At 59.2% G+C, this 57671-nt stretch carries 43 protein-coding genes, 1 tRNA gene and 1 pseudogene; 21 read left to right on the forward strand and 24 right to left on the reverse strand.

Translation table 11 applies throughout. The annotated features are described in order from the left end of the window. The 5 genes from DEH80_RS15230 to DEH80_RS15250 form a co-directional block, all read right to left on the reverse strand. Positions 1-274: transposase (locus tag DEH80_RS15230; RefSeq protein WP_207774640.1), on the reverse strand; the 274-nt coding region annotated here is incomplete at its 3' end. A gap of 310 nt (positions 275-584) precedes the next feature. Further along, the gene (locus DEH80_RS15235; RefSeq protein ID WP_109721380.1) at positions 585-1763 is read right to left on the reverse strand and encodes a Wadjet anti-phage system protein JetD domain-containing protein; all 1179 of its coding nucleotides are present in this window, start codon (positions 1761-1763) and stop codon (positions 585-587) included. Then, entirely contained in the window at positions 1760-5125 is a 3366-nt protein-coding gene (locus DEH80_RS15240) for an ATP-binding protein (RefSeq protein WP_109721381.1), read from the reverse strand. The genes DEH80_RS15235 and DEH80_RS15240 overlap by 4 nt, the downstream gene beginning before the upstream one ends. After that, positions 5122-5880, reverse strand: coding sequence for a DUF4194 domain-containing protein (locus DEH80_RS15245; RefSeq protein WP_109721382.1), 759 nt, complete (start codon positions 5878-5880; stop codon positions 5122-5124). Before DEH80_RS15245 ends, DEH80_RS15240 begins: the two co-directional genes overlap by 4 nt. Beyond that, on the reverse strand, positions 5877-7370 hold the full coding sequence (locus tag DEH80_RS15250; protein ID WP_109721383.1) for a DUF3375 domain-containing protein: 1494 nt from the start codon (positions 7368-7370) through the stop codon (positions 5877-5879). Before DEH80_RS15250 ends, DEH80_RS15245 begins: the two co-directional genes overlap by 4 nt. A 980-nt stretch (positions 7371-8350) precedes the next feature. Here DEH80_RS15250 and DEH80_RS15255 point away from each other — a divergent pair. Beyond that, the gene (locus DEH80_RS15255; protein WP_109721384.1) at positions 8351-8629 is read left to right on the forward strand and encodes a type II toxin-antitoxin system TacA family antitoxin; all 279 of its coding nucleotides are present in this window, start codon (positions 8351-8353) and stop codon (positions 8627-8629) included. Then, the gene (locus tag DEH80_RS15260; protein WP_207774642.1) at positions 8620-9126 is read left to right on the forward strand and encodes a GNAT family N-acetyltransferase; all 507 of its coding nucleotides are present in this window, start codon (positions 8620-8622) and stop codon (positions 9124-9126) included. Before DEH80_RS15255 ends, DEH80_RS15260 begins: the two co-directional genes overlap by 10 nt. Positions 9127-9450: 324 nt before the next feature. Here the strand turns inward: DEH80_RS15260 and DEH80_RS15265 are convergent, their stop codons facing one another. Continuing rightward, the gene (locus tag DEH80_RS15265; protein ID WP_165831503.1) at positions 9451-11376 is read right to left on the reverse strand and encodes a PcfJ domain-containing protein; all 1926 of its coding nucleotides are present in this window, start codon (positions 11374-11376) and stop codon (positions 9451-9453) included. Positions 11377-12297: 921 nt separating this feature from the next. On the opposite strand from DEH80_RS15265, the gene DEH80_RS17760 reads away from it, so the two are divergent. Next, complete coding sequence (locus DEH80_RS17760; RefSeq protein WP_330408670.1) at positions 12298-12375, forward strand: DnaB-like helicase C-terminal domain-containing protein; 78 nt, start codon at positions 12298-12300, stop codon at positions 12373-12375. Positions 12376-12669: 294 nt separating this feature from the next. On the opposite strand, the gene DEH80_RS17205 is transcribed toward DEH80_RS17760, so the two are convergent. The 5 genes from DEH80_RS17205 to DEH80_RS15295 form a co-directional block, all read right to left on the reverse strand. Then, a complete protein-coding gene (locus tag DEH80_RS17205; protein ID WP_133249276.1) occupies positions 12670-13404 on the reverse strand; it encodes a hypothetical protein in 735 nt (244 codons plus the stop codon). 288 nt (positions 13405-13692) lie between these two features. Next, entirely contained in the window at positions 13693-14514 is an 822-nt protein-coding gene (locus DEH80_RS15280; protein ID WP_109721387.1) for a PP2C family protein-serine/threonine phosphatase, read from the reverse strand. Position 14515: 1 nt separating this feature from the next. Further along, complete coding sequence (locus DEH80_RS15285; RefSeq protein ID WP_109721388.1) at positions 14516-15403, reverse strand: hypothetical protein; 888 nt, start codon at positions 15401-15403, stop codon at positions 14516-14518. Positions 15404-15405: 2 nt separating this feature from the next. Then, positions 15406-15930 (reverse strand): hypothetical protein, encoded by a 525-nt coding sequence (locus tag DEH80_RS15290; protein ID WP_165831504.1) that lies wholly within the window; start codon positions 15928-15930, stop codon positions 15406-15408. Positions 15931-16026: 96 nt separating this feature from the next. Beyond that, the gene (locus DEH80_RS15295; protein WP_109721390.1) at positions 16027-17049 is read right to left on the reverse strand and encodes a helix-turn-helix transcriptional regulator; all 1023 of its coding nucleotides are present in this window, start codon (positions 17047-17049) and stop codon (positions 16027-16029) included. A gap of 85 nt (positions 17050-17134) precedes the next feature. Between DEH80_RS15295 and DEH80_RS15300 the strand changes: the two genes are divergently transcribed. Continuing rightward, positions 17135-17848, forward strand: coding sequence for a DUF6946 family protein (locus tag DEH80_RS15300; RefSeq protein WP_133249277.1), 714 nt, complete (start codon positions 17135-17137; stop codon positions 17846-17848). 16 nt (positions 17849-17864) lie between these two features. Here DEH80_RS15300 and DEH80_RS17395 read toward each other — a convergent pair whose 3' ends face one another. After that, positions 17865-18011 (reverse strand): hypothetical protein, encoded by a 147-nt coding sequence (locus tag DEH80_RS17395; RefSeq protein ID WP_165831505.1) that lies wholly within the window; start codon positions 18009-18011, stop codon positions 17865-17867. A 150-nt stretch (positions 18012-18161) separates the two neighbouring features. Between DEH80_RS17395 and DEH80_RS15305 the strand changes: the two genes are divergently transcribed. The 8 genes and pseudogenes from DEH80_RS15305 (at position 18162) to brnA (ending at position 33996) form a co-directional block, all read left to right on the forward strand. Then, positions 18162-20297, forward strand: a complete 2136-nt coding sequence (locus tag DEH80_RS15305; protein WP_109721392.1) for an AAA family ATPase — start codon at positions 18162-18164, stop codon at positions 20295-20297. A gap of 154 nt (positions 20298-20451) precedes the next feature. Beyond that, entirely contained in the window at positions 20452-23151 is a 2700-nt protein-coding gene (locus DEH80_RS15310; RefSeq protein WP_133249278.1) for a PD-(D/E)XK nuclease family protein, read from the forward strand. Then, a complete protein-coding gene (locus tag DEH80_RS15315) occupies positions 23148-26327 on the forward strand; it encodes a UvrD-helicase domain-containing protein (RefSeq protein ID WP_109721394.1) in 3180 nt (1059 codons plus the stop codon). Before DEH80_RS15310 ends, DEH80_RS15315 begins: the two co-directional genes overlap by 4 nt. A 168-nt stretch (positions 26328-26495) precedes the next feature. Then, complete coding sequence (locus DEH80_RS17630; RefSeq protein WP_109721433.1) at positions 26496-27695, forward strand: DUF6361 family protein; 1200 nt, start codon at positions 26496-26498, stop codon at positions 27693-27695. Further along, positions 27695-29479 carry a phospholipase D family protein gene (locus DEH80_RS15325; protein WP_109721395.1) on the forward strand — a complete coding sequence of 595 codons (1785 nt, stop codon included), beginning with the start codon at positions 27695-27697 and terminating at the stop codon, positions 29477-29479. Before DEH80_RS17630 ends, DEH80_RS15325 begins: the two co-directional genes overlap by 1 nt. Continuing rightward, complete coding sequence (locus tag DEH80_RS15330) at positions 29476-32640, forward strand: C-terminal helicase domain-containing protein (RefSeq protein WP_109721396.1); 3165 nt, start codon at positions 29476-29478, stop codon at positions 32638-32640. The genes DEH80_RS15325 and DEH80_RS15330 overlap by 4 nt, the downstream gene beginning before the upstream one ends. Before the next feature lie 1016 nt (positions 32641-33656). Next, a pseudogene (locus DEH80_RS17765) lies at positions 33657-33767 on the forward strand (BrnT family toxin); the annotation flags it as partial. Beyond that, positions 33757-33996 carry a type II toxin-antitoxin system BrnA family antitoxin gene (brnA, locus tag DEH80_RS15345; protein WP_109721399.1) on the forward strand — a complete coding sequence of 80 codons (240 nt, stop codon included), beginning with the start codon at positions 33757-33759 and terminating at the stop codon, positions 33994-33996. The pseudogene DEH80_RS17765 and the gene brnA, both read left to right, overlap by 11 nt. 354 nt (positions 33997-34350) lie before the next feature. On the opposite strand, the gene dnaB is transcribed toward brnA, so the two are convergent. Next, positions 34351-35733, reverse strand: a complete 1383-nt coding sequence (gene dnaB, locus DEH80_RS15350; protein ID WP_109721400.1) for a replicative DNA helicase — start codon at positions 35731-35733, stop codon at positions 34351-34353. Between the two features lie 243 nt (positions 35734-35976). Beyond that, positions 35977-36053 (reverse strand) — tRNA-Arg (locus DEH80_RS15355). A 215-nt stretch (positions 36054-36268) separates the two neighbouring features. Here DEH80_RS15355 and DEH80_RS15360 point away from each other — a divergent pair. The 5 genes from DEH80_RS15360 to DEH80_RS15380 all read left to right on the forward strand — a co-directional run bounded on the left by DEH80_RS15360 (position 36269) and on the right by DEH80_RS15380 (position 42406). Further along, positions 36269-36679 carry a hypothetical protein gene (locus tag DEH80_RS15360; protein ID WP_109721401.1) on the forward strand — a complete coding sequence of 137 codons (411 nt, stop codon included), beginning with the start codon at positions 36269-36271 and terminating at the stop codon, positions 36677-36679. A 37-nt stretch (positions 36680-36716) separates the two neighbouring features. Continuing rightward, positions 36717-38240 (forward strand): sensor histidine kinase, encoded by a 1524-nt coding sequence (locus DEH80_RS15365; protein ID WP_109721402.1) that lies wholly within the window; start codon positions 36717-36719, stop codon positions 38238-38240. Positions 38241-38243: 3 nt separating this feature from the next. Then, on the forward strand, positions 38244-38645 hold the full coding sequence (locus tag DEH80_RS15370) for a response regulator (protein WP_109721403.1): 402 nt from the start codon (positions 38244-38246) through the stop codon (positions 38643-38645). 17 nt (positions 38646-38662) lie between these two features. Then, the gene (locus DEH80_RS15375; protein ID WP_109721404.1) at positions 38663-39292 is read left to right on the forward strand and encodes an SOS response-associated peptidase; all 630 of its coding nucleotides are present in this window, start codon (positions 38663-38665) and stop codon (positions 39290-39292) included. A gap of 339 nt (positions 39293-39631) precedes the next feature. Then, positions 39632-42406 carry a bifunctional aconitate hydratase 2/2-methylisocitrate dehydratase gene (locus DEH80_RS15380; protein ID WP_109721405.1) on the forward strand — a complete coding sequence of 925 codons (2775 nt, stop codon included), beginning with the start codon at positions 39632-39634 and terminating at the stop codon, positions 42404-42406. Between the two features lie 87 nt (positions 42407-42493). On the opposite strand, the gene DEH80_RS15385 is transcribed toward DEH80_RS15380, so the two are convergent. Beyond that, the gene (locus DEH80_RS15385; RefSeq protein WP_109721406.1) at positions 42494-42781 is read right to left on the reverse strand and encodes a TonB-dependent receptor; all 288 of its coding nucleotides are present in this window, start codon (positions 42779-42781) and stop codon (positions 42494-42496) included. Between the two features lie 98 nt (positions 42782-42879). On the opposite strand from DEH80_RS15385, the gene DEH80_RS15390 reads away from it, so the two are divergent. Genes DEH80_RS15390 through DEH80_RS15400 form a run of 3 tightly spaced genes read left to right on the forward strand, consistent with a single transcriptional unit; the run spans position 42880 to position 45079 of the window. Then, positions 42880-43200, forward strand: a complete 321-nt coding sequence (locus DEH80_RS15390) for a hypothetical protein (RefSeq protein ID WP_109721407.1) — start codon at positions 42880-42882, stop codon at positions 43198-43200. Then, positions 43197-44822, forward strand: a complete 1626-nt coding sequence (locus DEH80_RS15395; RefSeq protein ID WP_109721408.1) for a PepSY-associated TM helix domain-containing protein — start codon at positions 43197-43199, stop codon at positions 44820-44822. Before DEH80_RS15390 ends, DEH80_RS15395 begins: the two co-directional genes overlap by 4 nt. Next, entirely contained in the window at positions 44819-45079 is a 261-nt protein-coding gene (locus DEH80_RS15400) for a hypothetical protein (RefSeq protein WP_109721409.1), read from the forward strand. Before DEH80_RS15395 ends, DEH80_RS15400 begins: the two co-directional genes overlap by 4 nt. 408 nt (positions 45080-45487) lie before the next feature. Here DEH80_RS15400 and DEH80_RS15405 read toward each other — a convergent pair whose 3' ends face one another. Next, positions 45488-46027: an ECF-type sigma factor gene (locus DEH80_RS15405; protein WP_109721410.1), complete on the reverse strand. Its 540-nt coding sequence runs from the start codon at positions 46025-46027 to the stop codon at positions 45488-45490. A 158-nt stretch (positions 46028-46185) separates the two neighbouring features. On the opposite strand from DEH80_RS15405, the gene DEH80_RS15410 reads away from it, so the two are divergent. Then, a complete protein-coding gene (locus tag DEH80_RS15410) occupies positions 46186-47385 on the forward strand; it encodes an EAL domain-containing protein (RefSeq protein ID WP_165831507.1) in 1200 nt (399 codons plus the stop codon). On the opposite strand, the gene DEH80_RS15415 is transcribed toward DEH80_RS15410, so the two are convergent. The 8 genes from DEH80_RS15415 to DEH80_RS15450 all read right to left on the reverse strand — a co-directional run bounded on the left by DEH80_RS15415 (position 47361) and on the right by DEH80_RS15450 (position 57625). Next, entirely contained in the window at positions 47361-49355 is a 1995-nt protein-coding gene (locus tag DEH80_RS15415; protein ID WP_109721412.1) for an acetyl-CoA carboxylase biotin carboxylase subunit, read from the reverse strand. The two genes, DEH80_RS15410 and DEH80_RS15415, sit on opposite strands and share 25 nt — an antisense overlap. 45 nt (positions 49356-49400) lie before the next feature. Further along, on the reverse strand, positions 49401-50216 hold the full coding sequence (locus DEH80_RS15420) for an enoyl-CoA hydratase/isomerase family protein (RefSeq protein WP_109721413.1): 816 nt from the start codon (positions 50214-50216) through the stop codon (positions 49401-49403). Between the two features lie 11 nt (positions 50217-50227). Then, entirely contained in the window at positions 50228-51397 is a 1170-nt protein-coding gene (locus DEH80_RS15425) for an acyl-CoA dehydrogenase family protein (RefSeq protein WP_109721414.1), read from the reverse strand. A 124-nt stretch (positions 51398-51521) separates the two neighbouring features. After that, positions 51522-53138, reverse strand: coding sequence for an acyl-CoA carboxylase subunit beta (locus DEH80_RS15430; RefSeq protein ID WP_109721415.1), 1617 nt, complete (start codon positions 53136-53138; stop codon positions 51522-51524). A gap of 108 nt (positions 53139-53246) precedes the next feature. Next, positions 53247-54119, reverse strand: coding sequence for an SDR family oxidoreductase (locus tag DEH80_RS15435; protein ID WP_109721434.1), 873 nt, complete (start codon positions 54117-54119; stop codon positions 53247-53249). Positions 54120-54272: 153 nt separating this feature from the next. Beyond that, the gene (locus tag DEH80_RS15440; protein WP_109721416.1) at positions 54273-55211 is read right to left on the reverse strand and encodes an electron transfer flavoprotein subunit alpha/FixB family protein; all 939 of its coding nucleotides are present in this window, start codon (positions 55209-55211) and stop codon (positions 54273-54275) included. Beyond that, positions 55211-55957: an electron transfer flavoprotein subunit beta/FixA family protein gene (locus DEH80_RS15445; protein WP_109721417.1), complete on the reverse strand. Its 747-nt coding sequence runs from the start codon at positions 55955-55957 to the stop codon at positions 55211-55213. The genes DEH80_RS15440 and DEH80_RS15445 overlap by 1 nt, the downstream gene beginning before the upstream one ends. Before the next feature lie 72 nt (positions 55958-56029). Further along, the gene (locus DEH80_RS15450; RefSeq protein WP_207774645.1) at positions 56030-57625 is read right to left on the reverse strand and encodes an electron transfer flavoprotein-ubiquinone oxidoreductase; all 1596 of its coding nucleotides are present in this window, start codon (positions 57623-57625) and stop codon (positions 56030-56032) included. Positions 57626-57671 lie beyond the last annotated feature (46 nt).

The raw sequence follows: 57671 nt of genomic DNA on the forward strand, positions 1-57671 counted from the left end.
GGCGCGGCTCCAGAAACGCCGGAAAGTAGCTGCCCCGGCGAAGCTTGGGGATCTTCAAATCCACCGCCCCGGCGCGTGTCTCCCAGCGCCGGTCGCGGTATCCATTGCGGTGATTGATCCGCTCCTGACTGCGCTCGCCGTGGCCAGCACCGCAAAGCGATTCCACCACAAAGTCCATCAGCCGCTGCGCCACCAGCTCCACCATCTCGCGCAGCAAATCGGCGTGAGAACCCTTTTCAAGCAGTGCGCGCAGCGCCATCCTGTCGTCGGTCATCGTGTCCCTCTTTCGGTTGTCTAAGGTCGTCAAGAAACCTCAGATTACCGCGGGGCACGGTGGCCACTCTTACACCACGTCCGGGGACATGACCCGCAAATCGCCGCTCAAACTCGGCGTTGACTGACCGCAAAGGGCTGGATTCAGCCTTTGTTGCGTAGGCCAGCGCTTCTCTACTTGAGAACCCCTGTCAGTTTTTCCAACACCGAGGTATGCGCTAGCCTTGTGTTGACGCGACCTGAAATCCTTGCCGGTCTAGTAGGTAGCGCGGGAATGCGCAGTCAGCACGAAACCATGCGCGGAGTGGGCTCTATCCATTTGTTTCGACTGTTACGCTGGAAGACGCATCGGTAGCAATCCAGCTGCGCATCGCATCGGCAACCAAGTCTTGGGGCAAAAACTCTTGCTCCAATCGCCCAGAGTCTTCGGCCACTAAGTTCATCCATAGCTGCTTCTCTGAGGCAGTCAGCTCGCAATCTGGGAGCGCATCAACGGGCCTCGGCTCAATGACGGCATGCTGCAGGTTGTTTGCGAATGTTGATTCGTCCATCAGTAGCGCGCTTATTTTGGGCTGATGGCGCCGCGCTGTAGCAAGCATCCTCAGGCCCCAGGTGTCGATGTCGCCCCAGTACGCAAGGTCCTTTTCGCCCACTATCGGTGCACGTAACCACTCCAAATTAAGTCCAGCTCCGAGTATGGCAATTGTTCTCGGAAGATCTGGGAGCAGATACAAGCATCGCTCATTCTCGACGACCAGCAAGCGTTCCCCAGGAAGCACGTAGCTCATCAAGTCCTGGGCGCGTAGACGCATTTGTTTAAAGGGCAGCAAGCCGCCATCCAGGTCGACGACCAAGAGCCAGTGGTCTGATTCCTCAGCAGCATCCAGGAATGGGCCTAGGCCCAGTTCTGAGGCTAGGCCGCTGTAGCGAATATCCAGTAGCGCTGTCAGCAGCGGCCCGTGTCGTTCCCCAAACTTGCTGTCGATATCTTGCCCACCCATCATCCGCAGTGGACGACCGCCTAAGCACGCTGGTTCCAGTTCAGCCGCGAGCTTGGCCGCAGCGATTACTTCGTCGAGCGGCTTACTCAGCCAGCTCCGCCGCCGGACAAAGTACCTGTGGAAGACAGGGTCAGCTGCCGAAATCAAAGCCGATAGTGCAGAAAACTGACTCTGTACTTCACCACTTCCAGAGGCCTGAGCCCAACTGCTTGGGGTGGGCAGTTCCCATTGTGTAGGGACAGAAACCGCCTGCGTCAGGCCGCGGTAGCGAACTGTTTCCCAGTGCACCTCGCCGATGCTGACATTCCGCCAAGCTGCGAGATGTGAGCGAACAATGCGAGGTTCTTCAGATACCTGTCGGGCGCTCGGCTTGCCTATTGCCAGTTTCAGCGGCCAGTGTTCAACCGGATTTAGCAAGCGCGCTTCACGCGTATCAGCTGAGCGCCACTGTCGCTCCAACCTTTGTACCAGGTCACCTGGCGACTTCATCGTGCTTCGGTGGATGGCGTCGCCCGCACACGCGCCCGCGCCTCGGCCTCCAAACGCTCCCAGCTCATAGATGCAAGCGATGATTGCTGGTCTAGACGGTGCACGACGATGGCGGAATGCGTGTGGTCACGCAGAAGCCGCATTTCCTTGTTCGGTGTGACAAACAGCGGGTGCAGCCCAAACTCCCGAAGTGCTGCGACAATCCGCCCGGCGACAGCCTGTGAGCTCTTTGAGAACGCTTCGTCTAATACGACTGTTCCGAACAACGGACGCGTAGCACCTGACGGACACAGTGCATAGCTGAGCGAAGCCGTCAGGATGTAGCTGGCAATAATCTCCTTCTCACCACCACTACCACCCTGCGACCCTGTGCGTGTTTCGATCACGTAGTCGTCTTCTCGCCGCATGAGCGCCACGGAAAACTCCAGCCGATAACGCGGATCCAGTAGTGCCAAGGCGCCCACAGTGCGTCTGCGCTCAGACGCATCACGCAGTAGCTCCACAACATTGCGAAGCGCTGCGTACTGGGCTTCGCCACCATCGTCCTTCAACGCTGCTGCGCGCAGGTGCCTCTGGGCGCTTTGCAGCTTCTTCAGTCCGTCGTGCACAACCTTGCGCGGTTGCAACCGCAGATAACGGCCTGGCTGGAACTCCACACGGCGCAGTGTCTGGTTGAGCTCTTCGATGCGTTCCTCGATAACGCTGACTTCGTTCGAAACTGCGGTCAGGAGTTGAGTGACGCCTTGGTCCGAGGACTGGTTAAGGTAGGTCTGAAACCGCTGTTGCTTCTCTGGCAAGGCTTCCTGAGTCAACAGCGCCAAGCGCTCGAGGTACTTCGGCACATCATCGAGCTCGGTGCCGACTTCGGCCAGCGCACCGGTGTCGACCTTCTGCGCCAGCCCCATCAGCCGCACCAGTGTCTTGCCCTTGTCATCAAGCCGATCCTGCAGACGGCCAAGCTCGGTGCGAATCGCGCCGATTTCCTGCCGTTCTAGCGTGTCAACGCTGTCGAGCGTGACTGTGGCGGCCTTGGCGCGGTGATCATTGACGAGTTCGCTGGATTCGGCATCTAATGCGGAACCACCAAGCTGAACGGCTTCTGCTCGTGCTGTCTTGGCCCGCTTTAGATCGGCATTGACCTCGCCGCGAGCACTTTCCTGGGCCCCGATCTGCTTGCCCAGTCCTTCGACTTCGGCCTCAAGCTGCTGCCAGCGCTGCCGCTGTCTATCCAGATCCGAATCCGGCGCGCTGAGCGCTGCCAACTCGGCCTGAACCTCACGCATGGCAGATTCGATGGTGGGCAGGTCGATGTTGTCAAATTCCCACTGCGCAAAGCGCTCGAGAAACGACGACTCCTTGCGCAACGTGTCGACCTCGGCTTTTTTCCCTGCGACCGCCTGATCCAACGTCGCCAACTCGTTGCTGCAGCCCTCGAATTCCGCGCGAAGGCTGCGCAGCTGATCTCGGTTGTCAAAGCCGGTCAGCCAGCCCTGATCAAGCGCGTGCTGGTCGTGCTTGTCGAAGCGCCCGCGCTTGCCGGACATCGTGCCCTGCCGGGTTAGCCCGTGGTCGACCTGCTGCAATGCCGCGCTGTCGGCCACACAGTGCAGATCGATCCCGGCCAAAAAAGCTTTCGCCGGCTGGATGAGCGCGTGGCGCTTGAAATTGAGTTTGCGCGTAAAGCCGTCTTCCATGAACCGCGCCTCACCAGCATCGGGCTCTGCCTCCAGCAAACGCACATGCAGGCGGTTGTTGCGATCGTTGACCCAGCGCAGAGCGACCCTTAGGTGCCGCGCAGGCACCAGCAGCCGCAGACGGTGGCCGCCAATGGCGCGCTCGACAGCGCCGCGCCAGTCGGTTTGGTCGGCTTTTACCTCGACCAGTTCGGCCAGATACGGCAGCTCAGTCGCGTCGACCTCCAACTGCCGCGCCAGCGCGGCGCGAAACTGCTGAAACGGATGCGGGATATTTGAATCCGGCCGTGCCTCGACCGCGGCAATCTCTTGCTTCAATTCTTGATGCCTGCTCTGCAGCGGCACTCGCTTGCCGCCGAGTTCAAACCACTGTTGTTCGGCGGCCCGCAGCTTACCGGTCCGATCGGCCTGCATTGCTTCGACCTGACGCAGGTTGGCATCGAAGACCGCCTGGTTGAGCGCTTCATCCAGCGCCAACGCATGGCAGAGCTGCTGATATTGCTGCACATCGGTCTGGCAGCGGCGCCGCTGCGCAGTCAGGCTGTCGAGCTGCTTTTGCACCAGCTCGATATTGGCCCCACCAAGTTGCTGAAACTGCTTGTAGGCCAGCCGCTCTTTGGCCTGGCGCTCAGCTTGTTGCTGCCGGAGCTGCTGAATCTCACGCTGCACCGTAACCAGCGCCTGTTCCAGTTCATGTTCGCGCTGTGCCCACAGCGCCGCTTTCTGCTGCGCAAACCAGCGTGGCAGTAGTTGCTCGAGCCGCTGCGCCTGCTGGCGCTGTGCTTGCAGGACCGCGTATTTCTGTTGCTCAGTGGCGATTGGCTGCAGGGATTTCTGCTGCTGGCGGGCGCGCTCCAGTTCGGCGTGGATATCCGCCAAGCTGTCGAACTCCGCCGCGACTCTAGCGGCATCATCAAACTTGGCCTGATCGTCCAGCACCAGTCTGCGAAAAATCTCGTCAATGCTGTTGAGTTGCTTGAGTCCGGCAGCCCGGTTCAACAGAGCAAACGCGTTCTCGCCAACGTCGAAGAACCGGCGTAGTTCGGCCTGGCATGCCTTGCGCGTCTTAAAAGTCCGCAAGTTCTCCTGTTCATTCGCCACCTGACGCAAGCCTTTTTCTCCAGCTTCCTTGTGGGTTGCGAGCCATTCGTTGAGTGGTGAACCAACGGCTTGGGCAGTGCGGGCAATCAGCCAGACCTCTTTGCGATCTGCCGCCGCAGTGCTGCTGCTGTTGATCCAGAACAGAACGGCGACGTGGAGCGCCTCCCGCGCTGCGGCGAACGTGGCGCACAGGCCAGTGGTGGTCTTGCCACGGCGTGCCACATGCTCATTGCCCCCGGCCTCATTGCCAGCGCCGGCGACGCCGCGGATGTAAGACATCAAGTCACGGTCACTCTCGTGCCCACCCGTCGACGCGAGGTTGTACTTTGGCTGATGCACGATCAGTGTCATCAGGGCGTCGATCAGTGTTGTCTTTCCGCTGCCTGTCGGGCCGACGATCGCAGAGCCGCGCGGATCGAATTCTGCGCGATGGAAGCCTCCGAACGGTCCCCAGTTAAAGACCTGCAATTCACGAAGCAAAAAGGCATCGGGCTCGACAGAATTCTCGCTGCTCTTCGCTGAACTCGAATCCAGTTCAGCACCCGAGACCTCGAATGCTTCAGTCATGACTCGCGATTCACCAGCTTGTCGTAATGACCAAGCAGAGCTTTTAGGGCTTCGGGATTAGCCAGGTGCGCAATGACAGGACGCAACGTGAATTGCCCCGCAGAATCCACTTCGCTGACGATTGCGTGCGCTTGAAGTTGGTCGAGAAGTTGCCGGACGCGATTTTCATTTTTGCTATCGCTGCCGCTATCACCAAAGAACACCTGCAACTGAGGCAGTAGATCGTCGATGGACAACGACGCATCGCCTGCACCAATACCAGCATCCTGCTCATGCACGATGTAGTGCTGCCGCAAGATGGCGACTAGCAATGACTGATCCAATGTCAGACGCTGTCTGCGCACCAGTAGATGACCCGGGTCGCCATCCTCTGAATCTTGATCAGCGAACGGTCGATGGATGGCCAGCAATGCCAAACCTCGAATCTCATCTATCCTCAACTCGAAATCCAACGGCTCCAACAATCGATTAAGTTCAGGCTGGTGCGCCAAAGCTAGCGCGTACTCGTTCGGGCGCCGGTCAGACTCCAGCAAGCCGTGTTTAAGCAGTCGCTGTAGTGTGTGCTTGATGCATTCCGGTGTGTAATGACCACCGGCACGGTTCTCGATATCGGTCTCGGCGCCCATTCCTTCGCTTACGAACTCGGCGTCGTCATCGTCGCGCAGGTCTACCTCGCTCGCAGTGCTCGTGACTTCTGAACGTCCGTCCGCGAGAGCACGATCAAACGGATTGCCTGGGTCTTGCTCGTCACTCATACACGACTCACAGCGGCTTCGAACTGTTCTGCGTGCAGCTTGATCCTGGGGGTATCGAAACGCATTGCTTCACCATCGCTGCCCGCAATCTCAAACTGCTCCCGATCAGTTAACACCGTTTCACCGGTATCCCGCGCCCATTGCAACCAGCAGCACAAGGTCTCCAAGTCGTGAGTCGGCGGAAGCTTCTCTGCCAGCTCTGCCAGACTGAGGCCTGCGTCCGCTTGCTCAAGCACGGCAAGAGTGTCGATCTGTAGCTGCCCTGTGTCCAGCGAATCGAAGCTGGACCAAAATTCATCATCCAAGGCATTTAGATCAGCAGGCTGCTCGCGCAAGTTGAACTCTTCTTCCGCATCCTCAGCAACTTCCTTGAAACGGAGTCGTTCCGCCACTGGAACCCCTGAACAGTCAACCGCAATCGGCCACAGCGGTGTCACGCTACGCCGCAATGCTGCGTCAGACCAATCAATGTCTACAGCTCGCTCCATCAATGCGTGCAGGAGCTGCCCTACGCGATGGTGCTCAACCGCAAGGCCGGTCTTGAGAAACCCCTTTACATCCTGCTCGCTGCGAGCTCTGGCCTCAATCACGCGACGTGACTCATTGACGAGTCGATTCACCAGCCATCGCAAGTCCTCGCGTTGCCGTCGACCGAGTGCGCGCTCAGTTGTGGGATTGCGAAGAATTTCCTTCAGCTGAGCCCGCATTTGGTCAAGCTCAGTACTGCGATTTAGTTGCTCGTGGAAACCCTGAAATACCTGTCCTTCGGCGGTTTCAACCAATGCGTCGTGGCTATCCAGCAAGCGGTCAACGATTTCACCGCGGTGATGCTCATCGCTGATGATGGACTGCCGTAGGGCACGGTCTGCAGTGCGGTACGAGTCCTCAACGCGACGAAAATCGGCGGGCAAACTCATCGCCAAGCTGTAGATGTCGCGGATGCCTTCACTCGCCGCGGTTTCGCTGAGCACCTCGACATCACCCGCTTCTACAGCTTTGAGCTGGCTTTCGAGATTCTTAATCTGGCGACGGATCATGTCTGCACGAGCGGCTTGGTCGGGATTCAGTGCTGTCGCGAGATTCTCGATCTCACGCTGCACGGTCGCGAGCCGGGAGGCGCTAGACGTCATGACACGCTGATCCAGCCCGCTCACAAAGGCCATCGCTACTTGGAGCGCATCCGTAGCAAACAGCCTGCCGTCGCGTTCCACAATGAGTCCTCGGCGGATCCAGTCGCGCAGTTCGCGCAGGGCTTGCGCCGCGGGATCGCTGCCCACCTCGAACTCCGAATCATTTGCGAACCCGCGAAGCATCTGAGCGAGCTGTTGTTGTGCATCCTCCAGCGGGATACTTCCCTGCTGTTGCTCGAGCAGCGGGCCCAGACAACTAAGCACTAGCGGAGCTCGGCGAGCGGCCAGCACTAGCCACGCCGGGTGCTCACGACGCCACGTCAATAGTTGCTGCGCGTGCTCTTGCGGAGAACTAGCCATCGTGCGCGATCATTCGAGAAGGCTTTGACCCAAAGAAATTGACTTGAATGACAACCAGAACAACTACCGACTAGAGTAAGGATACGTATCGCAAAATCGGCAAAACCTCGGTGACGGCAGCCCCTAGTTCGCTTATCAAATACTAACTTGAGAGATCTACTGTTCGCCTCATGTTCTGCGGGCAGCTCAGAATCGATGGGACGTTGCAAGCTCCTTTATGCCACAAACGTTGTGCCACGATGCATGTGCCAGAAATTATGGCACGACAATTATCAAATCAATCTATCAGTCAGTGGCAATTCATCTCGCGGCGCTGCTTTGAGCTGTTTGATGGAACCAGAACACCTTGGGAAGTTCCGAGTGAACTGCGTAGAAACCTCATTGTCGAGTTGTGGCCGACACGCGACGAGGAACTGAACAAGTGCATTGAGGATATGGATGCGTTCTGCTCTGCAGCATCAAGCTTATCGGACTCTCTGAAGCGCTATAGAGATTGCCGATAGAAAGAGCCGGGGCCAAAGAATAAGTTACATCCTCGGCGACCGCGGGACTACCACTGCGATGCGGTCACTGCTGGGTGGATCAACCCGCGTCGTCACCGAAACTTCCGGTGCCAATGCGATGTGTGTTCGTATGCATGCATAGAATGACTTCACAGAGCATCGCGTTGCTCACAAAAAGATGCGGGCAAGGATTCGGGCGCTTCTAGCCCGATCGCTACAATGCCTTCTCCAAGTACACTGCAGACATTGCGTATAGCCACTCATTTGCTGGGAGTCGCCACCAATTCTGAACGATAGCGCCATCGGTTTCACCACTTGGCGGCAGCACAGAAGTTGATCGCCCAAACCCCTGCAACTGCTCAGCGGTGTACGTGACGACTGAGCTGTCCAGCACAGTCCGTTCAGGGCGCAAAGCAGGCAGTGACAACCCGCGAGCCATTCCGTACAATGTACGGACACTATAGAGGGTGATGAATCATGCCAACTGCTGATGAGCGGATCGAGTTTCGGGTCAAGGCCGAGGACAAGGCGCTGCTGGCCAGGGCCGCCATGCTGGAACATGCAAAGCTGCCTCAGTTTGTGCTCGGGCCTGCACTCAAACGTGCGCGCAAGATAGTGGCTGAAGCCGACCGAATCGTGACCACCGAGCAGGGCTACCGAGAAGTTCTGGATGCTCTGGCGAATCCTCCGAAACCGACCAAGGCCCTGGTCGATGCGATGCGGGAATACCGTGAAACTGGAATCCAGTGGGGCTGATCGTCTGTAGCCTTGACCGATCCATCCACGATCGCAAGGCTTTCGACTGCGGAGAACCGGCCCTCAACGCCTTTCTCCAGACTCAGGCTGCCAAGCACCAGCGACAGGGCTTTTCTCGCACCTTCGTGCTCGTGGACGACGGGGCTGCTTCCCGGATTCTCGCGTTCTACTCGCTGACCAACTGCGAGATAGGGCGTAGCTCGATAACCGAGGACGATGCCAAAGGGCTGCCACTGCATCCTGTGCCTTGTGTGATGATGGCTCGGTTAGCTGTCAATCGAGCCAACCAGGGGGAAAGCCTTGGGAAGTGGATGCTCATGGACGCGATCAAGAGAACGGCTTTGATCAGCCAGCAAACCGGAGTCCATGCCATCTTGGTCGATGCGAAAGACGCCAAGGCGAAGCAGTTCTATGAGCGGTTCGGCTTCAAGGAAGTCGCCGAGAACCCGATGAGGCTGTATCTGCCACTGGCGACTGCGCTCAACGCGTTCCAATGACCGCTCCAGGCACTGACCAGACGTGGCCAGACACGTCCGCCTTCCAGCGCCACAGATGATCAAATGCGGTGATGCCCTATCCGACTCCTTTACAAATGCTGACGATCGCTGGACTACGGCTGCTCTGCGTTCACTGCTGGGTCCATCAATCCGCGTCGTCACCGAAACTTCCGACGCCGAAGCGACATATATTCGCGTGCACGCACAGGATGGTCTCACGGAGCATCGCGTTGCTCACACCAAGGTGCGGGCAGGGATTCGGGCGCTTCTAGCCCGATCGCTGGGATGCCGGCTCTGAGTACCGTGCTGACATCACTGAGTTCTTCAGCCGGAAGAAGGAAAACGCAGAAAATGCTCCTCCAAAAGTTCGTACACAACATCACGCCGCTGAATTCGAACTGATCCATCGTGTTGCCTGAGCTTATTGGTAGCCGTCAAGAATCCCCGTTTGAGCGAGTCGACACTCGTCAGCTCCACCAATGACACCCATTCTGAGCAGAGGTCCTCGGGCATATAGGACCATGCGCCCTCGAATGGTGAGATCCCGGCAAACTCTGTCTCCCTGCTCGTCTCGACCAACCGCTGGACCTCCGAGGGAGTGTTCAAGGAGTTGCCCGCCACCTCTGCGTACACGCGCGCAGCAGCGTGCATCTCGGAGCTTACCGCCCGATTTCGATATCCCTTGAGCTGCTCAATCGACACGACGATGCTTCCGGATTCACCAATCGACTTTGTGAGAGACAGGGTGGCGCCATCTTTTCTCTTGTCGGATCCCCCTATTTGCTGCACGTGCATTATTTCCCGAACGCCACGCGATGCAGACCTTACGTAGCTCGGACTCGCAACACAGTGCCGCATGGCGCTCGCTTCTTCTGAGAGTTCCTCGTATGAGGAGAGCGGTAAGAAGTCGAAGCCATCAATGCAACAGCGCGGAGCAAGTGTCTCCCACTGATGCGAGTGTTCTGTATCGAAAGAAGCGGCAAGCGCCTGACCATGACCATCACGCAACCGTGTGGTTCGCAGTTGCCTGACGCAGTTCATCGGAAAGTAATCAGGATCCAGAAGTTGCGGTGCAAGCACCGCTGTCATCCGGCGTAGCAGTGCATGGGAACGCTTCATGAGCTTGAGAGATCTCCGTAGCCCAGGTGATCCAATCCTGAGAAAGGTGCTGTCACCGCCCGGAGTCACTTGCTCCGCCCCCATGAACTCGCTCAATAGTGGCCCAAACAGCAGAAGCATGCTTGCAAACTCACATTTGACTGTGGCTTCTTCAAGCGTCTGGGACGCCACCCAACGCGTCCCGTTCGTACGGACCTCTTCTACGATCAGATCCGGAAACCTCCAGCCACTCGTGCCCAAACGCCCCAAAATAGCAGCGACATTGAGAATTTCGGCTCGCCGCTCGCTCTGAACAGAACCGAGAACCGACATGAGGGCGAAAGACGTCTTGAGACCACCCAGCCGAAAGATGAGCTTTTCGTCGAGTTTGATCGTTTTGCGAACAGCAGCCCTCGGTAGATGTTCGACTTCGGCGATCGCTGTCACGACTGGCTTTCGCGCAAGAACGCTCTGCCCGATCGCCTCGGCATATCTCGCGTCCTCTGAGAAGGCACAAAGCACGTCGGATCTATGTCGGTGAATCCCGCTGAGCTCTCGGGGCAGCAGCTCGGCGAAGAGCCACTCATTCGTGGCAATGGACCGAACGCCAGGCATGGCTTCACGGGCTTGTAGCAGGTCCCCCAGCCCTCTCACAAATAAAGGCTCCAACCACGGCAAGCCGTGCTTCTCAATGATTCTTGGGGATATGAGTAGTTCGTTCGCGAGTGAGATTCGCCAACGCAATAAATGCGTGGCAATGATGCACTGCTCGATGCATGGACGAATCATTCTCAGCACAGAACCGAATCGAAGCTGGGTTTGCTCCTTGCAGATACTGCGCAACTCCCTGAACCACGAAGTGACCTCTGCCTCAAGGCCCATTCGATAGCGAATATCGAGTGCTCGAGCGCGGACGACATCCTTCGGGTTCGTCCGGTAATGCGATCCCCGGCAAGTACTGTGCGCAACAAGTTGGAACAACCCTGTGCTTGGATCGAACACCGCTATAACTCCGCGGCTCATCATCAGACCGGTGGCAAGCGGATGCCGCGATGCAGGCGGGTTGAGAATCTCGATGAATGACGCAGAACTGAAATGCTCGACGGCGCGATCCATAATTACCTGAGCTGTTGTGGATTCGAGCTTCGACATGGCGCCATGAAGACTTGCCCTCCACAGCTCCTGCTCAACAGCACTCGCTTTGAGATCGGACCGCAAAACTGCATCGTTTGGAGTCTGCGCTACCCACCTCATCGCTCTAGATGCATGGGCACGACAGCGGCCCAGTAGACCAGGACTCCATCGCGCCCAGAACCAATCAAATCCCCGATCCAAAACGGTTCTGATCTACCAGCCTGTAGCCCAAAGGCGGCCATGCTCGCATCCAAGAGCAACCGACTGCGGTCGGACTCTCCTGAAGTAATGACGGCTCCAACCGCGACGAGGCCATCGGGTATTTTCCGAAGTGCGGCGCAGATCACCTGCTTAGATGCGACAACGCCAGCAGTGGCGTCTATCTGAATCGGCAAAGCACACACGCTGGATGCCAAGCGAGTGAACGGACGCATCGCTTCGAGGCGAGCGAGGCCGTTTGTGAGCAATGCATTCTGATTCAACGACAGCAACAGCATCGCGGCCGCAATCCCGGATCGGCATTGCTCGACGCTTGTGATCTGCAGAGGCGTCTGGACCCCGCTCATATCGATGCAAACTGTCGACGGGTCCGCCGGTTTCAATGACACCTGAGCGCAAAGCCGATCGGACTCTGGGGCACGAAGCTGGGTAGCCAGCCGCCCCGACTCAGACGATATCCGCTCCATCCGAATTCCGCCGCCCATCGCCTCGATCGCCGCCTCCAAGACACGCAGTTCATTACTGCCCCCGAAGTCAGCTAGCTCTTGGACTGGGACTGGGACTGCAACTCCTGGGACCGTTGCCACGGATCCCATCGCCAGTCTCTTGATCAGATCTCTTCGATTCATACACATCTCCCATGTAAGGCAGAGACGATACGAACCCTTGCGTCATTTAATGTCGCTAAAGTGTCATCGTGCTTCTACCCCGTTCTCGCGGATGGGAGACCTTCGCGAGTCAGGTGGGATTGAGCAGGACGCCGACATCATCCTCTTCATCTACCAGGAAGAAATCTAAGAAAGGCAACGGACTGGGAGGGGCGTGCCGAGACCATTACCGCCAAACAGCGAAATGGACCGATTGGAACTATGAACACGAGTGCCATGGGAGATACACGCGGTTCGACAACTTGATCGGCGAGGCCGATGACGCCTTTTGACGATCGATTCCCAACGCTATGAGGCACTACCGGGAACTCAACGCACAGACTATAGATCTTTGATTCCCGAATTCGTTGGATTCCGGTGCACAGCAAACATCAAGCTTGGTAATGAGAAACTTCGCCCCTCGGGCTTGATACCGGGATGCGTCTTATCCGGACTCGGCTCCGGAAATCGCTGAAAAGTTCATAAAGAGGCTCACTGCGGGATAGATTTCTGAATGCTGCTCATACCCGATGGGCCTCATCATGTGTCCCTTCGGATACAAAAGAAATGAGCAATTTGAAACAGGGTTAAGGCTATTAGAAATGCCAGCATGCCGGTCAACCATCTGCTCCTTAGATGGAAATGACTGCGGATCATGGCCTGCCCTAGAAGCTGAATAGTGGGTTACTACTAATAATGGTGTCGTCACGACCTCTCCGCTGTCGAACCTCATCTCCTCGTAGCGCTCTTTCGAGACGGATCGAACTTGAGACTCGGCGTCACTCCATTTTTTTACCAAGTCAGCTTGCGCCCCGGCTTTTCCACGGAACGCAGAATAGCCGTGCTTCAGTTCGAGCACGAAGGTCGTGCGGCGATATGTCGCCCAGAAATCTATCCACCCATGACTGTGTTCTCGACCGACTCGCCTTCTGGTAGGAAGTTCAGAAAACACGGAATCACCTGAAAATTTCGCAAGCGCCAATGTTATCGCTGGTGCCAATTGCCGCTCGCGGTAGATGTATGGAAGATCTCCAGTCAACTCAAACATTGATTTTGAGTAACGCAGGAAGTGTTTGGCCAGTTCGGTTCCGAAATCACGCGATATTCGCATTCCCGCACCGTCAGGTATTGAATCAGATATTCCGAGTGAGCCCGCAGAGTGAATTGTCTTGAAGTTCATTCTCTTACCAGCATAAAAATATTAGGGAAATGTCTTGTCTCGAGGTAGAGTCGCGCGCTCCCGAGGCTTGCGAATACGAAGTCCGTTCAGGCACTCGTCTGGCCACCGGACGTTGAGGCTCTCAAAGTAAGGTGAATCGCCACATCAGATGCAGCAACATTAGTCGCAAGGCTCAAAGTAATGAAATTTAGTTCACCTGAGTAGTATTAACCGAACACCTTTTGAGCTGCCGCCCTATGTCGCTCGTCGTTCGTACTTCTTCTCGGCAGAAAATCAGAGATAAATCGCTCATGTGCTAAAACTCGCTGCAATACATGTGACGTTGTCGTCACTGCCCAGTTCGCATGCCCGGGCAACCAAGCGCTGCACGTAACTAGACAAGGCCTCGTCCGGCCGCCGCACAAAGCTTCTGTGCTCGACGACATCGAGCCCGTCTGAGCACAGCACAATCGTTTGCTCGGTGGAAAACTTGAATTCCACCACATCACAACGCATCGGCGTATGCATCGAGTCTGCTACGAGAAAGCGGTCGAGTCCTTGATAGCGAGAACTCGAGGAATGCCGGGAGGCCTCCGGCGCTAAGCCGTCTTCGATCATGGAATTAATGATCGTATGGTCAGTCGTCATCAGACGAGCCTCACGGCTCGAGACGATCCAGGCCTTTGAATCTCCGATGTGAAATATGGTCCCGCTGCCTTCATCGAGCTCGACGCCGACCAGCGTCGCTGTCATCCCGAATCTGGGATCGTCTCTTGACGACCTTTCGTCGTCATCCTCCTCCAACTCGTCATCCCAAGCCGGAATTAGCATCTCACCGAGTTCAATCTGTAGGTCGCGGACGCGGCGAGCAGGGAGCTTCGCTGAAGATTGTCGATAGGAACGCTCGAGCAACTCCAGCACGGTGCGGCTGGCCACGTCTGCACAGGGCGAACTGTGCACCCCATCGCTCACGGCAATAACGTTTGGCGACGCTAGCCTCAGCGTCGCCTCAAGAAAGACCTCGCCTTGATGGACTGTACCGTTCAGCAGCGCCGCGTCCTCGTTGGCTGTGTTGCCGGCTTCGCGATTTGCTGTTGTCAGCAAGGCTGCCTGCAGCCTATTCAGCGCCATGCTAGCAACTCGTATCAGGATCTACGAAGTGCAGCGACTTGAATCGCAACTCTTCATGGTCCTTGCCCGTCCTAGACGGCGCTACGATTGGAAGGTGCCCGGGCCTTAGAGGTATCGTCGGTGCTTTAACTTTTTCCACTGAAAATTCCCAGCCTGCTAGGCAATTTACCCGACCGCCTTCCGACACCTGCAATGTCCGAAGGGCCTTTTCGAGTCGGCGCCCCTCCTTGGTTCCTTTCTTTGGCCAGGAGATCGGCAACCTTCCTTCCTCGTCCCAATGGACTGTCAACGGCGATCTCAGTTTCTTTGGCTGAGCGAGTAGCAATTGGAGATTGAGCGTCGCCGCATTAATCGGCTTGAGAACCTTGGTTAGCCGGTCTAACTTGCTCGCCAATTGATCCCACTTCCAGCTGCCATCGAACTTCGCCTCGATCATGAGGATATGAAGCTTCCCGTTGTCATCAAGATCGGCCAGAAGTAGATCGACGTCTTCCTGGTTCCCCGTCATCAAACAGCCAACATCCTTGACATGGTTATTGCACACTGGTTTGTCGCTAGCGACTTCTTCGCCCGGCAGGAACTCTGGTGCGTAGAGCGCTGTTGCAAACCAATCAAGGTGGTAATCCATGGCGACGAGGACACTCGCGCTGTTGTTGCCGCCTTCTGAAGTAGCAACGCCGGTCCAGAAGTCGGCGCTTTCGCGGACTAATTCTGATTCAGGAACTGCTTTGCCAGCAGGAAGCAACGCCTCGGCAGCGCGCCTGAGAAACGCCTTCGACACGGTAAGGCTTCCCTGATTGCTAACCGCGTTTGCAATCAAGAACCCGCGCTCCTTTCGATTGAAAGCTCGCAGCCGTGACAGCGTCTGCTCCCCGTTGATATCAACCATCGCTAATTCTCCTCTTGAGGGCTTGATCTGGTTTGATGGCATTCGAACAGCCGCTGCTCGAGCAATATGGATTGCCACTGCTGCAAGTTCCTCGGGTCCTGCTCAGTTGTGTTCCGCTTCAAAAATCGCCGACCCGTGAGATTGAGTAATGGCTCTGAATCCGCTGAAAGAGTCAGCAGCTCGTACAGAGGCCCGGCAATAAGGCCATCATCTGTCAGGAATCTCCGAAGATCGAATCCGATCAGGAGAACAAGTTGGCGGTATACGTAGCGTGAATTCGCAATTACATTGAATGGTGCGGACTGGTAGCAATCGATTGATGCAGTGTTCGCGGCCTCCAGAAAATCGCGGCTGAGCGCAGGCACGTCATCGTCAATCGGTAGCGCCGATCTTGTGAGTGCAAAACGCTGCCCGACGACCAACATGACCTGCACGTTGGACGTTGAAAGCGCGTAACCAGGGTTTATGTCACCCGTCGGAAGCTCGATACAATCGTCGAGTTTCTCGGCGACACCGGGAATAGTCATTGGGTTCAGCATGCGACCATTTAGGCACGCTGATGCGACAAGCTGTGTCGCGACTCTTGTAGTCGGTTGAGATCGCGTGCGAGTCGCACCCGTTACTCAGGAGTCGGCGGAGTAGTAGCTTACAGTTTCCAAGAGTTCTCCCGCGATTTCCTCTCGTAGGGACTGGGGCTCCAGCACTTCAACGGCGCTACCCAACCCGCGAATCCACCTGCGTAGCTCCCACGAATCAGCGACGGATGCCTCGACGATCACTTCGTCCTCACTGACTTCTTCTATCTCCTGATCTTGTGACAGCGGCCGCTCGAACAGGTGTTCGGCCACATAAGGGTCGATTGAGAGACGTACTTTCAGTTCGTTGGTTGATTCAAGGTACGCGAAGGATTCCTGGATGTATGCCTTGAAGTCGAAGCCTTCGGGCTCAACGATCGAATCAGTAAGTGCTTGAACTGACATGATTCGATGAAGAACCAACTGCCGCGGATCCGAGTAGTCATTAACCGTCGCGATGAGATACTCCACCCCATCACGAAAAACGAGGCCCAGCGGATGCAGCCTCATCTGAGAAGCCTTTTTCCGACCGCGCGCCTTGTACGTTACGCTGACCTGCATGCCATCGAAAACCGCTTGGTGGACGATGCCGCGGACGCTTGGGGCAATGCTCGGGGGACGGAGCGGCATGCCCGGATGCATGATCGCGACTCGGTCATTCCATCGCCTCGTTCGGCGCATCGACTCTGTCTCCAGAACGCCCTTAGCACGATCTAGAAACGGCTGTATCTCCTCGAGACGCCCCTGCGGGGCCAGCTTTTGTAACAGCGAATCAGCTATAGACCACGCGAGAGCCTGGGTCGGCGTCATGCCAGGAATCGTCAAGGCCTTAGCATCTGAGGCCCAGCTCCAGTGCTTTGTTCTGCCCCGCTCCTCCTCATAAATGCCGAACTTTGTAGAGAGCATCAACAGATCTCTTTGAATTGATCGCACAGTTGTATCGAAGTCCGACGACAGACGCTCGTAGATCTCTCGCACTGTGATCGAGCGCGGATAGGCAGGAATCGTCTGCAGCAACACCCACTGCCGGTAGAGAGTGTCCGCGTTACCAGCCATTTTCCGATCCTTCATTCGTTATGCCGTACCGTCAGAGTATCAGCGATCCTTTCAGGTAAATGCGACACCATACGTCGCACCAACCGGCACACTCGGCCAAATGGCAAATCAAGAGAAGAAGAAAGCAGGGTTCGAGCAACCAACGATATTTGTCCCAAGTGTCGGTACCGCATCATGGCGTGAGCGACTCGCGGACCCGGTGAAGCACTGGTCGATTGGACGGTCAGCCAGAGCCATGGCGACGTCATGGCAAAACGCGAGCGGCTTTCCATCCGAGGTCACAGAAACTTTGCAATCCGACGCGCGCTTCGCAGACATTTCACCGCTGCTGATCTTTCCCGAATGGCAGGTGCCACTGCCGGGTGGCCAGCGCCCATCCCAGAACGATGCTTGGTGCCTTGCCAGCTGTCACTCGGGTCTCGTCTCCATTGCGGTCGAGGGCAATGTCGATGAAACCTTCGGCCCGACAGTCGGCGAGTGGCTGAAGAATGCGAGCGCTGGAAAGCAGGAGCGCCTCGCATCCCTTCAGAAGGAACTGGGGATGCCGAACGCACCGACGCCACAAACACGCTATCAACTGCTGCATCGCACAGCGTCAGCGGTGAGCGAGGCGAAGCGATTCCACGCGATGGCGGCGATCATGGTTGTTCATTCGTTCAGCCAAGAGCATGCGTGGTTCGATGACTATCGCCACTTTGCCAAGCAATTCGGGGCAGCCTCATCGATCGGCGAATTAGTACAGCTGGGGGTAGTGAGCGGCATACCCGTGCTCACCGCCTGGTGCACTGGCCATGCGAAGTACCTACATATGTAACCCGAGGAGCAAGCGCTCAAAAGATTCCGACGGATATGCATCCAGCGATGGCGACAGCTGCGAGCAGCAGCACGGCGATCAACTTGGGCAGCATCCGCAGAACGTGGGGAATGGCTGAAAGCAATACGACCGCCAGCACCGAAATCAACAACAGATCGAGCATCAGCGTCTCCAGAGTAGTTGGCTCGACCTAACACTACGCCCCATTGCGTCATTATGCGTCGCTTCAATTGAGCTTTATAGTCGCTTGAACGCGACTCCTTTTGTCGCATTTGGCGACCAAACTACGCCTCCATTGATCGGAGTGTGTGTGATGCCAAAATCAAAGACTCGCAAACGGGGGCGGAGAGCAGATGAGGCGCTCTCAGGATACTTTTCCGCCGTGCTCATACGTTACGCGTTCGGCAAGCCCGGCATCCATCGTACGCGCCCCGACCGGATCACTCGGCGCTTCGCCGGGAAGCGTTACCGGAAACTTGACACACTGGCGGACGCCCTTGGGTTCGAGGAGTGGGACGACGACCTTCATTCATTGGATGAAGTCATGAGTGATCTGCGTCATCTGATCGAGAATTTTGATCTAAGGAAGAACAGAGAGTCGTCACTTGCAGTCGCCAAGGTTGATCACGCTAGACAAGCGATGGGACTGTCGACTACGGAGGCGGAGTTGTTGCTCCTTGCACTTCTTTCCGCGACATGCCCGCAACTTCAAACGGCCATGTCAAACCTAGAAGCGGGCTCCGAGTTGGCTGCAAATAGGATGATTTCTCATGCCTTGGATATCAAGCCGGATAGCGTGCACGCAGCCCTCTCAAGCACTGCTCTTCTAAAGTCAGGAGGATTTCTTGAAGAATGCCATTATGCAAGCAGTCAGCCTCGCACCCTGCAAGATCACCTTGCACTTGAAGATGACACACAACACTGGGCACGGCAGCCTCAAATCAATTCTGACGCACTTATACATAAGGTCCTGACAAAGGCAGAACGTACGAGCCTGAATGCTTCAGATTTCAGTTACTTGGCTGATGAATTTGATCTGATGAAGGATCTGCTGCGTGGCGCCGACAGGAATGACTCAAGGGGAATTCACATACTAATCCACGGCGTCCCGGGAAGTGGCAAATCGGAACTGAGTCGTCTGTTGATCCAGACCATTGAGGGTACGGGTTACGATATTGTTTCGGCCGAGACCGGGGGGCGACGCGACTACCTCAGCGGTGGCGAGCGCCTTGGGCGATACAGAGTCGCTCAGCAGATCCTGCGGAATAGCAAGAAGTCGTTCGTTCTATTTGATGAATGCGAAGACGCGCTGACGGCGAATGACGGGTTCGCTGCCATGTTCCGGAACGTACGGTCTGCCATCGGGAAAGGCTGGATGACAAAACTGTTGGAATCCTCGCCCCGCCCGACCATATGGATTGCGAACGATGTAGGATGGATTGACCCAGCGTTGCTTCGGCGCTTCACATACACGCTCCACATGAAGCGGCCACCAAGACATAAGCGGCTATCGCTCGCAAAGGCAAGGGTCGGTAGCCACATAAAGGACCCAAGAATCTTGGAGTCGATTGCAGACTCATCGAGCCTGACGGCGGCGGACCTCGAACGCGCCGCGCGTGCTATGAAGCTCACTGCCACAGGCAATGCAGACGAGGACGTCAAGCGATACTTGAAAATCCTTGCGTCACGTCACGAGTCAGAGTTCAAGCCCCCAAGCGTTAACCGACTTGCAACACTTCCCTACAAATTTGACTGGATTAACTCGTCAGTCTGCGCTGACTCCATTGCAGCGGGATTCAGGCGATGCAATCAAGGCCGCGCGGGTCTTTATGGACCACCAGGGACCGGTAAGACGGCATTCGTAAAAGCACTAGCGCGCCAACTTGAAATCCCATTGATTCAGAAGAATGCCTCGGATCTTCTGGGGATGTATTTGGGACAGACAGAGCAGGCCATTCGAAGCGCGTTCGAGGAAGCTTCCGATGAAAATGGACTCCTCTTTTTTGACGAGGCTGACAGCCTGCTGCGCTCCAGGGGCATGGCACGCCATTCGTGGGAAGTGTCACAGGTGAATGAGTTACTCGCTCAGATCGATAACTTCCAAGGGTGCTTGGTCATCGCGAGCAACCATCATGAGAATTTTGACCCAGCCGTTGTTCGTCGAATAGACCTCAAGATCGACTTCGGCCCTCTTAAAGGCAGAGCTATTCAAGAAGTCCTAGAAGCCGCATGCACTGCACTTGGGCTCCCCGATTCAGTCTCGGCTCAAACGATTCAACAGTCCGAACTCGAACCGAGGGACATACGGCTTGGAGATGTCGCCACAGCCCTACGGGCGACGCAGATTGCTGGGTGCCAACCAACGCTGGATGACTTATTGGCTGCAGTTGTCAGAGAACAAAAAGCGCGTGGCGCGACGGGGGCAAAGAGAATCGGTTTCATTCACTAGCGCCGGTAAGCAATTCGCTTTAGCTTCATAAGTCCTTTCTAACGGTGCTTGGTAGCTTGAAGCTAACAGAGAGCATTTCGGCTTGGTCGAAAATTTTCTTGGCCTCGAGAGGAGCAACTCAAATGCAGAGCGTGCAAATGATGCGAGGAAGACCGTGAATCAGACCCCCAGAGTGTTCGTTCTGGCACCTGACGCCGAGTTCGCTCGTGGGCTGCGCCGCCATCTGGCAGAAGCAACTGGAGCGGTCCTTGTTCGTGTCGGGACATGGCTGGACTTGATCGAGCAGTGCCGCTCAGCGTACCTGATCGGCCCGGACCGATCAGTTGACGCGAATCTGAAAGTCGCCCAATCGGTTCCCGATGCGTTCTGGAAGGGATCACTCGCAGTCGATCCATCTGGTGTAATGCATCACCTGCTCGCGGGCTGGCGCACAGTCCGTTGTGGCTCGTCGCCATTGACAGACTGGGCATCCCCGACGGCGGACAATTCCCGGATCGCAGAACGCCTCCATGACTTGCAGCGGCTACAGGATTCGGCCGACTTTGCGATGCCCGATGATCTGAGAGTCATCCTTGAGATCACGCGCAAACGCCCATCACCACTCAAAACAATCAGCGTCATCATTAGCCAGCACGTGGGGTACCTTGATGAGTGGCAGAAGGCACTCTTGCAGCACTTGCGCAGGGACAGCAGGGCGAGCGCCGGGCAGCTGGAAGAACTGGTTGCAGCGTATGACGGACAGGTTGCCGCTTCGGCGGCCAGGAGCGGTTCGACGCTGCGCGCCGTCCAAGACCACTTGTTCACGGAAAATGTGACTGAGTACCCAGGCGAGTCCAGCTTCTCCATCGCCGGCGTTCGTGACGCGTGGGAATCAGTCGATGTCACGCTGACCGCAATTCAACATCGACTCAAAGCGGATCCGGCGCTGCGTCCAAATGACTTCGGCATCCTGCTCGTCGGGGGCAGCAACACCGAGAATCAATTACATCGTGTAGCAGCGCGTTACAGCTTGCCGATCGCAAACGCGGAGCGCAGCGTGACGATCCCCGACTACGGCGCTGAGGCGATCAAGCTCGCACTCATGGGCTGGTCTGACTTGATTCCGATCACGGCTGCCAAGTCACTTCTCACGAACCCGTTGATGCCGTGGAGCGACGCTGTCGGACGTGAGTTGGCGGCATCGCTGGATGACCGTCGCTGGGGACTGAGGTTTTCGCGAGAGCTACCGCGGTCGGTCCGCAGTTTCGCAGAGTTCCTGTTGACGGGACTGGAGGTTCAGACACTTCCGGACGCTTTACACCGGCTCATTGAGACGCTCGACGTGACGCAAGATGAGCACTGCGCGGCTCGCACCCGAGAAGTGGCTGCAAATGTTCTCAATGCGTTCACCAGTGGCATCCGAGACTGGGATGACTTGATCACCCAAGTGTCCGTCGGCGCCCGCCATGAGCGACTAGCCGACCCGGTCTATCAGGATGGAATCACCATCTTGCGCGAGGGCCATCTGCCTTGGCGGCCGGTGCGCCATTTGTTCGTCCTTGATTTCGTCGACGGCCACTTTCCGACCGTTACAGGACTGCCACAGATCTTCTCGATCTCGGAGTGGACTGAGATCGTCAAGGGTGGCCTGCGAATCGAGCTGCCGCGCGACAGCGCGCAGCGAGCCCGTCAGGTATTCAAATCGCAGCTCAAGGCCGCGTCTGACTCCGTGACGATCCTGATTCCAAGACGAGACACCTTGGGCAAGCGCGTAGAGGCATCGTCCTCGCTCTACGACATCGCCGCACTCTTCGGAGATGCGAACGATGCGGAGTCTTTGATCCACGAGCTCGAAACGGAAACGGGCCGGAAGCATATGCCGCAGATTCCCGCTGCCGTGCCCCCTGTGGGACGAGCCCCTCGCATGGTCGAGCCGAAGGATCTCCGGCTCCAGCAGAATCTTCTGCGCTTGAACTGTGGCGAAGGCGATCCACAACGACCGCTCTCCCCAAGCGCGATGGACAAAATGCTGGTGAGTCCTGTCGGATGGCTTCTGGCTCAGCTGGGAGCCGAACCCGGATTGTGGGAGCCGGAAGACTTTTCACCCGGGCTGACAGGATCAGCAGCACACGCAGTCTTCGAGACGCTGTTCCCCGTTGACCGCCGACCAACAGTCGCAGTGATTCGCGAGCGGACGCGCCCGTTGTTCGTGGCAGCGCTGAAACGCCTGTCCCCATACTTGCTGGCACCGCAGTTCAGAATCGAACGCGAGTACCAAATTGGGCAAATCCAGCGTGCTGCCGAGCGCTGGTTGCAGATCCTGGAAACACTCGATGCGTCTGTGATCGAACCGGAGATCTGGCTGCAGGGCACATGGCAGAAACTCCCAATTCACGGCCAAGCCGACGCGGTGATCGACATTCCCGATGCGGGGCTCGTCATCGTCGACTTCAAGAACAGCTCTCACAAAAAGTACTTTGCAAGGATGGAGTCCGGCATGGACCTCCAAGCATCGATGTATCGCACGATGATGGAGACAGGGGCACCGAAGCCGCGCCGCGGCACAGCCGTTGTATTGCCTGAAAACAGACCGCTCTGCGGCATCCTGTACTTCACACTCCGAGACGGCACCGTCAGCGCCGATTTCCAACCTGCCGTCAGCATGCGCGACTGGCGCTCGACGAGCGTTGATGTCGCCGAACACGCCTCAAAAGCACTGAAAGCGCGCGTGCGCGACGCGACCCGCGGGTGCGTCAGAATCCCGCGGAAATCCGAGCTCGACGCCTGGGCAGACAACGGCGTTCCAATGTTCGCGATCGATGCGTCGCCGCTGACCCAGCGGCTTCTAATCGATGATTCGGGGGACAAGGCATGAGCAATTCGCTTGATGGATTGACGCTCCTGCCCGCGAGCGCTGGGTCCGGCAAGACATATACGTTGACCGAGCGGTTGACCAATGCGCTGGCCGAGGGCGATGTCCAAGCCGAGCGGATCTTGGCCGTGACGTTCACGGAAGCGGCGGCATCCGAGTTGCGTGGTCGCATCCGGGCCCGCGTTTTGGGGAGTGGCGACCTCGTGGCGGCCCAAGGCCTGGATGAGGCTTATATCTCCACGATCCACGGTCTCGGCCTGCGAATCCTCAAGGAGTTCGCATTCGATCTTCAGAGTTCGATTGCGCCCAGACTGCTGATGGAGAACGAGCAGACGCTGTTGATCCAACTTGCGCTGTCGCGTTCTGACGCGATTCGAGAGATCGCACCGGATCTTAAGCGATTCGGATATCAGTGGACGGCGTGGTCAGGCAGCGAGGCCAGTCAGTTTCGGAACGTCGTCGCAACGCTCATTCGGCTTCTGCGCGATCTCGGAGAACCCAAACCGATCAGCGCTTTGGCCGACCAGTGCGAAAGTGAGATTCGGAGCGCCTACGGGCAGGTGCTGAAGAAATCTACCCAAGCGCTCGCGACGTCACTTCGCAGCGCCTGTCAGGCCCTCCTCAGCGAGCATCCACACTCCCTCGTTGATACCTGCGCCAATTCGAAGACCGCAGAGCGTGAGTTTCGGGCGGATTACGATAATCTGAGAAAGGCGGCAGACACCGACGCTGCCGAGTTCGACTGGTCACTCTGGTCCAATCTGCGAAATCTCAGGCTGCTCAAACGCGGATCACCGCCACTCCCGGACGGCTATGAATATCTGGCCACAGCGGTCATGAGTGTTGCGGCGAAGATCGAGCGACACCCGGGACCACTGAACGATGCCGTCGCGCACATGCGTGCGCTGTTCCGCTGCGCCGAGGATGCCTTGGGCGCCTACGCAGAAATGAAGCAAGCGCGCGCAGCCGTTGATTTCACCGATATGGTGACACTGGCCGCGCAATGCATGGAACAAGACCAGCTAGCCAAGCTATTGGCCAAGCGTCTGGATCGCATTGTTGTCGACGAATTTCAAGATACGAACCCGACTCAGTTCAGTCTGATCTGGCATTTGGTGCGACAGGCGGTTCCCGCCATTTTGGTCGGTGACCCAAAGCAGTCGATCATGGGCTTTCAGGGCGCTGACGTTCGATTGTTCTCGACTCTGTTGGAGAGTTACCCGGATGCAGTGGAACCATTGCCCGGTAACTGGCGCTCCGCCCCCGGCGTCATGGACTTTATCAACGCCGCCTCGAAGGGGCTTTTTTCGAACTACGCACGGCTCAAAGCCAATGCCAAAGCGTCTGCACTCACGCCCCTTCATGTCATCAACTTTGAGGGCAAGCGGTGGAGCAAACGGGCACGCGCGCCGCACATCGCAGATGTCATTCGGCGAAAACTGGCGAACCCTGAATGCGTGGTGAACGACAGGCACACCGGCAAGCAACGCCGCGCCCGAGGCAGTGATGTCGCGATCTTGTGCCCGACGAACAAGGATCTCGAAATCTATGCCTCCGCACTGGCGGACCTTGGCCTGCCCGCAAAATTCAAACGCGACGGATGGTTCGAGTCCGAAGAGGTGCAGATTGCATGGCACGCCCTTCAACTGGCTGCGGATCCAGAGGATCGCCATGCACAGCTGTTTTTGGCAACGAGCGATATCGGAACCCTGGACCTGCCGAAATCAGTCACCTCACTGCTGGACGACGGAGCCATCGCTGACCCGGTGGTTGATCAACTGCGGCAACTTGCGACGGGCGCAAGTGTCGATGTCTGCGACGCCGTGCCGCACATTCTGGAATCGATCGGCCTGTTTGAACACATCAGTCAGTGGGACTCGGCCCGGCAGGCCCGAGCCAACCTGCTCGCGGTCATTGGTTACGCTGAGGAATTCTCGGCCTTGCCTGCCGACACGCTCGCAGCGCAGGGCTTTCACGGCAAGAACCTGTCGATCTTTGTGAGCTGGCTTCTCACAGTCAAAGACCTCGATAACACCTGCCCGGATGCCGGAGTGATTGAGGAGGACGCCGTGAACATCGTCACCTGGCATTCCTCCAAGGGACGCGAGTGGCCAATTGTTGTGGTGTGCGGCTGGGACAAGAAGATCGCTCCCCGTCTTCCAGATCAATCCATCCGCTACCCCTCATTTGACGACCTCGAGCAACTCAGTCAAAAGGCCGCAATTCGATTTGTACCGAACTACGCCGTTAAAGAGAAACGCGATGCTGCGATGACTGCGTTGCAGCCAGAAGCCGAGGACGCGGCGCGGCGGGAGATCTACGTTGCCATCTCACGAGCCCGCGAACAGGTTGTACTGGAATGGCCTGAGGCCGCCCTCGCGTCTTCAGCGACAACCCGAGCCGCGCTCTTCGCAACGGAGACATCCCTCACGCTAGACGACGAACACGTTGTACTCGGTAAGGCAAAAATCCCTGCGAGGTACACACACCTGACAGATGCTGATGCGGCGCCTGATTCAGCTGTTGGCGGCGACCAAACGAGCCAAGCGGTATATGGACGCGCCCTGCTTCAATCAGACAACCCGGAGAGTCGAAGGGCTTTCGATTCAATCAGTCCCTCGAAGCTGCACGAGGCGGAAGGGGCCGCCGAAGATATAGTTGTACCCATTGAGGTGCTCAAGTACGCCGATCCAATTGTATTCCCCGACACCGACGATCCCGCCGCTCTCGGCATACTGGCCCATCGCTTCTTCGAAGCCGGTAGCGAGCATCTCGATCAAGTTCGCCGCTGCGTTGAACATGAGACAGCGGCACTGTGGGGCGATGCGGCTGAGCCAATCCTGCAGTCGCTGGAACAACAGGTACTGGCTTTCGAGCGCGCGCTCGAGCGTGAGTTGGAGGTGGTCAGCATCGACGCGGAAGTCGATGTCATCGCGCTGAGTGGGGAAGCGACCATCGTCTCAGGGGCGATCGACCTGGTTGCGCGAGCCCGAGACAAGACTTGGATCATCGACCACAAGACAGATCGAGATACTGACCCACACCGCGTAGCTGTGCGGCATTTGGCGCAGATAAAGGCATATCGCGAGATGCTGGAGCGACTGGAGGACTCACCAATCTCAGGCGCGATCAATCTGGTTCGATCAGGACAACTGATCTTGCTTGGGCAAATTCGTTAGCCGTTCGGGTCCATCAGACCTGTGCACAACCGAGTATCGGATTCGATGTCTGTGACCACATCAAGCTTTCTACAACCCGAGACGACCGTGAGAGCGCATACATGATTGGCCTTCCCTGCCGTTTAAGCAATTCAGTTCAAAGCGATGCGATTCGATGAGTTGGTTGCGATGAAGCCGTCGTTTACTTGGCTCGACCTAACTTCCCAGGACCGCGACAAAATGCGTCGGGTGATGGACTTGCTCAAGGAGGAAGGAACTGTCGATGAGATGGGTCTTGGGACGCTGCGTGACACGATCTCAGACGCGCTGTTTCCAGGTACTTCAGTGCTGCACACGCGTCTGCGGTACGTCTTGTTTATTCCTTGGATGTACCAGGAATTTGAGCGCAAACGATTGGCAGGAAATGCCATCGAAGAAAAAGGTCGCGATTACGAGATCAGTCTCATTTCGGCGCTGGGTAACTCCGACGACTCTGAGGGCACAATTGGGAGTCGCGCAAAGGCGACGTTGAGTCGTTTGCCTAGTTCGGCCTACTGGGCCGCACTGGTGAGGTGGGGCCTGTTTCGTCACGAACAAAGTCAAGGCTGGTACCACCGGCATTTCTCCGAGCTCGTTAGAAGGAGCAGAGAGTCTGGGCGTGCCGACGATCCAGGCGTCGTTTGGGGGCGCGAACCCAACTGGCATCCGCGGCTCCCGCCAGCACCCGCCGGGTTTCCAGGGGAGGCTTCGTTCGCATTGACCCGAGAAGAAGCGGCGTTCATTCAAGGCCGGATTGAGGAGCGCTGCCATGGCAGCTTGTTCGCTTGGTTGTCCAAGGAAGACGCCGTTCAATTTGCCGATCATCTCTGGGATGAGCCTGCCGTCGGCGTAGCCAACATCAAAATCCAGCAGGTGGTTGAGTGGGCTCGGCGCTTTTCGCTGCACGTCGAAGGCTTGCCGCTCTTCTATAACTTGTTGTTGGCCGAGCGAAAACGGGACGAACATCAGGGCGATACCGATCTCATCGAGCGCTATCGGGCGGAAGCCCAGCGCTGGATTCAGGAAGAACTGCAGGAGTCGCCATTCGACACCAAGGGCTTTGAGAACTTCATGATTCTTCGGGGGCGTTCGATTTCGACTCCACAATCCAGATTCTTAAACGCATGGGCTGATCGCGTGCGGCTATGCGGGGAATCCCTGGTCGATGATCGCAATGTCCGTGATCTGATCGAGCGACGAGAGCGGCAGCTCAAGGGCCATCGCGCACGGCTGTTCAATTCCGTGCGGTTGCAGCAATGGGACGGTGGTGTCGGTGTTGGTCGCATGGAGTTTCGCTGGTCCAGCGTGCGTCAGCTGCTCAAAGATCTTCACCAAGGCTTGGCGAACTGATGCTGCCTCCTGATAGCCGTGTTGTCGCAGTGGAACTGCTGCGAGCCCCCGAGGGATACACCTTGGACTCTGCGGTGCTCACGAGTTACAGCCTGGACCTTGAAACGTTGCTTGCTCTTCCGCTGGCGGTACTTTCCCAGGCTGATGCGGGCATCGAGCAGCTTCTTCGTGATCCGCTGCTCCTGTTGGAATCACTGCGCGAGTCGGGCCAGAAGATTCATGTCTTCGTAGATGAATCGGCTATCGCCGTGCCCCGAACCGAACGGCCGTTATTCTCGATGCTGGAAGCGAGCGTCCATTCCGTCAAAGCCCCGAACGGTGGAGCATTTCACCCGAAAGTCTGGGCGGCGAGGTTCGTTGCCCCGGGCCGCAAGCCGATGTTGCGTGTTGCGGTCTTGTCGCGAAACCTGACCTACGACCGGTCCTGGGATCTCGGCATAGTTAGTTGTGCCACCGAGAAATCCGGAGCCGAAGCGTCGAGCAGCCGAGATCTGGCACGTTTGTTCGCTACGTTGCCCTCGCTCTGCACGGAATCCCTTCCGACAATCGCCTCAGATCTGGTCAGCTCGATGTCGGAATCGCTCGGCAGAACCCTGTTTCCCGCGCCAGAGGGGTTTACCGGCAACATCGAGTACACGGTCTTTGGTCTTGATTCAGGCGTCCAGTCACCTTGGCAACCATTACAAAGCGCAAGCCGCGTGCTTGCCATGGCGCCGTTCGTAAACCAAACCGCGCTGTCCGTACTGGCTCAGCTGGGTTCAAAGGACAAGCGTTCCTTGATCAGTCGTCAGGACTCACTCGACGCGTTGCCTGAATCTGGGCTTGAGCCATGGGGTGATGTTCGAGTTATGAGCGAGTCGATCGAGGACGAAAGCGAGGATGGTGTTCCCACTGAACTCAGCGGGCTGCACGCGAAGTTGCTCGGCCTTGAGCATTCTTGGGACGTCACCTGGTTTGCAGGGTCCAGCAATCTCACCGCTGCGGCATTCACAGGTGCGAATGTTGAGATGATGGCGTCAGTTACAGGTCGGCGGTCCAAGTCCGGCATCGAGCGCTTCGAAGAGGCCGGCATTGGTCGGATGCTGGAACCTTATCGTCGTATCGAACGCCCCGTTGAAGACGCGGCACTGACGAAGGCCATCGAAGAACTCGAAAGCGCCAAGCGCACTGTCATCGACTCTGCACTGCGAATCGCGACAGCCGAAGCAGACACTGACTGGCAGTGGACGCTCGAGGGCAAGGTTGAATTGCCTGACAGCGTCGCCGTTCACCACTGGCCAATTAGCTTATCCGCAAGCGCCTCTCGTCCACTGGTGCTGCCAGTCTCCTGGCGCATACCCACCTCTCATTTAACCGCTTTCGTCGCGTTTCACTGCAAGTCCTCCCATCCCAAAGTAGAAGACATTCACTTCGTGCTCAAGCTGCCCACTCAAGGCTTTCCGGAGAATCGCGTTAATCAAGTATTACGCACCTTGATCGACTCGCCGGAGCGGTTCCTGCAGTTCCTTCGTGCTTTACTCGGCGGCCTAGAAGGCCTGGTTGATTGGGCTGACGGCAGGAATGAACCCGGAACAGGTGAATCTTGGAACCTCCCTGCTCTTGGTGACGAGACCTTATTGGAAGACTTGCTACGTATGGCTTCACGGGATCCACAACGCCTGGAACCGATACGACGTCTGATTTACGACTTGGAGCAATCCGATGGGGACAAGTTGGTTATTCCGCGGGAGTTCCTGCACATCTGGAAAGTCGTCGAACGAAGCTTGGCTGAGCGCAAAGCATGAAGCGCCCTGATCTGGAATCCATCCTCAGGCCACTCAAGTCGTTCCAGCGACGCACGGTGGATCACGCGTTCCATCAGATGTTCTATGCGCCCAACAGCACGTCCCGTTTCCTGGTGGCCGACGAAGTTGGTCTCGGCAAGACCTTGGTGGCGAGAGGGATCATCGCTCGCACCATTGATGCCTTGTGGGACGACGTTGATCGCATTGATGTGATCTATATCTGTAGCAACTCGAGCATTGCGCGCTCCAATTTGCCGAAATTACAGATCGGCAGTGGAGATGAGCGATCCGTTGCCCTCGCCACGCGACTGACAATGCTGGCGACACAGCTGGCGCCGCGCGCTGGTCGCGCCGGATTGGCCCATAGCAAGCTGAATTTCGTCAGCTTCACCCCGGGCACCTCGTTCGAGATGGGTCATTCCACCGGTCAAGCACCCGAACGAGTCGTACTCTTCCGGCTACTGGCGCCGTTGTTTCCGGAACAGCGCACAGCACTGATGAATCTACTTCAAGGCTGGGTCACGAATACCGAGCGCTGGCGGACACGGCTTAAGCACGATCACGTCCCGCTAGACCCTGGTATTGAGAAAAGCTTTCATGCGGAGGTGCTTTCTAACGTCGAGCTGCGAGAACGAATCACTGAAGTTCTGGATGAATGGTTTGCACGCCAACGCAAGCATTTACCGGATGAAGCAGTGCATGCACGCAATGCCATTGTTGGGGAACTGCGTAAGCTGCTCGCACGAATTTGCGTGCAGGGGCTGGAACCCGATCTTGTGATCCTCGACGAGTTCCAACGCTTCAAGACGCTGTTTGATGCACCACCGGATTCGCATAATCCGGCTGTCCAGCTAGCACGGGCGCTATTCGATGCTCAAACGCCGGAGGGCCATCCAGTTCGAAGCCTGCTGCTTTCAGCTACACCTTACAAGCTCTACACCGCAGATGCCGAAATCGATCAGGAGGATCATTACGAGGATTTCCTGTCGACGACACGTTTCCTGTTCCGCCACGATGAATCCAGAGTCGCAACATTACGCCACCAATTGGCTGACTTTGGCAGAGCCCTGAAACATGCGGCGCATGGCGATGATTCCGGCGTTTACAAAGCAAAAGCAGCGGTTGAAGTGACCCTGCGCAGTGTCATGGCCAGGACCGAACGCGTTGCCGCCAGCGATGACCGTGATGCTATGGTCGAGGAGCCCTCGCTGGCGGTCACTATGCAGCCAGAAGATGTCGAACAGTACCTGGCAGCGGATGCGCTGTTTCGTGCTGTCGGCGACCGAGACCCGATGCCGTTTTGGAAATCGGCACCGTATCTCGCGCACTTTATGCACGGTTATCGGTTCAATGACCGCCTCACCGACGCGCTCGATGTGTCGCCTGGCAAGGTCGATGAGGTACTTCAAAACCATCAACCGGCGTTTATTGCCTCAGATCAGCTGGCGACTTGGCAGGAACTGCCGCTTGCGAACGCTAAACTGCGTCAGCTAGCACATGAATTGTTGGACGGCGGGCTCTGGAAGCTGCTTTGGATACCGCCCACTGTGCCCTATTGGTCACTCGAAGGCCCGTTTGAAAATCAGCAAGCCACCAAGACGCTGATCTTCTCTGCATGGAACGTCGTGCCAGATGTCCTCAGTGCGGTTCTGAGTTATGAAGCGGAGCGGCGGATGGTTGACGATGTCTGGGGGCACTACGACCAGTACAGCCGACAAGCGACTTTGCTGCAGCTGTCGAAAGAAACTGATGGGACGCTCAATCGTCACCGCCTTCTGTTGCTGCTGTTGCCTTGTCTGCCCTTGGCGGACGGAGCCCATCCGCTTCATGCGCCGCCATCGCAAGATCGACGTGAGTGGGTTCGGTCTCGGGTGGGCACTCTGCTGAGTGACCTTTCACTCCCGAATCCCATCGATGGCGAAGTCGATGATCGCTGGGAGTGGGCCTGGCCGGTCCTTCTCGACCCGGAGCTCAAAAACTTTATTCGTAGTTGGGTCGGAGATGAGCAGCTACCCAAACCAAGTGAAGACCTGTTTGCTGGCTACGCAAAGGAACTGATCGACATCACCCCCCAGAGTATGGGGCGGAGGCCAGAGAGCCTGGAGGAACTAATCGTCGACGCGGCATTGGGTGCGCCAGGTGTTTTGGCTGCGCGTACATTGGCCTCCACCAAACTGTCAGAAAACGATCGGCGTTGGTATTCGGTGTACATCGCCGACGCGTTCTGGAAATTGTTCAACAGGCCTCCTGTTACCAAGTTGCTCCCGCAGCTGGCCCAGCAATTCAGCCCAGAGGCTTCTCGTCAGGACCTTTTCTATTGGCGCTTGGTCATGCGATATTGCAGAGACGGCAACCTTCAAGCGGTCCTGGATGAAAGCTGGCACTTGATCTGGGAGCAACACGGCTGGTCAGCGGACAAGGATTACGGTGATGCCATTGATGACGCAGTCGTCCAACTGGCTGACTCAATTCAGCCGCCGCGATCCAGTGTTCAGGCGCGTTTCTTCAATCGCAAGGGCGGCAGTACGGCATTTGAAGAGATGCGCCTGCGCACGGCTCTTGCACTTCGATTTGGTGATATCCGCACTGAGGAGCGCTTGATTAGCCAGGATGGTGTTCGCAACGCGTTCAACAGTCCATTTCGACCATTCGTGCTGGCGAGCACCTCGGTTGGGCAGGAGGGGCTCGACTTTCATCCATGGTGTCGCCGCATCGTGCATTGGGATCTGCCCGGGAATCCGGTCGATCTGGAGCAACGCGAAGGGCGCGTCCACCGCTACAAGGGACTTGCAGTGCGCCAAAACGTCGCGCTCGCTCACGGACAACATGCCCTCGACCAATGGGAGATTGGCAAGGATCTGTGGGAGTTGATCTTCTCACTGGCGTTCGACAAAGCACGGAGCGATGGTAAAAGTGATCTTGAGCCTCATTGGATGGCGCCAGGCCCCGTCAAGGTCCAACGGCACGTACCGCTGCTACCCTTCAGCGCTGAAGTCGAAGCCTTCCGTCGGCTAAAAAGGCAGCTTGCCGCCTATCGAGTCGTCTTCGGCCAGCCTCGCCAGGAGGAACTGGTTACGTTGCTGGATCACGCGCAGCTCGACTCAGAAAAGCTAATGTCTTGGGCCATCGATTTGCAGCCTGATGCACACGAACTAGGTTGAGGTCGCCGAATAGCACAGCGAGCTTTGAACTCGTAATCTTTTTGGATCTCTCTCGCCTAAAGAGCCGAGTGTTAGTGGGAGCCGAACGTCAACGGTCTCTGGCCGACATGGCAACGCCCATTCTGGATAGTGCTGCACTCGTCTCCTGAGACTACGCATGCGGCCATCGCTTTCGTTACGAGCGCAACATGTCCAATTGATACATCGCACATCCCGCCCACAACGGATATGCAAAGCGGATATACAGGGGTTATCCGGCAGAACTTGGTAGCTCTTTCAAGAGTAATCGTAGTCAGGCGGTTCGGATGCCAAAGGCCATTGCACTTCCCAACTCAGTGAGGCAGCTCGACAGGGGCACGTGCAGATACGCCATTAAGCGCAAGCCGGATTCCTTTGACTTCTCGATTCCGACGACGGCGTCACGGGAACCTCAGAGTACGACTGGCAGCCATCGTTAGAGCGCGAGACAACGAGTCAGTGGCGCTCATCGAGATCGTTCGGCTAAGTTGGAATCTTGGGGGGTGTCGGGCGAAACGCCTTGCGAACGCGAACTCCCTTCGTGCGAGCCATTCCCTCTCGAACCTGCCGGACCATCCGCTTAAATTCAGGTGTTTCTGCGGCTTTGATGAGATCCACGGAGAAGGAACCGTGACGGTCAAACTTGCCGAGGCTCATCAAATGAACCTCTCTAGTCTGCTTGTTCGCCATAAACTTCTCCAGCGCGGAACAGTTGAGCGTAATCAATCCTGAGCATACCACCATCTTAGCCTGACCAATCGTGGTTGAGCGACCGCATCCAGAGCAAGCATGGCCTGCTATTGGCACTGAACAGACCGATCTCAGCGCGTCTGCTGTAAGCCATCTTCCGTCGGTTGGCGGCAGCAGAGAAGTTGATCGCCCAACCCCCTGCAACTGCTCAGCGGTGTACGTGACGACTGAGCTGTCCAGCACAGCCCGTTCAGGGCGCATAGCGGACCAACGGATAGGGCCTCAGCGGCTTGCCGAATGAGTGAAAGAAGATTGACCAGAAGCATTGGTCGGCAGTGGTGACGTACCGAGGTGACAAAATTCGGATCATCTCGGTCAGGCGATCCCGACGCCAGGAGGTTGAGTTATATGAAGGCTAAGACATTGGATCGTAAATTCGAGTCCGGAGAAGACATCAGCGCGCAGCTTGACCTATCCAAGGCTCGGCGCCCCAATCAGGAGCAACGTCGTGTCAATGTGGATTTCCCCACTTGGATGATTGAGCGTCTGGATCGGGAGGCCAAGCGGCTTGGTGTAACGCGCCAATCCATCATCAAAGTCTGGCTTGCAGAACGCTTGGAGCACTCTGACTCCCACCGAGCTGCTTGAGGTACTTGCGTCTGCTTCAGGCACTGACCAAACGTGGCCAGACACGTCAACCTTCCAGCGCCACAGATAATCATATGCGGTGATGCCCCATCCAACTCCAATGCTGTCGCCACGTCAGTCAATCTGCTGGCGCTGCGGCTTGAAGCTTGTGGCGACTACGTAAGAATCTGCGCTCCGCCGCAACTCGTTGGCTCCCCAGCAAATGACCGCCACAAGAGCCGTACAGCTGCAAGAAACAATGGCGATCGCTCTACCCGTGAAATCCATGCCCATCTGTTGCGGGTACGGAGACGCTTGCGACTATGAATGATCGCGAGCGACCGGCGGGCAACCGCGTTGTTAAATAGGAGGTGTTCATTCCTTAGCGTACGCCGTATCTTCGGCCAGGTTATCAAACCGGGTGTAACGACCATGGAAGGTGGCATCGACAGTTCCTATCGGGCCATTCCGCTGCTTGGCAATGATGATCTCAGCCCGGCCCTTTTTGTCAGTTCCCTTGTTGTAAACCTCATCGCGGTAGATGAACAAGATGATGTCGGCGTCCTGTTCGATGCCACCTGACTCACGAAGATCCGCCATCCGCGGGCGCTTATCCTCCCGGTTTTCCACACCGCGGTTCAGCTGCGAGAGCGCGATCACCGGCACTTCGAGCTCCTTTGCTAGTGACTTCAACCCTCGCGAAATCATCCCGATCTCATTCGTCCGATTCTCCTTGAATCCGGGCACCTGCATCAATTGAAGGTAGTCGACAAGAATCAGCCCTAGTTCCATTCCTTCTGGGTATTCCTCCGTTTTCCGATTGGCTAGTTCGCGTTTCAGACGCCGGGCACGAGAACGAAGCTCGGTCGGCGAGAGCTGACCATCGTCGTCGATGTAGATTGGCGCGCGGTGAAGCAATTCCATCGCTGAGTGGATCTTGTCCCAGTCAAAATTATCGAGGTTGCCTGATCGCAACCTCCCCTGATCAACCCGCCCAAATGACGAGACCATCCGCATCATCAGCTGATCGCCTGGCATTTCAAGGCTGAAGACCAAGACCGCCTTCGGCTTTTTAGGGTCAGTCGAAACCGCTTCGGCTATGTTCATCGCAAAGCTGGTCTTTCCCATAGATGGGCGGCCCGCAACAATGATTAAATCCCCAGCGTGCATACCGGTTGTTTGTCCATCCAAATCCCTCAGGCCAGTCGACGTCCCTGCAAGCTGACCGGACACAATTTGTTCGAGATTGTCGAAGACTTGGTCAAGATAATCGGCACCGTGTCGAGGCCCGACACCACTGCGCCGCGACGACTCCGCAATCTCTAGCACGGACCGTTCGGCCGCATCGATTAGGTCGGTCGCAGACCGACCTTCTGGTGCGAAACCAAGATCTAAGATGCTCGTCCCGACAGCGATCAGGCGCCGAAGGACTGACCGCTCTCGGACAATATCGGCATAGGCTTTTATGTTGGCTGCGCTGCCACGCTCATTCGCGAGCGTCGCCAAATATGCGAGCCCACCGGCGTTTTCTAGTTGGCCCCGAGAGGCCAAACATTCACTGACTGTGACAATGTCGCGTGGCTGATCTGCCCCCGCGAGCACCTCGGCAGCTTCGAAAATGAGTCGATGATCGTGACGATAGAAGTCATCCTTCCGGATTCTGTCAGCGACTTGGTCCCAGGCGTCGTCACCCAACATCAGCCCGCCCAGCACAGCTTGTTCGGCTTCCAAAAAATGGGGTGGGAGGCGTTTGTCCATACCTCCAGCGTAGTTGCATAAGCGACATATGGCGTCGCAACTGGTGACGGTCTCTGGATTGGGCAGGGCATGGGTCGCCAGGGCGTGGTCCTGTTCCCAACGCTAGGACAGGTAGCTAAGTTCTTCGGCCGGATTACACCTCTAGGAGCCGCCACGCTGGTCGCTGGATTTGTCCCGAACGTGTGATGCTGCAGACACAAAAAAACCAGTCACCGCTAAGTGACTGGTTTTCTTGATAAATAATGGCGGGCCCGGAGCGATTCGAACGCCCGACCCCCTGGTTCGTAGCCAGGTACTCTATCCAACTGAGCTACGGGCCCGCGATGTTCGCGGCGCCGAATGGCGACCAGCGAGGCGCGCATTGTAAAGATTTTGCCGAATCGCGCAAGCGTTTTTGATGCACCGGCCTGCGGATGCTCCCGCCCGAAGCGCTCGGTGCGGGGTTACCAAAACGTTCACTTGTGCGTTGTTAGCCTGCGACCAGACCCTGCGACAGCCCCATTTTGGAGGACGACACGTGCTAAACGCTGATTCGATGGAAAGCTCTACAGGTCAACATGAGCGCCGACAGCGCGCCCCTGCTCGTGAGTACATCGAGCTGACCGAGATTGCGATTCTCGACGCGGCGCTGTCGCTAGGCACGCTGGACGGACCGGGCGCAACGCCGCAGGCCTTGGTTGACGAGGTACTGCGCAGCCTCATTGTGCGGGACGCCGATTTCGCGCGTGCCATTGGCCGGCTTGTCGCCAGCGACTACCTGAATGTCGCGCATGGTGACCGGGGGTGGACGTACGCGCTCACCCGATCCGGACAACAGCACGCCGCAGACTGGCGCCAGCACCTGGATGTCAGCGAGCCCACCGGACCGACTCGAAAACTAAAGACCGTGCGGCGCGAGCTGGCCAGTCGCCGCGCACCTGTGTTGCCGGTCATGGCCACACACTAGCCTGAACGGATGCAATCGCAGCGCAGCGACCACCTAAATGAGCGGCCGAGATATGACCTCTTGCCCGGATAGCGCTCCGCGTCAGTTCAACGCAGGGGTCGACAACGCGCGCCTCTATCAGCAGATGATCGCCGAAGTAGCGGACTTCGCCATCATCCGCATCGATCCGAATGGGAAGATCCAGACGTGGAATCTGGGTGCCGAGCGCATCAAGGGCTACGGCGAAAGCGAAATCCTCGGCCTGAACTTCCGGCGGTTCTACACCGATGCTGACCGCGCTGCGGGCAAGCCTGACCGACTACTCGATCAGGCACGCCGCGAGGGCCGTGCTCACGATGAAGGCTGGCGGGTGCGCAAGGATGGCAGCGGCTTCTGGGCCAGTGTGGTCATCACCGCGCTGCACGATGACCAGGGCCAGACCGTTGGCTACACCAAGGTCACGCGCGACCTCACCGAACGCAAGCGGGTCGAAGAGTCGCTGCGACGGTCGGAAGAGCGCTTTCAGCGGATGGTCGAAGAGGTTGCGGACTACGCAATTCTGATGCTCGACACATCGGGCCACGTCGAAACATGGAATTCGGGGGCCCGATTGCTCAAAGGCTACACCGCCGATGAGATCATTGGTCAGCACTTCAGTCGCTTTTACCTGGACTCGGATCGGGCGGCCGACAAGCCGGCACGCCTATTAGCCGAAGCACGCGAGCACGGCCGGGCGCAGGATGAAGGCTGGCGCCTGCGCAAGAACGGCACGCGATTCTGGGCGAGCGTGACCATCACCGCCCTGCATGATCAGTATGCCGAGGTCGTGGGTTTCACCAAGGTGACACGTGATCTGACCGAACGGATGACCGCGGAAACTCGCCTGAAGGCGCTCGCCGAGAAGCTTCAGTTCAAAAATACAGAGCTGGAACAGTTCGCCTACATCACCTCTCACGACCTGCAGGAGCCGTTGCGCACGGTGGCCAGCTATTCGAAGTTGATGCAGCGGCGCTACGGCACTCAGCTTGATGCCGATGCGACTGAATGGCTGGGCTATGTCACCGATGCCGTCGGCCGAATGAGCCGGATGATCGACGATTTACTCCAGCACAGCCGCATCGGCCGGGACTCGGAACCCGAGCCTGTCAACTTGCGCCAGGTGGCCGCTGCCGTCTGCCATGATCTGCAGGCGTTGATCGCCAAACGCAGTGCCCGCGTTCACACCAGCGAGTTGCCGACTGTCCAGGGCATGCCAACCGAATTGCGACTACTGCTTCAGAATCTCGTGGGCAACGCACTGAAGTTCGTGCCAGCGGACCGCACACCTGAGGTCGAGATCTGGGCGGAAAAGTGCCCTGGGGCGTGGTGCATCTACGTGCAGGACAACGGCATCGGCATCGATCCGGAGCAGACGGATCGCATCTTCCGAATCTTCCAACGCTTGAACACACGCGAGGAATTCGAAGGCACGGGCATGGGTCTGGCACACTGCCAGAAGATTATCGAATCCCATCAAGGCACCATCGGTGTCGAACCCGCGCCGGAAAACGGCAGCCGGTTCTACTTCACGCTGCCGGAGTAATGCATGAGCCAAGCCCCACGCGTGCTGTTGGTGGACGACAGCACGCCCGATCTCGTCCTGCACCAGATTGCCTTCGAAGAAGCGGGCTATCCGGTCGAGCTAGAGAGTTACCAAAAGGCGGCTGAGGCCCTGCGCGATATTGAGGCGGGCACGCTGAAGCCGGACCTCATCCTGCTGGACATCAACATGCCGGGGATGGATGGCTGGGAGTTCGCCGAGGCGTACGACCAGCTCCGGGAGAGCCAGCGCACCGGAACCATCGTGATGATGCTGACGACCTCACTCAACCCCAGTGATCGCGAGCGCGCCGAACGCTGCGGCGTGATCGAGCGCTTTTTCAACAAGCCCCTGACCGCCGAGATGATCGAAACCATGCTGCGCACTCACGGCTTCCTGGACGATTAGTCAGGCTGGCTGGGTCGATGTGCGGTCGCTTTGAACAACACGTCGCGCGCATGCGCGCCTGGACACAGCTGCTCGATGACTGGCCCGGCTCGGTCGTGGACCGCCACAACATCTGCCCCACCCAATCTGCTGCCACGTTCGACGCCGAAGGCTATCGAGAACGCCACTGGTCCCTCATCCCCCGCTGGGCGCGCGATCCCAAGCTGAAGTTTGCGACGTTTAACGCACGCGGCGAAACGCTGGCCGACAAGAACACGTTTCGCGGCGCCTGGCAGCACTCACAGCGCTGTGTCGTACCCGCCAGCGGCTACTTTGAGTGGACCGGGCCGAAGGGCAACAAGCAGTGCCACTACGTGACCAGCGGCGACGAGGCCGGGCTCGCCTTAGCCGGCCTGTGGGAGTGTTGGCAACGTGCCGATGCGACCGTACACAGCTTTACGATCGTCACGGTGGCAGCCGCAGAGCACATTAGCTGGCTGCACCACCGCATGCCGCTGATGCTGCGCCCTGATCAACTCGATACTTGGTTAACCGGGGCGCCTGAACACGCCAACGAGCTGATCCGCGCGGCTGAGGCACCGCAGCTGTCAGTGCGGCCGGTGGCCCACCCTAACGCAACAGCCCCGCCTGACTCGACTGAGGATTAAAGCGGCGCAAGCCCGTAGTCCTGCGCGCTGTTGCTGCACCGCCGGGACCGAGCCCACCGCAATTGAACTATAATCCGCGACTTGCGGCCGGACATCGCCGGCCATTGACCTTGGGGAGGTCTGCAACTCGCTCTGACCCGGATTGCCATCGGAGGCTCTGCGACGCTGTCCGCAGCACGTCAACCGGCACTCGCCGCGCGCCGGCCATTGCGCCCCGGCTTTCAAGCCCCGCCAGGCGCAGCGCTGCCAACCGTCCCCCGACCAGCGGCCAGCCTGGATCCAGACGCGACACCACCTCGCCCGACACCCTGCATTCACTCTGCATCGAGAAACTGAACTATGAGCTTGTATCTGGACTATCTGAAAGAGATTGAATCCCGCAAGGAACAGGGCCTGAGCCCTAAGCCGATTGAAGACAGCGCGCTTCTTGCCGAGATCATCGCCCAGATCAAGGACCCGGCTCACGAGCACCGGGCCGACTCGCTCAAGTACTTCATTTACAACACATTGCCGGGTACAACCAGCGCTGCAGCCGAAAAGGCCGGTTTTCTCAAGGAGATCATCCTGCGGCGCGCGACGGTCGAGGAAATCTCTCCGAATTTCGCCTTCGAGCTGCTGGCCCATATGAAGGGCGGCCCGTCCATCACCGTGCTGCTGGACCTTGCGCTGGGTGAGGACATCGCCATTGCCGAGCAGGCTGCCGAGGTTCTGAAGACGCAGGTCTTCCTCTATGAGGCAGACACGGATCGTCTGGCCGCTGCCCACACCAGCGGCAATGCCGTGGCCACGGACATTCTGACGAGCTACGCCAACGCCGAGTTCTTCACCAAGCTGCCGGATGTCGAAGAAACCATCCAGGTCGTGACCTATGTGGCGGCCGAGGGTGACGTGTCGACTGACTTGCTGTCACCAGGCAATCAGGCGCATTCGCGCTCCGACCGGGAGCTGCACGGCAAGTGCATGATCTCGGAGGCCGCCCAGGCCGAAATCGAGGCGCTCAAGGCCGAGCACCCGGACAAGCGAGTCATGCTGGTTGCCGAGAAAGGCACCATGGGCGTGGGCTCGTCGCGCATGTCTGGCGTGAACAACGTGGCACTGTGGACAGGCAAGCAGGCCAGCCCCTACGTGCCCTTCGTCAACATAGCCCCCATCGTTGGCGGCACGAACGGTATCTCCCCCATCTTCCTGACCACGGTCGGCGTTACCGGTGGTATCGGACTGGACCTCAAGAACTGGGTGAAGAAGCTCGATGCCGACGGCCAGGCGGTTAAGGACGCCAACGGCGACCCCGTGCTGGAACAGCGCTATTCCATCGACACCGGCACGGTGCTGACGATCAACACGCGCACCAAGACGCTCTACGACGCAACGGGAACGCAGGAACTCGCGGACATCTCCTCGGCCTTTACGCCACAGAAGCTGGAGTTCATCCGTGCCGGCGGTTCCTACGCCGTGGTCTTTGGCAAGAAACTGCAAACCTTTGCGGCCGAAACCCTGGGCGTGGATGCCCCGGATGTCTTCGCGCCCTCCAAAGAAGTGTCCCACGCCGGCCAGGGCCTGACCGCCGTCGAGAAAATCTTCAACCGCAATGCGGTGGGTGTCGAAGAAGGCAAGGTGCTGCATGCCGGCTCCGATGTCCGCGTCAACGTCAACATCGTCGGCTCCCAGGACACCACCGGGCTGATGACCGTGCAGGAACTGGAAGCCATGGCCGCCACGGTGATCTCACCGAAGGTCGATGGCGCATACCAGTCCGGCTGCCACACGGCCTCGGTCTGGGATCTCAAGGCGCAGAAAAACATTCCGAAGCTGATGGGCTTCATGAACGCCTTTGGCCTGATCACCGCTCGCGACCCCAAGGGCGTTTACCACCCGATGACCGACGTCATCCACAAGGTGCTGAACGACATTACCGTGGATGACCGCGCTGTGATCATTGGCGGCGACTCGCATACCCGCATGTCCAAGGGCGTGGCGTTTGGTGCCGACTCCGGCACCGTGGCCCTGGCTCTGGCCACCGGCGAGGCCACCATGCCGATTCCCGAGTCCGTCAAGGTCACGTTCAAGGGCCGGCTGAAGGACCACATGGACTTCCGTGATGTCGTCCATGCCACCCAGGCGCAAATGCTCAAGCAGTTCGGCGACAACGTCTTCCAGGGGCGCGTGGTCGAGGTGCACATCGGCACGCTGCTGGCTGACCAAGCGTTCACCTTCACCGATTGGACCGCCGAAATGAAGGCCAAGGCGGCCGTTTGCATCTCCAACGACGACACCCTGATCGAGTCGCTGGAGCTGGCCAAGAGCCGCATCCAGATCATGATCGACAAGGGCATGGAGAACGACGCCCGCACGCTGCACGGCCTGATCGAAAAAGCCGACCAGCGCATTGCCGAGATCCGCTCCGGCAGCGAGCCCGCTCTCAAGCCCGACAGCAATGCCCAGTACTTCGCCGAGTTCGTTGTCGATCTGGATCAAATCGACGAGCCGATGATCGCCGACCCAGACGTCAACAACGCGGATGTTTCGCGTCGTTACACCCACGACACCATCCGCCCGGTCTCCTACTACAAGGCCGAGAAGAAGGTCGACCTGGGCTTTGTCGGCTCCTGCATGGTGCACAAGGGCGACATGAAGATCATTGCCCACATGCTCCGCAACCTGGAAAAGCAGAACAGCAAGATCGAGTTCAAGGCGCCGCTGGTGGTCGCACCGCCGACCTACAACATCATCGATGAACTCAAGGCCGAGGGTGACTGGGAAATTTTCCAGAAGCACGCCGGCTTCGAGTTCGACGATGCGGCACCCAAGAGCAGTGCGCGCGTGAAGTACGAGAACATCATGTACCTCGAACGCCCCGGCTGTAATCTCTGCATGGGCAACCAGGAAAAGGCCGAAAAGGGCGACACTGTCATGGCCACCTCCACCCGTCTCTTCCAGGGTCGCGTCGTGGAAGACGCCGACGACAAGAAGGGTGAGTCCCTGCTGGCCTCCACACCGGTTGTGGTGCTGTCGACGATCCTGGGCCGCACGCCCAGCGTGGATGAGTACAAGGCGGCTGTCGAAGGCATCGAACTGACCCAGTTCGCACCACCGCTGGACGCAGCCCGGGCGTAGCAGCCGGGCGACAGCTTCGCCTTCAGGCACGCAACGCGGCTCCTTCGGGGGCCGCGTTGCGTTTGGCCTGGGCGTGCCGCCCGCGTCTTAGTCGAACGCCACGTCGATGCCCGCGAACAGGGTTCTCGGATCGCCCGCACGGAAGCGGCCAAACGCGCGCTGCGTGAGATAAAAGCGATCGAGCAGATTGCGACCCGCCACATACACCTCGGCGCGGGCGAAGCGCCAGGCAATCCGGCCATTGAGTAGCGCATAGGCATCGCTGCGCTGCTCCGGATTATTGTCAGCCTGGCGGAACTGGGCATCCACGTAGCTCAGATCCAGCTGCGCCTGAAGACCCAGCGCCGCCCTGATAGCGCGCGAATAGCTAAGCACTGCTCTGGACTGCCCGTAAACATCAAATTGACGTCACTCGATATGACCCCGACGATAATCCGGGTGATACTTATTCGCATTCTCATGCCTTGATCACGATGACCACCGCCACCCGTTCCGCCCCGCCGCCTGCGGCTGCAGCACCTCGACTCCGCGCCTGGATACGCGGTCTGTTGGCCGGCCCGATCGCCTTCATCGCCAGCTGGGTACTCATGGCCGGCGCCGCACTTTATCTACCCAAGGGCGCGGCTGGCATCGACAATCTCGTCTTCCCAGTCGTCCTGTTCCCGCTTATCTGGGCGCTGCTGTTTCTGTACAGCTTGACCGACCCGCGCCTGTTACGCGCTGGCGCAGTCATGGCCGCAATCCTGCTCACCCATGGCGGACTGATCGCCTACCACCTCGGGGCGACCGCATGATCAAACTGTCGCAAGAGCGGACCAAGCACCTGCTCTCCATCCATGGCTGGTCAGGCGTCCTGCTGGGCTTGCTGCTCTACGCAGTCATCTGCACCGGGACGGTGGCCGTGTTCTCGACCGAGATTGGTGACTGGTCCAACCCCCTCGCTACCCCTTCTGAAACCGGCCTGCCCAGCGGTATCAACACCCTGGTGCAGACTCTGGCCGACCAGGTCGATCCGGCGTATCGGGAGGAGTTCTTTCTGTTCTCGTCTGCCGGTGGTCGACTGATGCTCCAGTTCGAAGGTCATCAGCCTGCAAGCCCGACGCCCGGATCAAGCGAGCCGGCACCGCACTACGGTGTGCTCTACGCAATCGATCCAAATCGGCTGCAGGTGATCAACCGTGTGGAAGGGCCGGAAGCGGTGTTGGACGAGGCCCGTCACGTCGCTGACGCGCTGGCGGATTTTTTTGTCGAGTTGCATGTTCGCCTGCATATTCCCAGCCCCTGGGGTTTATTTGTCACCGGCGTCCTCGGTTTGATCATGATGGTGGCTGCAATCACGGGGTTTCTTGTTCACCGACACCTGATACGCGAACTCTTCACCATCCGCCGTCATAAGGATGGGCTGCTGCGGGCCCGTGACGCCCATGTCATCGCGGGCACCTGGACACTCCCCTTCGCTTTCGTGCTGGCGTTCACCGGCAGCTTCTTCAGCTTCGCAACCAGTCTGGGACTACCTGCGATGGCCATGGTGGTCTTCGAAGGTGACCAGGAACGGGCACTGGCGGAGGTGTTTGGTGAACCGGCCACCATCGAGGATCGCGATGTCCCGGTCGCCAACCTCGATGCCATCCTGAATGATGCAGAGCAACGCACAGGCGTACGCCCCAATTTTGTCGCCGGAGGCCACTGGGGCAAGGCGGGCGCTGAAATCCGCGTCTTCTCACCCGCGCGCGAGGGCATGCTAACGGGCCGCTCACCGGTTTATGCCGCCGAATCAGGACAGTTCCTGCGTGACCAGCCGGTGCTGGTGGGTCAGCAACCGTCTGCAGGTAATACGGTGGCGGCGTTAATGGCGCCGTTGCATTTCGGACACTTCGCCGGACTGGCGTCCAAGGCTGCCTGGTTCGCGCTTGGATTCGCGGGCGCTTATGTCGCCCTGACCGGCCTGTTGCTGTGGACACAGCGTCGTGCAACCCAACCTTTCTGGCAGCGGATGACTCGCGTCGTCCATTGGGTCGGCTATGGCTTGCCCTTGTCCATGGCCATGACCCCCTATGGCACCTTCGTGGCCCAGTCCAAGGGCTGGCCGGTGCTCAGCGCACAGTGGTGGGTCTTCGGCTGTGGCGTGTTGCTCAGTCTTTTCATTGCTGGCCTTGCCCGTAGCAGCCTACATATTCGCAGGTGCATCGTTGCGCTGACCGGCCTGGCGTTGCTCGGCTTGCCGGCCGTTCGCATGCTCACCGGAGGACCCGGGTGGGCTGAAGCCTTGAGCACCGGTCGCAACGGCATTGTGGCCGGCGATTTGGTCATGCTCTGTGGAGCCCTGGCCTGCTGGCTGCTGTGCTGGTTTGGTGCCAGACCGGCCGACCAGCGCAAACCCGTCCACGCCGCATCAACGCAGGAGGCCGTCGTATGAGCCTGGCCTGGTTGCTGGCACTGCTCAGTGCGCTTCCCATGGCCTGGCTGGCCTGGGGAGACCCCAAAAGGCTCAGGGTTTCTGGCCAACGTAGACGCAAGGCGCATGCCCCCCGTATGCGGGCGTTGCTAGCGATTGCGGCACTGCTCCCGGGTGTGAGCCTGGCCTTTCATAGCGTGGCAGCGGTGCTGATCTGGTTGGGTGCGGTGACGACACTGGGTTGGGTCATTGCCGAGGCGTTTGCACCCCGGAGCTAGGGAAGCACTGATCTATTCGCACCGCCAAATTGCTGCCTGCAAACAGGCCAGGCAAGGCGCGAGGAGCGAAGTTTGGTCATTCCCAATGAACGACGAGCACCCATTCGCCGGGAGCAAATTGAAACCGCCGAAGGCGGGCGCACCGGGGGAGGCGCGTGGATGCACCGGCCAACGCAGTCTGGCCTGTTTGCAGGCGCAATCCAGACGGAACGGGCCGGGTTTCCAGCGATCCTACGTTGCGAAACGCATCCGTGCGCTTCGCCCTACGGGCCGGCCTTCAGTCGTCCGAATACGTTCCCAACGCATTCGTGTCGTTCGCTGACTTGGAATCACCAAGCGGCACTCACTCCGCCTGGACTCGCACGCAAACCGGCTCCGTCTTGGCGGCGCGAATAGAGCAGTGTTTCCCTAGGACTTGGCGTCCAGTTCTGCGAACAGAAATGCTCTTGCCTTGACCCAGTCGCGGCGCACCGTGCGCTCGGTGACCTCCAGAATGTCGGCCGTTTCCTGCTCTGAATAGCCGGCAAAGTAACGGCACTCGACCACCCGTGCCAGCCGTTCGTTATGAGCGGCCAAGCGCACCAACGCCGCATCGATGCCCAGAGTCATATTGGGATCGTCGTGGCTGCCCGGCACGATGTCGGCCATCCCCGTCTTGTCCAGCGACAACGGGACCTCACCAGACCCGCGCTTTTCCGCAAGTCGGGCCCTGGCCTCGTCGACCAGAACCTGGCGCATCGCGGCCGCCGCGGTCCGTAGAAAATGCTGCCTGGAATGCCAAAGGTCCGAACGCATGAGCTTGAGGTAGCTCTCGTTGACCAATGCGGTCGTATCGACCCCGCCGCCCACGCGACGCCGCTGCTTGCGGGCTTCCTGCCGCAGCTGCTGGTAGAGCGCCGAAAAGAGACCATCGGTCCCGCCAGCCGTCAGTTCACCGGTGTCTTGCACGCCGTTGTGTCCTCGGTCACATCTTCCGTTGGCCGGCCTAAGCTACCTTGCACTGTCTGGCCTGTGAAGAGAATTCTTTTCTTTCAGTCCGTTTTGAACAATAGAACCCGATTCCGTCATCAATTTCAATGATGACTCTCCACGGAGGGAGTGCAGCAATGGGTTTTTCTGCAACATCGCGGCAACGTTTCCGGCCCGGTGACACGCTGATCGCTACGGCGGATGACAGCGCGAATGCGTACATCATCGAGCGCGGAGAAGTCGCGGTCTGGCGCGAAACCGCCGATGGACGAACACTGCTGGCCCGACTGGGCGAGGGGCAGATGGTGGGCGAGCTATCGCTGATCGACGGTGAAGGTCGAACCGCAACCGTCACCGCCCTGACCGAGTGCACGGTCCGAGTCGTCACCACTGAAGACTTGACCAACCACCTGGAAGGCGTCCATCCGATCATCCACACGCTGATCGATGCCCTGCTCGAGCGCATTCGCGCCAATGACCGGGCGGCTCGCGGATTCTCACTACCCGGCCTGCCGGCCAACGAAACAAAGCATGCCTCGCCGTTTTCCGGAAGCATTCGTGATGGCGCCCTGCAATTGCAGTACGAGCCGGTCATCGAGGGGCGTGGCGCCCAGACAGTGCAGTACCGCTCCACCCTGGCCTGGGTGAACGCGGCCGACGGTCGCGCGCCCGCTTCGGAACTGCTGAAAACCGAGCCGGCCGGCGACACACTCGCAGAACTCACCAGCTGGACCCTGCTCCGGGCGACGGCAGACTATGCGGCATTACGAGCGCGGACGGGGGCTGGCTGTGTCAGTGTGGCGCTCAGCCATCAACAGCTCATGGGCGACAGCCTGGTTGATGATGTGTTCGCTGCCATCTCCAATGCCTGCCTGCCACCCGAGACGCTAACGCTGGAGGTACATGAGGCAGACCTGCCGGAACCCGGCTCGCGCGTAGCCGAGCGCTTGCTGCGCTGCGTGGAAGGTGGGGTTCGACTGGCGGTGGGCCACTTCGGACAGCGGATGGCCCCGATTGCCCGGCTGGTCGATTTGCCTATTCAGCAGGTCATGATCGATCCCAACATGCTGCGAGACGCCACCCACGCCCTGACGCTGGTCAAGGCCGTGCTCGGAATGGCCGAGCCCCTGCAATTAACACTCACCGCACAGGACATCCAAACCGCCGAGCAGGCTGACCGGGCCCGGCGAGCCGGCATCGACCGTCTGCACAGGCCGCAGCGAGTGGATGCCGATGGCGGGGGTCTGCGCTCAGCTCGATCCGGGTTTGATGTTTCCCCCGACGACGGCCTGGTGGTCGACGGCGTGTTGAATCAACCGGCGTCGCTCGCCGGCTGAATCTTGACCAACAGCTGTCGATTGCTGACCTGATCGCCCGCGGCCGCCTCAACCGATTCCACTTCGCCGGCCACCGGGGTGGTGAGTTGAAACTCCATTTTCATGGCTTCCAGCACGGCCACCGTCTGCCCGGCCTCAACCGAATCACCGGCCTGCACCCGCACGTCCAACAACTTGCCGTCACTGCTGGCAACGATACGCCCATCGGCGCCGGGGGCCGCGGCCTGCGCCGGTTCCAGGGTCACGTCACGGAAGCAGTAGCTGCGGCCTTGGGCCGTTAACCAAAGCGCATCCCCGACTCGGGTGTATTCGATCCGGGCAGAAACGCCATCGATTTGCAGGCGGGTGTAGTCGGCACCAGACGCCTCGACAATGAACTCGTGCTGTTCGTCGGCTAGCGTGACCATGTACCGACCGCCGCGTGCATGGACCAGCGTGATCGCGTGGCGCTGCGCGTCCCAGGCCACGGTCATCCCGATATCGCCGCCAGGCGCGCTGTGCCAATCTGCCAGCTCCGTGGGCAATTCGGCCTGCGCCTGCAGGCTCGCGGCATCCGAGCGATAAATCGCCAGGGCCGCCAATGCGTAAAGCAATGGCTCAGGTGCTAGCTCCGCGAGGCTTTGCTCGCTGAAATGCTGGGGCATGTAGCCGGTGTGGAAGTCGCCTGCAGCAAAATGAGGCTCAGCCAGGATGTCCTTGAGCAAATCGAGGTTGGAGACCACACCATGCAGGCGCGTGGCGGCCAGGGCCCGCAGCAGCCGGGTGCGAGCGGACTCACGGTCCTCGCCCCAGGCAATGACCTTGGCCACCATTGAGTCGTAGTACGGACTGATCTCGCCATCAGGCAACAGGCCATGGTCGACCCGAATGCCCTCACCGGAAGGAATCGTCCAGGCAGCGATCGGGCCGGTCTGCGGCACGTAACCCGTGCGCGGGTCCTCCGCGCATAGCCGGACTTCGATGGCATGGCCTCGCTGCTCAACGGCGTCCTGGGCCAGTGGAAGCGGGTCACCCTGGGCAATCCGCAGCTGCCAGGCCACCAGATCGATCCCCGTGACGAGCTCGGTCACAGGATGCTCTACCTGCAACCGGGTATTCATTTCCAAGAAGTAGAACGCCCCATCCGCACCCAGCAAGAATTCCACCGTGCCAGCGCCGACATAGTTAATGGACCGGGCGGCAGACACTGCGGCCTCACCCATGCGCGCACGCAGATCGGGGTCAACCGCGGGTGACGGAGATTCCTCAACGATTTTCTGATTGCGGCGCTGGACAGAGCAGTCGCGTTCGCCCAGATGAATCACGTGGCCGTGGGTGTCGCCGAAGACCTGAATCTCGACATGCCGGGCCCCAACCACGGCCTTCTCCAGAATCAGCTCGCCATTGCCGAAGGCGTTCTGCGCCTCGCTACGCGCCGAGCGGATCATGTCACCCAACTTGGAGGCATCATCACAAAGGCGCATGCCGCGCCCCCCACCGCCGGCAGCCGCCTTGATCATCACCGGCACGCCGATCTTCTCGGCTTCCGCCGTCAGCACGGCATCGTCCTGGTCACCGCCCTCATAGCCGGGAACACAGGGCACGCCCGCATCGATCATCTTGATCTTGGACTGCCGCTTGTTACCCATCAGCGTGATGGCTTCGGGCGACGGTCCGATGAACACAATGCCGGCGTCTGCGCAGGCCTGTGCAAACTCGGCGTTCTCGGCCAGAAACCCATAACCAGGATGGATGGCATCAGCTCCGGAACGTCGAGCCGCATCGATGATCTTGTCGATGACCAGGTAGGACTCACCCACCGGCGCCGGCCCAAGACGGACAGCCTCGTCCGCCAGGGTGACGTGGCGGGCCGCCCGGTCGGCGTCCGAGTAAACCGCGACGGTCTGGTAGCCGGCGCTGCCCGCGCCCTCGATGACCCGACAGGCAATCTCGCCGCGATTGGCGACCAGCACTTTTGAAAAACGTCCCATGTTGCGTCCTCGTCTCCTCGATGCCCGGCCTCGCGGCCCGGCTGGCTAGTCCTTGGCGGCCCAGTTCGGCAGCCGTTTTTCGATAAAGGCCATCGTGCCTTCGGTCCCCTCATCGCCTCGCAGGCATTCGGCAAAATCCCGTGCGGCGTCATCCAGCAAATCGTCAGGATCGGCGCGAGACACGCCGAGCATGATGCGTTTGGTCACGGCATTGGCCTGCGGCGCACACCGACGGATTTGGTCGAGTACCTCGTCCAGCCGGGCCTCCAGAGAGGCCGCGTCCGATTCGACGAAATGCACCAAGCCCAGGCGGGCCGCCTCGGCACCGTCAAATCGACCGCCGCAAACACCCAGGCGACGTGCCTCGGTCAACCCGACTCGCTCCACCACGAAGGGTGCGATCTGGGCCGGCGGCAATCCCAGGCCGGTTTCGGGCAGCCCGAACCGGGCGTCTGCAACGGCGATGGCCACATCGCTGACACAGCAAAGGCCAAACCCGCCACCCAGCACGGCGCCTTCGATCAGCGCGATCGTGGCCTGTGGTGCCTCGTTGACCTTGCGCAGCATGGTTCCGAAGGCCCGTGAATAGTCGATCACCGGGTCGGAATGCTGGGTGCGAGGCGCCTGCCGGGCAGAGGCCATGTCCTTGATATCACCCCCTGCACAGAAATTGCCGCCGGCCCCGCGCAGTACGACAGCGCGGATCGACCGATCCTCCGCAATGGCATCGAAGGTGTTGCAAAGGTCGTTCAGCAAACCGACCGACATGGCATTGCGGGCGTCCGGTCGGTTGAAGGTGAAATGCAGGACTCCCGAGCGGAGCTCGACCAGGGCATTCGGGGTTTCGGGCAATGTGGTCATGTGGATCTCCTTCAGCCTGACTTGCGCTTGCCGCCCAGACCCAGCCGCTTGCTGATAATTTGCAGCATGACTTCATCCGCGCCCCCGCCAATCGAGTGCAGGCGCAGGTCGCGATAGAACTGGGCCACGGTGGACTCCCACATGAAGCCCTGACCGCCCCAGAACTGCAGCGAGGCATCGCAGACCTCACGCGCCACCCGCGCACTCTTGAGCTTGGCCATGGAGGCCAGCAGCGTCACGTCCTCACCGGCCAGCAACGCGCCCACGGCCTTGTCGATAATGCCGCGCACGGCCTCGATCTCGGTGGCCAGCTCGGCGAGCCGGAACTGCACGTACTGGTTGTCCAACACGCTCTGCCCGAAGGCCTTACGGCCGCGGGTGTAGTCGATGGTGTCGTCCAGCACCCGGTCCATGGCCTTGAGGATGCTGGCCGATAGAAACAGCCGCTCTTCCTGGAACTGCATCATCTGGTAGACGAAACCCTTGCCCTCCTCGCCAATCAGATGCTTGGCCGGCACACGCACGTCATCGAAAAAAATGATCGCCGTGTCCGAGCTGCGCTGACCGAGCTTGTCGAGCTTGGTCGTGCGGTCCACACCCTTGGCGTCCAGCGGGATGACGATGAGCGACTTGTTTCCGTGGCGGCTGCTGGGGTCGGCGTCCCCTGTGTTGACCAGGGTGCAGGCCCAATCAGCCTGGGTGCCATTGGTAATCCACTGCTTGGAGCCGCTGATGACGTACTCATCGCCCTCGCGCCGGGCGGTGGTCTTGATCCCCGCCACATCGGAGCCTGCCCCCGGTTCGCTGACGGCGATGGCAGCCACCTGATCCCCGGCGACCGCAGGCTTGAGAAAATGATCCTTCAGAAAATCGGAGCCGAAGCGGGCCAGCGCCGGCGTCGCCATATCGGTCTGCACGCCGATGGCCATCGGAATCCCGCCGCAGGTGCAGGCACCAAGCGCTTCGGCGAACTCCATTTGGTAGCTGTAATCCAGCCCCATGCCGCCCACCTCTTCGGGCTTGTTGATGCCCAGAATTCCGAGGTCGCCCATTTTCTTGAAGACTTCATGGGCGGGGAACACGCCGTCGCGCTCCCATTCGGCCACATGTGGGTTGATTTCATCGACGACGAACCGTTCGACGGTCCGATAGATTTCCTGATGTTCGTGCGTGCGCTGCATCGCTGTCTCCGCTAGTTATCTGCGCTGATTCTGGGTGTGGCAACCGCCAACGGATGGTTGGCGAGCCCGATCGCACCTCCGCGCGAGCCGGGCGGTCGTGATGACCTGCCCGAGTCCTGATGGTCTACATGCGCGCCACACCAAAGCTGTTCGGGGCCACCTCGCGCCGTTTGGCGTCCTGGCAGATCGACAAGGTGAAACCCAATACCCGCCGGGTGTCGCGGGGATCGATCAGGCCGTCGTCGAATAACCGGGCGGTGGCCGCCAGAGCATCCGCTTCCTTGTTGAATAGGCCCACCAGATTGGCCTCAGCCTTGGCCGCCTGCTCTTCGGGAAATTCCTGTCCTGCAGCCTGCGCCTTGGCCTTATTGATGATGGTCATGACCTTGGCCGCCTGCTCGCCGCCCATGACAGCGGTTCGGGAGTTGGGCCAGGCGAAAATGAAATCCGGGTCGAAGCCGCGTCCGCACATGCCGTAGTTGCCGGCCCCAAAGCTGCCACCCATGACAATGGTGATTCTGGGCACGGATGCATTCGCGACGGCCTGGACCATCTTGGAGCCATGCTTGACGATACCGCCCTGCTCCGACTCGGTGCCCACCATGTAGCCGGTGGTGTTCATCAGGTAGACCAAGGGCGTCTGGGTTTGCACACACAGTTGCATGAACTGCGCAGCCTTGGTCGCCCCCTTGGTCGTGATTGGACCGTTATTGCTCACGATCCCGATGGGCTGCCCATAAATACTGGCGCGACCGCAAATGGTCTGCTGGTCGTATTCGTTCTTGTACTCCAGAAACTCGCTGCCATCGACCAGCCGGGCGATGACCTCGCGGCAATCATACGGGCGGCGGTAATCCGCCGGCACCACGCCCAGCAGTTCCTCGGGGGCATAACGCGGCGCTTCGAAGGCCTTGAGCTGTGGGGCTGGCGCCGTGGTGTTCCACCCCAGCTTGGCAACCACCTCGCGGGCCAGACGAATACCGTCGGCATCGTCCTCGGCAATAAATTCCGAGGTGCCGGCCACCTGACAGTGCATCTCGGCGCCGCCCAGGTCCTCATCCTTGGCAATCTCACCGGTGGCCGCGCGCAACAGCGGCGGCCCGGCCAGAAACACCTTGGCCTTCTTACGCACCATGATCACGTGATCGGACAGGCCCGGCATGTAGGCGCCGCCCGCCGTCGACGAGCCATGTACGACCGTCACCTGGGGAATACCAGCCGCCGACAGCCGAGCCTGGTTGGCGAAGGTCTTGCCGCCGGGAATGAACACCTCGGCCTGATACAACAGGTTGGCACCGCCGGATTCGATCAGCGAGACCACAGGCAGCTTCTGCTTCAGCGCGATCTCCTGAATGCGCAGCGTCTTCTGCACGCCGAACGGCGTCATCGTGCCGCCCTTCACCGCCGAATTCGACGCGGAGATCATGCAGCGCACGCCGGAGACATAGCCGATGCCGATGATCGTGTTGCCACCGGCCAGCGACCCGTCCTTGTCGTCGTGATGCTTATAGCCACAAAGCGTCGACAGCTCCAGGAACGGGGACCCGCGATCCAGCAGCAGGTGCACGCGTTCGCGCGGCAATAACTGTCCGCGTCCATGGAATTTCTCGCGCTTGGCTTCCTCGGTCGCATGGACCTTGGCCTCGACGTCGCGAAAGCGCTTGATCTCGGCCAGCATGTCCTCTCGGTTCTTCTGAAAATCCGCAGAGGTCGGGCTGATCTTTGATTCAATGGCCGGCATGGTGTCTCCTCATCCCTGTCACTGGAGCCGGGCCAACCCGCCCGGCGTTTATTGAAGTGTTGTCCGCGGCGCGCCGGTCAGCGCTACCCCCGCGGGTGGGCGCGCGGCCTAATCGCTATCAGCCACGGCCTTGGGCGGCTGATAGCGATGAAAACCCTGGTAGGGCCTGGAGCGGTCGTGATCCGGCAGCGGAAACAATTTGGCATTCAAGCTGGCCGCGCCGTCGATCTTCACGCAGCTGCCCGAGATGAAGGCCGCGCCCTCGGACAGCAAAAAGCAAATGGCCGAACTGACCTCGGCCTCGGTAGACATGCGCTTGAGCGGCACCAGCTCCGACATCATGGGGATGATCTGCTGGGTGAACGCGGGGTCGTAACTGTCCATGCCGCTAGATGCGACCCAGCCAGGCGCCACCGCATTCACGCGGACCCCAAACTGGGCCCATTCGACGGCCAGTGTCTCGGTCAGGTTGACCATTCCGGCACGCGCGGCGCCTGAATGGGCCATGCCGGGCATCCCGCCCCACATGTCGGCCACGATGTTGACGATGGCACCGCCGGTATCTCGCATGGATTGCAGCAGCACCTCCCGCGCCACCAGAAATCCACCCGTGAGGTTGTTGCGGACCACGGCATCGAAACCATTCTTGCTCATCATCATCGCCGGGCTGGGAAACTGCCCGCCGGCATTATTGACCAGGCCGTGAATCGGCCCGTGCTGAGTCACCATCGCCTGCACCGCAGTCTTGACGGCGTCTTCATCGCGGATGTCGAAGGCCTGGGCGCTGGCTGTACCGCCATCCGCGGTGATCTCGGCCACCACGGCGTCCAGCTTGGACTGGGTGCGGCCGGTGACGATGACATGAGCACCGAGCGCGGCCAACTCATGTGCGGTGCAGCGACCAATGCCTGACCCACCGCCCGTGACGACGTGAGTCTGGCCGGCAAAGAGTCCTGGCTTGAGGACTGAGGCGTAGCTCAACGAATGCTCCTCCAAATCACACTGAACAAATGTTCAATACAAAGCCATCCTGATCCCGTCTTGTCTGGGCCCTGGGCCGGGCACGCGGGTTCTTCGGTGGATGGTTTGCGAGCGGCTGGCAGGTTCCATCCCCGCCAGCCGCCCGGTCAGGCGCTACAGCTTGGATTCAAGCTCCGGGATGACCTCGAACAGGTCACCCACCAGGCCGATATCCGCCACCTCGAAGATCGAGGCTTCCTCGTCCTTGTTCACGGCCACGATGCAACCGGCGTCCTTGATACCCGCCAGATGCTGGATCGCACCCGAAATGCCGAAACACATGTACAGCTCAGGCGCGATGACCTTACCGGTCTGGCCGACCTGCATGTCATTGGCGCAGAAGCCGGAATCGACCGCCGCACGCGATGCACCCACGGCAGCGCCGATCTTGTCGGCCATGCGGTAAATGATCTCGAAGTTTTCTTCGCTGCCCACGCCACGTCCGCCCGATACCACTTTGGGCGCGGACTGCAGGTCGGGGCGATCGCCGCCGGCACCTTCACGCTTCACAAAGCGGGTATGGGTCGGCAGCTCGGCGTCCACGGTCACCGCTTCCACCGGGCAGGCGGACTGTTCGCCGACAGCCTTAAAGGATGCGGTACGAGCCGAGCCGACCAGAATGCCGTCCTGCGGCGCGTCGACAGACACGATGGCGTTGCCGGCGTAGATCGGGCGCTGGAAGCTGTACGGACCCTCGACCGACATGATGTCGGTGACCATGACGCTGTCGAGCAGCGCGGCCACGCGTGGCATCAAATCTTTGCCAAAGGTGGTGTTCGGGCCAACCACGTGGCTGACACCCAGGTCCTGGGCCAGCTTGGCGATCTGGGGCGCCAGGATGGCGGCGACCGGTTCGGCGTTCTCGGCCCGGTCCACCAGCACGACCTTGCTCGCGCCTTCCAGCGTGGCGGCGGCATCGGCCACGGCCTGGCCGGATTCGGCGAACACCGCCACGGTCACGTCACCGATGGCCTTGGCACAGGCCATGGCCTTGGACGTCGAGCTATTCAGCTCACCGCCGAGATGTTGCGCAATCAGCAATACAGAAGCCATTAGAGCAACCCCTTGTCTTTCAATGCAGAAATCAGTTCATCGGTGGACTTGACCATGACACCGGCCTCGCGCTCGGGCGGCGGTGCGGTCTTGGTGACGGTGAGGCCGGCCTTGGGCGTCACGCCCAGGTCGTCCAGCGTCTTGGTATCCACCGGCTTACGCTTGGCCTTCATGATGTCCGGCAGCTTGAGGTAGCGCGGTTCGTTCAGGCGCAGGTCCGTGGTGATCACGGCGGGCAGATCCACTTCGATGGTTTCCAGGCCTTCATCGACCTCTCGCGCCACCGTGGCCTTGCCGTCGGCAATCTCGATGGTCGAGGCGAAGGTTGCCTGCGGCCAGCCCAGCTTGGCCGACGTCATCTGACCGGTCTGGTTGCTATCGTCATCGATGGCCTGCTTGCCCATCAGGAACACGTCCGGGCCTTCGGCCTCGGCCAGCTTGGCGAATACAGCGGCCGCCGTCGTCGGTGCAACGGCCTCATCGGTCTTGACGTGGATGGCCTTGTCGCAGCCGAAGGCCAGCGCCGTGCGCAGGGTTTCCACAGCCTTGTCGTCACCGATGGTCACGGCAATGACCTCGGACGCCGTGCCGGCCTCCTTCATGCGAATGGCCTGCTCGACCGCGATCTCGTCAAACGGATTCATGGAGTGCTTGACACCTTCGGTCTGCACGCCGGATCCGTCTCCCTTCACCTGGATTCGCACGTTGTAATCCACAACGCGCTTCACGCTCACAAGTACTTTCATGTTGTTAGGCTCAACAGTTCTCTGAGTTCCGTGTATGTCGGACCCGCGCCCGGCGCCAGTCCGCCCAATGCCCTACAAGTTCTGGTAGTTCGGCCCGGATCCGCCTTCCGGCGTGACCCAGTTAATCACTTGATAGGGATCCTTAATATCGCACGTCTTGCAGTGCACGCAGTTGGCCGAGTTGATCTGCAGGCGCTTACCTGCGGCCTCCTCGACGACCTCGTACACCCCTGCCGGGCAGAACCGCGTGCAGGGATTGGCGTACTCCTCCTCGCATTTCGTGAAGCAGACATCCGGATCGGTCACCTTGAGGTGAATTGGCTGATCCTCATCATGCTCCGTGGCCGCAAAATACACCGAGGCCAGTCGATCCTTGGGCGCCAAATCACGCGGTGCCTCGGGGAATGCCGGCTCAGGCGGCAGCTCGGCCAGCTTCTTGGTCTGGGACCAGTCCGCCTTGGAGGACAACGTCCAGGGCGAGAACCCGGCGGTCGCGGTCTCCCAGGCGGCATTGAACATGCCGAACCACAGGCCCTTCTTGAAGCCTGGCTTGATGTTGCGGACTTTCTTGAGTTCCTTGGCCACCGCGGACTCCCGCAGCTTGGCATCGAAACCCTTTGCGTCGAGCTGCGCAGTCAGGTGCTCGGCGGCGAGCATGCCCGACCGCATGGCGGTGTGAACGCCTTTGATTTTCGGCACGTTCAGCGTGCCGGCCGCACAGCCGATCAGCATGGCACCGGGCATTTCTGTGGTCGGCAGCGACTGCCAGCCCCCCGTGACAATCGCCCGGGCACCTGCGGAGAGAATCTTGCCTCCCTCCAGCAACGGCTTGACCTGGGGATGATGCTTCCACTGCTGGAACATCTCGAAGGGCTTGAGCCGCGGATCGCCGTAGCCCAGACCCACGACATAGCCCAGCGCAATGCGGTTGTCGGTCAGGTGGTAGAGAAAGCTGCCACCGTACACATCATTGGGCAGCGGCCAGCCCACAGTGTGGACGATCTTGCCCGGCTCGACGCGGCCTTCCGGCACCTCCCACAGCTCCTTCAGCCCGATGCTGTAGTTCTGAGGATCATGCCCTTCGGCCAGCTTGTAGCGCTTGATCAGCTGCTTGGAGACGGAGCCGCGCGCCCCTTCGGCCAGCACGGTGACCTTGGCGCGCAGGTCCATGCCCGGCGTGTATCCATCTTTTTGCGAACCGTCCTTGGCCACGCCCATGTCGCCGGTGCGCACACCCACAACCACGTCGTTCTCGATCAGCGCCTCGGCGGCTGGAAAGCCCGGGTAGATCTCCACGCCTAGGGCCTCGGCCTTTTCGGCCAGCCAACCCATCATGTTCATCAGGCTGACGATGAAATGCCCCTTGTTGTGCATCTGCGGGGGCGTCGGCAGCTTCATGGAGCCGGATTCGCTCAGCTTGAGGAACTCGTCCTTGGTCGCCGGCACGCAGATCTCTGGTGGATCATCCCGCCAGCCCGGCACCAGTTCGTCCAGCGGCTCTGGTTCGATGACGGCACCCGCCAGCGCGTGCGCGCCCACGAAACTGCCCTTCTCAAGCACACAAACTGCCAGATCGGCATTCGCCTGCTTGAGTTTCATGGCGCAGGCCAGACCAGCCGGTCCGGCGCCGACGATGACGACGTCGTATTCCATGACGTCGCGTTCGATGTCGCTCCCGTTCGTCATTGTGTCCTGATGTCAGGTGGGATGGGGG

Origin of the sequence: Abyssibacter profundi (genome assembly GCF_003151135.1) — a bacterium.
Classification (GTDB): Bacteria; Pseudomonadota; Gammaproteobacteria; order Nevskiales; family OUC007; genus Abyssibacter; species Abyssibacter profundi.

Bases quoted from the DNA above. Each gene is read 5' to 3' on its own strand.
- DEH80_RS15235 (WP_109721380.1), bottom strand. From the start codon at position 1,763: ATGAAGTCGCCAGGTGACCTGGTACAAAGGTTGGAGCGACAGTGGCGC.
- DEH80_RS15240 (WP_109721381.1), bottom strand. From the start codon at position 5,125: ATGACTGAAGCATTCGAGGTCTCGGGTGCTGAACTGGATTCGAGTTCA.
- DEH80_RS15245 (WP_109721382.1), bottom strand. From the start codon at position 5,880: ATGAGTGACGAGCAAGACCCAGGCAATCCGTTTGATCGTGCTCTCGCG.
- DEH80_RS15250 (WP_109721383.1), bottom strand. From the start codon at position 7,370: ATGGCTAGTTCTCCGCAAGAGCACGCGCAGCAACTATTGACGTGGCGT.
- DEH80_RS15255 (WP_109721384.1), top strand. From the start codon at position 8,351: ATGCCAACTGCTGATGAGCGGATCGAGTTTCGGGTCAAGGCCGAGGAC.
- DEH80_RS15265 (WP_165831503.1), bottom strand. From the start codon at position 11,376: ATGTCGAAGCTCGAATCCACAACAGCTCAGGTAATTATGGATCGCGCC.
- DEH80_RS17760 (WP_330408670.1), top strand. From the start codon at position 12,298: ATGGGAGACCTTCGCGAGTCAGGTGGGATTGAGCAGGACGCCGACATC.
- DEH80_RS17205 (WP_133249276.1), bottom strand. From the start codon at position 13,404: ATGAACTTCAAGACAATTCACTCTGCGGGCTCACTCGGAATATCTGAT.
- DEH80_RS15280 (WP_109721387.1), bottom strand. From the start codon at position 14,514: ATGGCGCTGAATAGGCTGCAGGCAGCCTTGCTGACAACAGCAAATCGC.
- DEH80_RS15285 (WP_109721388.1), bottom strand. From the start codon at position 15,403: ATGGTTGATATCAACGGGGAGCAGACGCTGTCACGGCTGCGAGCTTTC.
- DEH80_RS15290 (WP_165831504.1), bottom strand. From the start codon at position 15,930: ATGACTATTCCCGGTGTCGCCGAGAAACTCGACGATTGTATCGAGCTT.
- DEH80_RS15295 (WP_109721390.1), bottom strand. From the start codon at position 17,049: ATGAAGGATCGGAAAATGGCTGGTAACGCGGACACTCTCTACCGGCAG.
- DEH80_RS15300 (WP_133249277.1), top strand. From the start codon at position 17,135: ATGGCAAATCAAGAGAAGAAGAAAGCAGGGTTCGAGCAACCAACGATA.
- DEH80_RS17395 (WP_165831505.1), bottom strand. From the start codon at position 18,011: ATGCTCGATCTGTTGTTGATTTCGGTGCTGGCGGTCGTATTGCTTTCA.
- DEH80_RS15305 (WP_109721392.1), top strand. From the start codon at position 18,162: ATGCCAAAATCAAAGACTCGCAAACGGGGGCGGAGAGCAGATGAGGCG.
- DEH80_RS15315 (WP_109721394.1), top strand. From the start codon at position 23,148: ATGAGCAATTCGCTTGATGGATTGACGCTCCTGCCCGCGAGCGCTGGG.
- DEH80_RS17630 (WP_109721433.1), top strand. From the start codon at position 26,496: ATGAAGCCGTCGTTTACTTGGCTCGACCTAACTTCCCAGGACCGCGAC.
- DEH80_RS15325 (WP_109721395.1), top strand. From the start codon at position 27,695: ATGCTGCCTCCTGATAGCCGTGTTGTCGCAGTGGAACTGCTGCGAGCC.
- DEH80_RS15330 (WP_109721396.1), top strand. From the start codon at position 29,476: ATGAAGCGCCCTGATCTGGAATCCATCCTCAGGCCACTCAAGTCGTTC.
- brnA (WP_109721399.1), top strand. From the start codon at position 33,757: ATGAAGGCTAAGACATTGGATCGTAAATTCGAGTCCGGAGAAGACATC.
- dnaB (WP_109721400.1), bottom strand. From the start codon at position 35,733: ATGGACAAACGCCTCCCACCCCATTTTTTGGAAGCCGAACAAGCTGTG.
- DEH80_RS15360 (WP_109721401.1), top strand. From the start codon at position 36,269: ATGGAAAGCTCTACAGGTCAACATGAGCGCCGACAGCGCGCCCCTGCT.
- DEH80_RS15365 (WP_109721402.1), top strand. From the start codon at position 36,717: ATGAGCGGCCGAGATATGACCTCTTGCCCGGATAGCGCTCCGCGTCAG.
- DEH80_RS15370 (WP_109721403.1), top strand. From the start codon at position 38,244: ATGAGCCAAGCCCCACGCGTGCTGTTGGTGGACGACAGCACGCCCGAT.
- DEH80_RS15375 (WP_109721404.1), top strand. From the start codon at position 38,663: ATGTGCGGTCGCTTTGAACAACACGTCGCGCGCATGCGCGCCTGGACA.
- DEH80_RS15380 (WP_109721405.1), top strand. From the start codon at position 39,632: ATGAGCTTGTATCTGGACTATCTGAAAGAGATTGAATCCCGCAAGGAA.
- DEH80_RS15390 (WP_109721407.1), top strand. From the start codon at position 42,880: ATGACCACCGCCACCCGTTCCGCCCCGCCGCCTGCGGCTGCAGCACCT.
- DEH80_RS15395 (WP_109721408.1), top strand. From the start codon at position 43,197: ATGATCAAACTGTCGCAAGAGCGGACCAAGCACCTGCTCTCCATCCAT.
- DEH80_RS15400 (WP_109721409.1), top strand. From the start codon at position 44,819: ATGAGCCTGGCCTGGTTGCTGGCACTGCTCAGTGCGCTTCCCATGGCC.
- DEH80_RS15410 (WP_165831507.1), top strand. From the start codon at position 46,186: ATGGGTTTTTCTGCAACATCGCGGCAACGTTTCCGGCCCGGTGACACG.
- DEH80_RS15415 (WP_109721412.1), bottom strand. From the start codon at position 49,355: ATGGGACGTTTTTCAAAAGTGCTGGTCGCCAATCGCGGCGAGATTGCC.
- DEH80_RS15420 (WP_109721413.1), bottom strand. From the start codon at position 50,216: ATGACCACATTGCCCGAAACCCCGAATGCCCTGGTCGAGCTCCGCTCG.
- DEH80_RS15425 (WP_109721414.1), bottom strand. From the start codon at position 51,397: ATGCAGCGCACGCACGAACATCAGGAAATCTATCGGACCGTCGAACGG.
- DEH80_RS15430 (WP_109721415.1), bottom strand. From the start codon at position 53,138: ATGCCGGCCATTGAATCAAAGATCAGCCCGACCTCTGCGGATTTTCAG.
- DEH80_RS15440 (WP_109721416.1), bottom strand. From the start codon at position 55,211: ATGGCTTCTGTATTGCTGATTGCGCAACATCTCGGCGGTGAGCTGAAT.
- DEH80_RS15445 (WP_109721417.1), bottom strand. From the start codon at position 55,957: ATGAAAGTACTTGTGAGCGTGAAGCGCGTTGTGGATTACAACGTGCGA.